Below are 48556 nucleotides of genomic sequence, written 5' to 3' on the forward strand. Positions count from 1 at the left end.
GAGAGGTCACACCCGTTCCCATACCGAACACGGAAGTTAAGCTCTCTAGCGCCGATGGTAGTTGGGACCTTGTCCCTGTGAGAGTAGGACGTCGCCAAGCAACTAAAACACAAGTCTTTTGACTTGTGTTTTTTTGTATTGTTAAACAGTGCATAAAAGAAGTAATGGTAATACAAACACGTTGCCCAAGAGTAAATCATATTATATAAGAGATGGATGTATATTTTTCTGTAAATTGTTAAGGAATAGAGGTATCAAATATGTTTATTTAAATACAGGGAGGGAAGGTTATGAAATTACAAAGTGAAATTTGCATTGTTTGTGAGACAAAAAGAGAAGAAGGTATATATGTTTATAATAATTTGATATGTCATGAATGTGAAAAAGATATGGTGAGTACTGAGACAGATGATCCAAAATATATACATTATTTAAAACAGCTTCGGAAGTTAGAAGTATCATATTTATAAATAGGCATCTGCCTATTATTTTTTTTGCCTTAATATCTGTATAATAGATACAGAATGAATAATAAGGAAGAGATAGATATGAATCAAAAGCGTATGCCTTTATATGAGGCGTTAATAGAGTTTAAAGAAAGAGAACCACTGTCCTTTCATGTTCCAGGTCATAAGAATGGTGTAAACTTCCCTCAGGAAGCCATTGGGGAGTTTAAAGATATACTATCCATTGATGTAACCGAACTAACAGGGTTAGACGATTTACATAGTCCGTTTGAATGTATAGATGAAGCACAAAAATTATTAGCTGATGTATATGGTGCGGAAAAAAGTTATTTTTTAATTAATGGTTCAACGGTCGGAAATCTAGCAATGATTTTATCTTGCTGCGGTGAGCGTGATATTGTCCTTGTACAAAGAAATTGTCATAAATCAATCATTAATGGATTAAAACTGGCGGGTGCGAATCCAATTTTTCTAGACCCATGGATTGATGAGGCATATAACGTACCAGTAGGAATTGGTGATGAAGTTATTAAAGGGGCAATTAAAAGATATCCTAATGCTAAAGCCCTCATTTTAACGCATCCTAATTATTATGGTATGGGGATAGATTTAGAAGCAAGTATTGCTTATGCACATGCACATAAAATCCCTGTTTTAGTAGACGAAGCTCATGGAGCACACTTTTGCTTAGGGGAACCATTTCCAAAGTCAGCATTAGCATATGGTGCAGATATTGTGGTTCATTCTGCACATAAAACATTACCTGCGATGACAATGGGATCTTATTTACATATAAATAGTCATTTAGTGAATGAAGAAAGAGTTTCTGCTTATTTGAGTATGCTACAATCTAGTAGTCCGTCATATCCAATTATGGCTTCACTTGATATAGCGCGCTTTACACTAGCAAGTATAAAGGAAAAAGGTCATGATGAAATTGTCGAGTTTTTACGGAGATTTAAAAAAGGATTGTGTTCCATTTCGCAAATAGCTGTTTTACAATATCCGTTGCAAGATGATTTAAAGATTACTGTACAAACTCGTTGTCAGTTATCAGGATATGAATTACAGTCTGTATTTGAAAGGGCCGGAATATATACAGAAATGGCAGATCCATATAATGTCCTACTTATTTTACCTCTACAAGCAAAAGAGGAGTACATGAGGGCTATAGAGATAATTCGAGTTGCGTTGGAACATTATGAGGTGAAAGACAAGAACGAATCTATTCGTTATACTTATAAAAGAGAATCCTCTCCTTTACCGTATACATATAAACAATTAGAAGGATACAAAACAAAAGTAGTACCTATAGAAGAAGCGGTAGGGATGATAGCGGCGGAAATGATAATTCCATATCCGCCTGGAATTCCATTGATTATGTATGGAGAGAGAATTACTTCAGAACATAAAGAACAAATTATGTATTTAGAGAAAACAGGAGCTCGTTTTCAAGGTAGCACGAAAGATATGAAAGTGTATGATATAGAAAGTAGGTTTTAGGATGAAGGGATTATTTGTAACAATTGAGGGGCCAGAAGGTTCGGGTAAAACAACGTTAATTAAAAAATTATTACCATACTTTGAGCAAAAAGAACAAAAGGTAATGGCGACGAGAGAACCAGGTGGTATAGCAATTTCTGAAGATATTAGAACAATTCTACATAAACAAGAATATACGATGATGGAAGCACGTACAGAGGCGCTTCTTTATGCTGCTGCACGTAGACAACATTTAGTAGAAAAAGTTATGCCAGCGCTTAATGAGAACTATCTTGTATTATGTGATCGTTTTATAGATAGCTCTTTAGCGTATCAAGGATATGCAAGAGGCTTAGGAATGGATAAAGTATTTGAAATAAATCGCTTCGCAACAGAAGACTGTATGCCTAGTGTAACAATTTACTTAGACATTGAACCAGAGATTGGTTTAGCTCGCATTGAAAAAGATGCGGGGCGCGAAGTGAATCGATTAGATATGGAAGATATCTCTTTCCATAAACGTGTACGTGAAGGGTATTTACAAGTTGTAGAACGTTTTTCTGATCGTATTGTATTAGTAAATGCTGATCAACCAATGGAAAAACTTATAGAAGAAGTTGTTCAGATTATAGAAGATAAATTGTTATAATAGAAGGAAAGAATGAAATAAGTGAGGTATGCATTATGACGAAGACGTGGGAGCAGCTTTCTGCTATACAGCCCATCGGTGTAAAAATGTTGATGAATAGCATTGCAAAAGAGCGTATATCCCACGCTTACTTGTTAGAAGGAGGGAAAGGAACAGGGAAGTTTGCAACAGCGATTCAAATGGCAAAGAGTTTCCTTTGCTCTCAAAGGAATGAGGTAGAACCATGTCATGTATGTACAAATTGTAAACGAATTGACTCAGGTAATCACCCTAACCTACATATTGTAAAACCAGATGGATTATCTATTAAAAAGCAACAAATTCATGATTTACAGGAAGAATTTTCAAAAACAGGATTAGAGGCAAATAAAAAAGTTTATATTATCGAGCATGCAGATCGTATGACAGCAAATGCGGCAAATACACTATTGAAATTTCTAGAGGAACCGAGTAGTGATACAACAGCTATTTTACTTACTGAACAAAGTCATCAAATTTTAAATACGATTTTATCTCGCTGTCAAGTTGTTACATTTAGACCGTTACCTACGGAGTCTTTAAGTAGAAGATTACAGGATGAAGGCATTACATCCTCTTTATCAACTCTAGCTGCACAGCTTACGAATAGTTTTGATGAAGCTTTAGCTTTATGTAATGATGAATGGTTTGCACAAGCACGAACTTTAGTGATAAAATTATGTGAAGCGCTCGAAAAAGATAAAGCCTCTATTTTTTTTGTACAAGAAAAATGGGGAAAACACTTTGGAGAGAAAGAACAGTTACAGCAAGGTTTAGATATGTTGCTCCTTATTTATAAGGATTTATTATATGTTCAACTTGGAGAAGAAGATCGTCTTGTTTTTCATGAGCAGAAAGAGATGTTTGAATCTTTTTCCTATGCTCAGAAGCGCATTGTATCAGCTCTCTTTAATATATTAGAGGCAAAAAATAGAATCAACGCTAATGTAAATGCGCAGCTTGTGTTCGAACAGTTAGTGTTGCGGTTGCAGGAGGGATGACCGTTTTGTATGATGTAGTAGGTGTTCGCTTTAAGAAGGCCGGCAAGGTATATTACTTTGATCCGAATCAGTTCGATATCTCTGAGAATGAGTTTGTAATTGTAGAAACGGTAAGAGGTATTGAATACGGAAAAGTAGTTATTACCAAAAAGCAAGTTGATGAAAACGATGTTGTGTTACCGTTAAAAAAGGTTATTCGTATCGCAAATGAAAATGATCGTACCATTGTTGACGAGAACAAACATGCTGCGAAAGAGGCATATCAAGTTTGTCAACAAAAGGTAGTAGAGCATAATCTAGATATGAAACTTGTAGATGTAGAGTATACGTTCGATCGTAATAAGATTATTTTCTACTTTACTGCAGATGGTCGGATTGATTTCCGCGAACTAGTGAAAGACTTAGCGGCAATTTTTAGGACGAGAATTGAACTAAGACAAATTGGTGTTCGTGATGAAGCGAAGATGCTTGGTGGTATTGGTCCATGTGGTCGTATGCTTTGTTGTTCTACTTTTTTAGGAGATTTTGAACCTGTATCCATTAAAATGGCAAAGGATCAAAATTTATCATTAAATCCTGCAAAAATTTCTGGTTTATGTGGTCGCTTAATGTGTTGCTTAAAATATGAGAATGATGAATATGAGGCAGCAAAGGAACAACTTCCTGATTTAGATCAACGTATACAAACACCACATGGTACTGGCCGTGTTATCGGATTAAATATTTTAGAAAGATTAATTCAAGTGGAGCTAGTAGACAAGGAACGGATAGTAGAATATACGTTAGATGAGTTAGTGAATAAAGGGGTCGTTTCGAGTCAAACCACAGATTAATGAGGTGGGTGCTTGTGGAGAAAAAAGATATTTTTGCATCGGTTTCTAGTATGGAAGAGCAAATTGGACATTTATATAAACAGTTGGGTGAATTAAAACAACATCTTGCAGAGTTGTTGGAAGAAAATCAACATATAAAAATGGAAAATGAAAATTTGCGACACCGTTTTGAAGAAGTGCAGAATAAAGAAAAACAAAAAGCTCAAAAACGTAAAGAAGTGAAGCCGAAGACGGATATTGGTGAAGGCTATGACAATTTAGCAAGACTATATCAAGAAGGTTTCCATATTTGCAATCTACATTATGGAAGTGTACGTAAAGAGGGAGATTGTTTATTCTGTCTGTCATTTTTAAATAAAAAGTGAAATTACCTTTCCAATTATAATTGGAAAGGTAATTTTTTATACATGAGAATAGAACAAAATGTATTTGTATATTAGTAGAAGATGAAATAGGGTAGGTTAAGTGTAAGAAAAGGAGTAATATATGAATTTATACGAAGATGAACGTTTAGATTATTTATTAGCGCAAGATATGAAGATTATACAAAGTCCATCGGTGTTTAATTTCTCTTTAGATGCCGTTTTACTTGCAGATTTTGCTTGGGTGCCAATTCAAAAAGGAAATTTACTTGATTTGTGCACAGGTAATGCGGTTGTGCCCCTTCTATTAAGCACGAGAACAAAAGGGAATATTATAGGTGTGGAAATTCAAGAACGTTTATATGATATGGGAATAAGAAGTGTTCAATACAATAAGTTAGAAGAAAGAATTCAACTCATACATGGAGATTTGAAAGATATGCCAGAGAAACTTGGGCGCCATCAATATGATGTTGTTACATGTAACCCTCCTTATTTTCAAACACCTCAAACGTCTGAGAAAAATATGAATGAACATTTAGCAATAGCTCGTCATGAAATTATGTGTACGTTAGAAGATGTTGTATCTGCAAGTAGTCAGCTAGTAAAACAAGGCGGGAAAGTAGCGTTTGTACATCGCCCAGGTCGTTTACTCGACATTGTTACATTAATGCGTAAATACAAAATTGAACCAAAGCGTGTGCGATTTGTTTATCCTAAGGCAGGTAAAGAAGCAAATACATTATTAATTGAAGGAATTAAGGATGGGAACGCAGATTTGAAAATCCTACCACCTCTTTTTGTATACGAAGAAAATAACGAATATACAAAGGAGATTCGTTCAATTTTATATGGAGAAGAATAAGCATTGTTTTTATGTGGTGGAATGTTCTGATGGAAGTTATTATGCTGGATATACAAATCATATAGAAAAACGGATTCAGACTCATAATAGTGGAAAAGGTGCTAGATATACACGTGCTAGACTTCCGGTTGTTTTAAGGTATGTAGAGAATCATGAGGATAAACGAACAGCTATGCAGGCTGAATATCATTTTAAGCAGTTAACGAGAAAACAAAAAGAAGAATATATGCAAAAAGGAGAACGCTATGTGGCAGCAAAAAAGCTTTCAACAAAATGAAAAGGGGATGTTATATCTAGTACCTACTCCAATTGGAAATTTAGAAGATATGACATTTCGTGCAATTCGGATTTTAAAAGAGGTAGATGTTATTGCAGCGGAAGATACAAGACAAACAAAAAAACTTTGTAATTATTTCGAAATTGAAACACCTGTCATGAGTTACCATGAGCATAATAAAGAAGTAAGTGGAAAGAAAATATTAGAGAAGCTAGAGGAAGGGAAGAATATAGCACTTGTTAGTGATGCTGGTATGCCGTGTATTTCCGATCCAGGCTACGATATTGTTGTCGAGGCCGTAGCTGAGCAATATCATGTGGTTCCGCTTCCTGGGGCAAATGCAGCCCTTACAGCGTTAATTGCATCGGGTCTTGAAACAAAGCAGTTTTATTTCTATGGATTTTTACAAAGAAATAAAAAGGAAAGAAAAATGGAATTAGAAAAACTTCGCTATGTGCAAACTACAATGATGTTTTATGAAGCACCTCATCGTCTAGATGACACTTTAATCTCGATGCAAGAAATATTAGGCAATAGGGAAATTGTATTATGTCGAGAGTTAACGAAAAAGTTTGAGGAATTTATTCGAGGAACAATTGAGGAAACAATTGAATGGACGAAGCAAAATGAAGTTCGTGGTGAGTTTTGTATTTTAGTAGCTGGTTCAACGGAAGAACCTGCTCCAGAAGAACAATGGTGGGAATCTATTTCGGTATATGATCATATTGAACATTATATAAATGAAAAAGGCATGAATTCAAAAGAGGCGATAAAAACAGTCGCTAAAGATCGAGATTTGTCGAAACGCGATGTGTATCAAATCTATCATGTCGATAAAAAATAAGCTTCTCATAATTGAGAAGCTTATTTTGCTGTTTCGATATAATCTTGAAGTTCGTTTAAGATTTGCTCAGCGCCTTCTTTGCTTAAGATAATTTTACCTTCAGCTAAAGATAGGTTACCATCAGATACTTCACCAGTTACTTGGCAAGTCATGTTTGGTTTATATTTTTTTAAGATGATTTTTTCGTCATCAACATAGATTTCAAGTGCATCCTTTTCTGCAATACCTAAAGTACGGCGTAATTCGATTGGAATTACAACACGACCTAGTTCATCAACTTTACGAACAATACCAGTAGATTTCATAATTCTTTTCCTCCTAAATAAATAGTTTATAAGTTTCGAGTCTATTTTTTTGATTCGTCATTTTTCGACAAAATACCCTATGGACATATGATACCAATCATTTACATTTCCGTCAATTCTTAAATTCTATATTTTTTAAAAAGATTTATAGATTTCTTACTTCTTATATATAATAGAATGGGAGTAATTTTTGCGATTATTTTCTGAAAAATATATTTATTTAAAAGTAGGGTTGTATATTTTGTTTGAATATGAGTAATAGATGATAAAGATATGTAGCATTAACTGGTGTTTATCCCGCGTTAACGAGCAATAAGATTCCCACTTTAAAATGCAGTTGGAGCAAAGAAGTTAAGTTAGAGTCGGGCTGCTCGTAAAAGCTTGATTAGTGAGAGTTAATAATTTGTGGGGGATAAACACCCCTACGGATTAAAGTTTCACTTTATATATGAGTTTTTGATATACTATTTATAAATACATATGAGGTTATTCGGGAGGTCCAAAACAATGACAAAGGAAAATAAGTCCTTTTATATTACTACCCCAATTTATTATCCAAGTGGAAAGTTACACATTGGACATGCTTATACGACAGTAGCAGGAGATGCAATGGCACGATATAAGCGTATGCAAGGCTACAATGTTCATTATCTAACAGGAACTGATGAGCATGGGCAGAAGATCCAAAAGAAAGCAGAAGAGTTAAATGTGACACCACAAGCATACGTGGATAATATTGTTGCAGGAATTAAAGAGCTTTGGGAGAAGATGGATATCTCTTATGATGATTTTATTCGCACAACTGAAGATCGTCATAAAGATGTTGTCGAAAAGATCTTCAAGCAACTAGTAGACCAAGGTGATATTTATCTTGATGAATATGAAGGTTGGTATTCTGTACAAGATGAAACATTCTATACAGCGCATCAATTAGTAGATCCAATTATGGAAGGTGACAAAGTAGTTGGAGGAAAAAGTCCAGATAGTGGTCATGATGTAGAACTTGTTCGTGAAGAATCATATTTCTTTAGAATGGGTAAATATGTCGACAGGCTATTAAAGTTCTATGAAGATAATCCACATTTTATTCAGCCAGAGTCTCGTAAAAATGAAATGATTAATAACTTCATTAAACCAGGATTAGAAGATTTAGCAGTTTCTCGTACTTCATTTGATTGGGGAGTTCGTGTTCCAGGCAACCCAAAACATGTTATTTACGTATGGGTTGATGCATTATCTAACTACATTACAGCATTAGGTTATGGAACAGAAAATGAAGAGATGTATAAGAAATTCTGGCCGGCAGATGTGCATTTAGTCGGAAAAGAAATTGTTCGTTTCCATACAATTTATTGGCCAATCATTTTAATGGCATTAGATTTACCTCTTCCGAAAAAGGTCTTTGCTCATGGTTGGATTTTAATGAAGGATGGAAAAATGAGTAAGTCAAAAGGAAACGTAGTAGATCCAGTTACATTAATTGATCGTTACGGATTAGATGCATTACGTTATTACTTACTTCGAGAAGTTCCGTTCGGATCTGATGGCGTATTCACACCAGAAGGATTTGTTGAACGTATCAACTTCGATTTAGCAAATGACTTAGGTAACTTATTAAATCGTACAGTAGCTATGATTGATAAGTACTTTAACGGAGAAATACCTGCATTTAAAGCAAATGTAACGGAATTCGATGAAACGTTAGTAACGTTTGCAAAAGATACATTGCAAAAAGTAGAAGACGCAATGGAAAATATGGAATTCTCTGTAGCGCTAAGCTCAATTTGGCAATTGGTTAGCCGTACGAATAAATATATTGATGAAACACAACCGTGGGTATTAGCGAAGGATGAAAATGATCGTGAAAAGTTAGCTTCTGTAATGGCTCATTTAGCAGAAGTACTTCGTCAAACAGGTATTATGCTTATGCCATTCTTAACAGTAGCACCAAGCAAGATGTTTGCTCAACTTGGTCTTACTGAAGAAGCACATAAATCTTGGGAAAGCCTATCTACAATTGGATGTATTCCAGGTGGAACAAAAGTAGAAAAAGGAAATCCAATTTTCCCTCGTTTGGAAATGGAAGTAGAAGTAGAGTATATTAAAGAACAAATGAAGAGCTCTGCGCCTAAAGTAGAAGAGAAAAAAGAAGAAGAACCGCAGGCAGAAGAAATTACAATTGATGATTTCTTTAAAGTAGAATTACGAGTAGCTGAAGTAATATCGGCTGAACCTGTAAAAAAAGCAGATAAGCTGTTAAAAATCCAGCTTGATTTAGGTACAGAAAAGCGCCAGGTTGTTTCAGGTATTGCAAAATTCTATTCTCCGGAAGACTTACAAGGTAAAAAAGTTATTTGTGTAACAAACTTAAAACCTGTAAAATTACGCGGTGAATTATCACAAGGTATGATTTTAGCGGGTGAAGAGAATGGAGTATTGTCATTAGCAACAATCGACCAAAATCTTCCGAATGGTACAAAAATCAAGTAATTAAGGCAAGAAAAGAGATGTTTCACGTGTAACATGTGTGAAGCGTCTTTTTTCTTTTTAAATTTCCTTTTTTTGCATTAAAATTGTAGTATTGTTATCGTTGAGTTAGAAAGAAAATCGTTTTTCTCTATGATAGAATTGATTTCAATATAAAAGGAGTTATTTATTATGTTGTTTGATACACATTCACATTTAAATGCAGAGCAGTTTGAAGAAGATTTACAAGAAGTTATTGCACGAATGAAAGAAGCAGGAGTTACATATACAGTTGTTGTTGGATTTGATGAAGTAACGATAAAAAAAGCGATTGAATTAGCTGAGGCTTATGATTTTATTTACGCTGCAGTTGGATGGCATCCTGTAGATGCTATCGACATGAAAGAAGAACATTTAGCTTGGTTAGAAGAATTAGCTTCACATCCTAAAGTCGTTGCAATTGGAGAAATGGGACTAGATTATCACTGGGATAAGTCCCCTAAAGAAATACAGAAGGAAGTATTCCGTAAACAAATTGCATTAGCTAAAAAAGTGAAATTACCAATCATTATACATAACCGTGATGCAACTCAAGATATTGTTGATATTCTAGAGGAAGAGAATGCGGCTGAAGTAGGGGGTATTATGCATTGCTTTAGTGGTAGTGTCGAAGTAGCACAGCGATGTGTTGATATGAACTTTTTAATTTCATTAGGTGGACCGGTTACATTTAAAAATGCTAAGAAACCGAAAGAAGTTGCAGTAGAGATTCCTTTAGAGAAATTGTTAATAGAGACGGATTGTCCATATTTAACACCACATCCATTTCGAGGGAAGCGAAATGAACCGAGTTATGTAAAGCTTGTAGCAGAAGAAATTGCGAATTTAAAGGGGATTTCTTATGAGGAAGTAGCAGAAGTTACAACAAAAAATGCAAAGGCTTTATTTGGTGTTGAATAAAAAAGGAATGGGAGAACCCATTCTTTTTTATTTTTTGAGAAAAGAAATAGTAGAAGCGAAAGAGAAGATAAGGGGAAATTAGGAAGTGTTACAATAAGGAGAGAGAACAAAGTTTGTACCAGTCTATTTTTTAAAATGTAAGAATGGGGAAAATAATAATGGAAAAGTCGTCATTTTTTTGTTTTACTAAGTAGAGACGAAATGAGTGTGGAGGCAAGCATGAAAATTAAAGAGATTATCGTTGTAGAAGGTAAAGATGATACAGTTGCAATTAAGCGTGCTGTTGATGCGGATACAATTGAAACGAACGGTTCAGCAATCGGTGATCATGTTATTGAGCAAGTTAAATTAGCGCAGCAAAAACGAGGCGTTATTATTTTTACAGATCCGGATTATCCAGGAGAGCGTATTCGAAAAATTATTTCTGACAAGGTACCTGGATGTAAGCATGCTTTCTTACCGAAGGAAGAAGCGCTTGCTAAAAGAAAAAAAGGTGTTGGAATTGAACACGCTTCTAATGAATCGATTCGCCGTGCTTTAGAGAATATACATGAAGAAATGGAAGCTTACACAAGTGAAATTAGTTGGAGTGATCTAGTCGATGCAGGCTTAGTGGGCGGAGAAATGGCAAAGAGTCGCAGAGAAAGAATGGGTAAGCTATTAAAGATTGGTTATACAAATGCAAAACAGTTACATAAACGTTTACAGATGTTTCAAGTTTCAAAAGAGACGTTTGCAGAAGCTTATAAACAAGTAATACAGGAGGAAAAGAAATGAAAGATATCGCAACGCCGAATCGTACGAAAGACATTGTTGAAAAGTATGGATTCTCATTCAAAAAAAGTTTAGGGCAAAATTTCTTAATTGATACAAATGTATTAAATCGTATTGTTGATCACGCAGAAATCGGTTCAGAAAGTGGTGCAATTGAGATTGGACCAGGTATCGGTGCGTTAACAGAGCAGTTAGCGAAGCGTGCTAAAAAAGTGGTGGCTTTTGAAATTGATCAAAGATTATTACCAATTTTAGACGAGACGTTAGCTCCATATAGTAACGTTACAGTTATAAATAAAGATGTACTAAAGGCAGATGTACACGAAGTGTTTAGTGAGCAATTTGAAGAAGGACAAGATGTAATGGTAGTAGCTAATTTACCGTACTATATTACAACGCCAATTTTATTTAAATTGCTTGAAGAAAAATTACCGGTTCGTGGATTTGTTGTTATGATGCAAAAAGAAGTTGGAGATCGTTTAGCTGCTAAACCTGGAACGAAAGAATATGGTTCTTTATCAATTGCTATTCAGTATTATACAGAGGTAGAAACAGTTATGACTGTACCGCGTACAGTGTTTGTACCACAACCAAATGTTGATTCTGCGATTATCCGTCTTCTAAAGCGTCAGAAACCAGTTGTAGAAGTGACAAATGAGACTTTCTTCTTTGAAGTAGTAAGAGCAAGTTTCGCACAGCGCCGTAAAACTTTAATGAATAATTTATCGAATAATTTAAATGGTTTCCCGAAAGATAAAGAGCTGTTGGATCGAATTTTAACAGAAGTAGGAATTGATCCAAAGCGAAGAGGCGAAACGCTATCTATCGAAGAGTTTGCAACATTAAGTAACGCATTAGTTCTTCATAAGTTATCATAAGGATATGAAAGGGACAGTTCAATTTGAGCTGTCCCTTTTGTCACCTTTCCTTTCCTAAATTCATACTTTAAAAACAGGTAAGATGGCCTAACGAGTTTGGAGGTAGGAGAATGGCTTTACATGTTGGAGAATTAGTGGAACGATATTCTCATAATAGGGATATCCTTTTTCGTATTATAGAAATAAAAGGCGAGATAGCTATATTGTTTGGGGAGGAAATTAGACTTGTGGCAGATGCGCCGCTTGAAGATTTAATTAGTATAGATCAACGAGAACATAAAAAAAGAGTGAAGCGTGAAAAAGAAACAATGGAGCGCACGTACCGTTTATTTCAACAAGATTATGTATTGATGAAACAAAGGCATGAACACACTTCAACTGGTGGATACACAAGTGAAGTGAATTACTTTCAAATGCCAGGACGCGTATTGCATATAGATGGGGACCCTTTGTATTTGCGCAAGTGTTTAGACCTATATAATAAAATTGGTGTTCCTGTACAAGGTGTTCATTGTAAGGAAACAGAGATGCACGAAAAGGTAGTAGACTTAATAGATCATTTCCGCCCAGACATTTTAGTTATTACAGGACACGATGCCTATACAAAATCCAAAGGGGTAAAGGGAGATTTAGCAGCATATAGGCATTCAAGGCATTTTGTACAGGCTGTCCGAGAAGTACGAAAAAAATATCCATCATTGGATCAACTCGTTATTTTTGCTGGGGCGTGTCAATCGCATTTCGAGGCGTTAATTCGAGCGGGTGCTAACTTTGCTAGTTCTCCGTCTAGGATTAACATCCATGCACTAGACCCTGTGTATGTGGTTGGTAAAATTAGCTTCACTTCATTTATGGAGAGAGTAAATGTATGGGATGTTGTACGTAATACGATTACTGGTGAAAAAGGACTGGGTGGAATTGAAACGAGAGGGATTTTACGAACAGGATTACCCTTCCAACATTATGAAGAATAAGCAAGGTACATACGTATCTTGCTTTTTTATGCGTAAGAGAATGAAATGAATTTGGATAAAAAGTGGTAAGAGCGTAAAGACTATACAATGATACTTTTACAATATAGTATTTCTTCTATCTATTCGAACGCATGATGCTTTTATAATGATATAGTCTGTGAATTGCGGTTAATAATTGGGATAGATATATCGTGTTTTAAGTGTTCAATCTAAATTACAGCGAGGTGTAGCAAGGTATATGTCAAAACGTTTAGATGAAATTAAAAGCGAATTAGATCACCATCTTGGACAGCGACTTATGTTAAAGGCGAATAGCGGAAGAAGAAAAACAGTGGAGCAATCAGGTGTACTTGCAGAAACTTATCGTTCTGTGTTTGTTGTACAGTTAGACCAACAAGAAGATGCATTGCAACGTGTATCTTATAGTTATGCAGATGTTTTAACAGAGACGGTAGAGTTAACATTTTATGGTGAACCCCATAATGAAATTATTTTATAACTCATGTGTCGTTACATATATTCCCACAAATGAAAAGTTATATTATTTTGCATACTAATTATACCGTAGCAAAATAAGGGGGGACTCTGCATTGAGTAGACGAAGAGGTGTCATGTCAAACCAGTTTAAAGAAGAGCTAGCAAAAGAGCTGGGCTTTTATGATGTTGTTCAGAAAGAAGGATGGGGCGGAATTCGTGCGAAAGATGCTGGTAATATGGTGAAACGCGCTATAGAAATTGCAGAACAGCAATTAATGAAACAAAACCAGTAGTTGTAAGATTACTTTCTATGCTACGGTAGCCGAGGAGAGATTCCTCGGCTTTTTGTACTCTGAAAGGTGCCATCATTTTACATAAGTAGTTTCATTCTGAATGCTTTTCGTTATAATTAGGGAAGTGTCATCGTCTTACTATAAATTTATGGTAAAATAAACGATAAAAGATTGAGTACATAGAGTGGGTGAATAGATTGAAGCTACTAGTGAAAGCACCAGCAAAGATTAATCTGTCGTTAGATGTACTGGGAAAAAGACAAGACGGATATCATGAAGTGAAAATGATTATGACAACAATTGATTTAGCGGATCGTTTAGAACTAATGGAATTAGCAGAAGACCGTATTGAAATTTTATCCCATAATCGGTATGTCCCAGACGACCAACGAAATTTAGCTTATCAAGCAGCGAAATTATTAAAAGAGAAGTTTAATGTGAAAAAAGGTGTATCTATTACTATTGAAAAAACGATTCCAGTAGCAGCTGGATTAGCAGGTGGAAGTAGTGATGCAGCAGCGACATTACGTGGTCTTAATAAATTATGGAATTTAGGGCTTACAATTGACGAATTAGCAGAGCTTGGCTCAGAAATTGGATCAGATGTATCGTTCTGTGTATATGGAGGGACAGCAATTGCCACTGGAAGAGGAGAGCGAATTGAGCATATAAAAACGCCACCTTCTTGTTGGGTTATTTTAGCGAAGCCACATATTGGTGTATCTACTGCTGACGTGTATGGAAATTTAAAACTAAATCGAGTTACACATCCAAATGTAGATAAAATGGTTGATGTCATCAATGCTGGAGATTACAAAGGGATTTGTGATACTGTTGGTAACGTCTTAGAAGATGTAACATTTAAGATGCATCCCGAAGTTGCTCGTATTAAAGCACAGATGAAACGATTTGGAGCAGATGCTGTACTAATGAGTGGAAGTGGTCCAACTGTATTCGGACTTGTACACCATGATTCGCGAATGCATCGCATTTATAACGGATTAAAAGGATTTTGTGAACAAGTATATGCGGTACGTTTATTAGGAGAGCGAGAAACGCTTGAATAAAGACGTATAATACGTTATGATTTGTTTAGAATATTCGTGATTTGAGGTGGGCGTATGAAAATTAGACGAAGTACAAGATTAGTCGATATGACATATTACTTGTTACAAAACCCTCGTCAGCTAGTTTCTCTCACTTTTTTTGCTGAAAGGTATCAATCGGCTAAATCCTCTATTAGTGAAGATTTAGTTATTATTAAGCAAACGTTTGAACAACAAGGGGTCGGCACATTGCAAACGGTACCAGGAGCAGCAGGAGGAGTGAAATATATACCATATATAAGTGAAGAAGAGGCAGATCTAATTATTGATGAGCTTTGTAGCTTATTTGAAAATCCAGATCGTATTTTGCCTGGCGGTTACTTATACATGACAGATCTTTTAAGTAATCCTCGTCATATTAATGGTGCAGGTCGTTTGTTTGCTTCTGTCTTTGCTAGGCAACCAATCGATGCAGTTATGACGGTAGCAACAAAAGGGATTCCACTTGCTTATGCAGTGGCAAACTACTTAGATGTACCGGTAGTAATTGCGAGGAAAGATAATAAGGTAACAGAAGGTCCAACTGTTAGTATTAACTATGTATCAGGTTCTTCTAAACGAATACAAACAATGACGTTGGCAAAGCGTAGTCTTCCAGAGGGATCAAACGTTTTAATTATTGATGATTTCATGAAAGCTGGCGGAACAATTCAAGGTATGATGAGTATGCTAGAAGAGTTTAAGGCTAATGTTGTTGGTATCGGTGTATTAGTAGAATCCACAGATATCGAAGAACGACTTATTAATAACTTTGTATCATTAATTCGTCTTTCAGAAGTTGATGTGAAAGAAAAATCGATTCAAGTGGAGAAGGGGAATTATTCACTTACACCATTTGATGAAGGACTTGTAGAGGTTGAATAAAAAAGGTAAAGCAAATGGCTTTATCTTTTTTTTATTCTATTTATAAATTATAAAATAGATGGACAAACTGCTTTTCGTGCACTATTTTTAAAGAGTAAAAATAAATAATAAAAGGGTGAAAAAATATGAAAGTTGTTCAAACAAGCAAGGCACCACAAGCAATTGGACCTTATTCACAAGGGATTATTGTAAATAATATGTTTTACAGTTCAGGACAAATTCCATTAACAGCAAGTGGAGAGCTTGTAACGGGAGATGTAACAGTACAAACAGAACAAGTATTTGAAAATTTACAAGCTGTATTAGAAGAAGCAGGTGCTTCATTTGATACGGTAGTAAAAACAACAGTATTCTTAAAAGATATGGATGATTTTAATGCTGTTAATGAAGTATACGGTTCTTATTTCTCTACTCATAAACCAGCACGTTCTTGTGTACAGGTAGCAAAATTACCGAAAGATGTTTCAGTTGAAATCGAAGTAATCGCCCTAGTTAAGTAACCTTTTGTAAGCGATAACCTCTACTAATCCTTATATTCAATTGCAATAAAAATTTTTATCTTAAAAATTTTTAAAAAATTAAAGGGAAAATAGAAAATTTGTGGAATTTATACAAATATATCGCTTATTTAGAAAAGGGTGGTGAACACAAGATGGAAGTGACTGACGTAAGATTACGCCGCGTAAACACAGAAGGCCGCATGAGAGCAATTGCCTCTATTACTCTAGACCATGAATTTGTTGTTCATGATATTCGTGTAATTGATGGTAATAATGGATTATTTGTAGCAATGCCAAGTAAACGTACTCCAGATGGAGAATTCCGTGACATTGCACATCCGATTAATTCTAATACACGCTCTAAAATTCAAGATGCGGTTTTAACGGAGTATCATCGTTTAGGCGAGTTAGAAGAGGTTGAGTTTGAAGAAGCAGGTGCTTCGTAAAATTCGAATGAAAAGGGCTTTTGAAAGAAAGTCTTATAATTTTGTAGCAAACTCCTGTAAGCATTTACAGGGGTTTGTTTTTTTTTTGACTTTATATAATTTATATTTAAAACATTCATCGTTTATTAAAATGAAGAGAAGAAACTACTAATTTTTTCAAAATCATTTTAAATAGTATAGCTTATTTCTTAAAAAAGATACTAAAGAGTAAAACATCTTATAAGAATTATGGTAAAATTTAATAGTTAAAATGTGTTTCTTGAAATATATGATGATTTAGGATAATATCGTTAATGGATAAATAGGTTGCGATGGAGGGTCTATATGTCAAACAGATTTGCAGTGATTCTAGCTGCAGGTAAAGGCACACGTATGAAGTCTAAGCTATACAAAGTGCTGCATCCTGTATGTGGAAAACCTATGGTACAACACGTAGTCGATCAAGTAACTCAATTAGGATTGCAGAAACTTGTAACGGTCGTTGGACATGGTGCTGAAATGGTACAAGAACAGCTAGGAAACGTAAGTGAGTTTGCATTACAAGCAGAACAACTTGGTACAGCGCATGCTGTAGATCAAGCTGCTAGCGTACTTGCAAATGAAGAAGGAACAACTTTAGTTATTTGTGGTGATACACCTTTAATAACTGCTGAAACGATGGAAGCATTACTTCAGCAACACAAAGAAGCAGGAGCAATGGCAACTGTGCTAACAGCATACATAGAAGAGCCTGCTGGATATGGCCGTATCGTTCGTAACGAAAATGGTCATGTTGAAAAGATCGTTGAGCATAAGGATGCAAATGAAAAAGAATTAGCTATTAAAGAAATCAATACAGGTACGTATTGTTTTGATAATAAAGCTTTATTCGCTTCACTTTCTAAAGTTTCAAATGATAACGTACAAGGTGAATATTACCTTCCAGATGTTATTGAGATTTTAAAAAATGAAGGTCATATCGTATCAGCTTATCAAACAGAGCACTTCGATGAAACGTTAGGTGTTAACGACAGAGTCGCTCTATCGCAAGCGGAAATTATTATGAAAAATCGTATCAACCGAAAGAACATGGTAAATGGTGTTACAATTATTGATCCAAGTAACACGTATATTTCTGCTGATGCAATTATCGGTAGTGATACAGTTCTTCATCCAGGAACAATTATTGAGGGGAACACTGTAATTGGTTCTGATTGTGAAATTGGACCGCATACAGTAATTCGCGATAGTGAAATTGGAGATCGTACGACAATTCGTCAATCTACTGTACATGATAGTAAGCTTGGTACAGAAGTATCGGTTGGTCCATTTGCACATATTCGCCCAGATTCAGTTATTGGAGACGAAGTACGCGTTGGAAACTTCGTGGAAATCAAAAAAACTGTTTTTGGTAATAGAAGTAAAGCTTCACACTTAAGTTATATCGGGGATGCACAAGTTGGAGAAGACGTGAATCTTGGTTGTGGTTCAATTACGGTGAACTATGACGGCAAGAATAAATTTAAAACTGTGATTGGTAACGGGGTATTTATTGGATGTAATTCAAATCTTGTTGCTCCTGTAACAGTTGAAGATGGTGCTTATGTGGCAGCAGGCTCTACAATTACAGAGAATGTCCCATCAAAAGCATTATCGGTAGCACGTGCACGTCAAGTTAACAAAGAAGACTATGTTGATCAATTGCTGAATAAGAAAAAATCATAATGTGGAGGGTTAATCTAGATGTCGACTCAATATCTAAATTCTAATTTGAAAGTATTCTCTTTAAACTCTAATAAGGAACTTGCTGAGCAAATCGCAAAGCATATTGGAGTAGGACTAGGAAAATGTTCTGTTGATCGTTTTAGTGATGGAGAAGTTCAAATTAACATTGAAGAAAGTATCCGTGGTTGCGATGTATTCATTATTCAATCTACAAGCTTCCCAGTAAACGAACATATCATGGAATTACTTATTATGATCGATGCATTAAAGCGTGCATCTGCAAAAACAATTAATATTGTTATTCCTTACTATGGTTATGCGCGTCAAGACCGTAAAGCGCGTTCTCGTGAACCAATTACATCGAAACTTGTAGCAAACTTGCTTGAAACAGCAGGTGCAACTCGTGTAATCACTCTAGATTTACATGCTCCACAAATTCAAGGATTCTTTGATATCCCAATCGACCACTTAATGGGTGTACCGATTCTTTCAGATTACTTTGAAACAAAAGGTCTTAAAGACATCGTAATCGTATCACCTGACCATGGTGGTGTAACTCGTGCTAGAAAAATGGCAGATCGCCTAAAAGCGCCAATCGCTATTATTGATAAACGTCGTCCTCGTCCGAATGTATCAGAGGTAATGAACATTATCGGTAACATCGAAGGCAAAACAGCAATTTTAATTGATGACATCATTGATACAGCTGGTACAATTACATTAGCAGCAAACGCTCTTGTTGAGAACGGTGCTTCTGAAGTATATGCTTGCTGTACACACCCAGTATTATCTGGCCCAGCAATTGAACGTATTCAAAATTCGAATATTAAAGAGTTAGTTGTAACGAACTCTATCGTATTACCAGAAGAAAAGAAAATCGACAAAGTACATGAACTTTCAGTTGCTCCATTAATTGGAGAAGCAATCATTCGTGTATACGAAGAAGAATCTGTAAGTGTATTATTCAATTAATTGGATAGAATGAGACGTAACCAAGCTTGGTTACGTCTTTTCGTATCGAAAAAAGAAAGTAGTGGTACAAGAATGAAATTGATAGTAGGACTTGGGAACCCAGGTAGAGAATATGAATTAACAAGGCATAATATTGGATTTATGGCAATTGATGAACTTGCAAAGCGTTGGAACATTTCTTTGAATGAACAGAAGTTTAAAGGCGTATTTGGTGCAGGATTTGTTAATGGAGAAAAAGTAATCTTATTAAAGCCACTTACATATATGAATTTATCTGGGGAAAGTATTCGTCCACTTATGGATTACTATAAAATTGATGTTGATGATTTCGTTGTTATGTATGATGATTTAGATATCCCGGTAGGTAAATTACGCCTTCGTATGAAAGGGAGTGCCGGTGGACATAATGGCGTGAAATCAACAATTTCGCATTTAGGAACGCAAGAGTTTCAACGTATCCGTATGGGAATTGATCGCCCGAAAAATGGGATGAAGGTAGTAGATTACGTATTAGGACGTTTTACATCCGAAGAGATTCCTGATGTCAATCATTCCATTGAAAAAGCAGCGGATGCATGTGAAGAGTGGTTAAATAAGCCTTTTCTCCAAATCATGAATACTTTCAACAGTTAAGGTTATGATTGGGAATATTTTATTTTATTTTTACCCATACTAGTAGTAACTGGATATTTAGGAGGCTAGTATGGAAGGGTATTATTATTGTAGGCATTGCGGGAGTAATGTAGGCTCCGTTACCGCAGAAAAAGTATATAGCGACGTTTTATTTCAACTAACAGAGCAAGAGGTAGTAGAGATGATTCATTTTCATGAGAATGGAAATATATATATAAAAACGATTTGTGAATCGTGCCAAGAAACGCTCGCATCTTATCCTGAGTATTATGAATATGAAAAATTTCTACAATAAAATGTTGTCGCTTTGGCATGTCCAAAGCATTTTTCTGTTTTCTTTTTCCAAAATATTTGCATAAAATATGGTGACTTGCTCTTTATGTTGAGAGGAGTTTTGATAATGATAGGTTTATTAGAGCAATTTTATAAAAATGAAGAAATACAATCGGTTATTAATGGGTTAGAAGATGGTTTAAAAGAACAACTTATATCAGGTATGGCAACATCTTCTCGTTCATTATTAATGGCAGCTTTATATAAAAAAACAAAGAAATCGCAACTTATTGTCACACACAATCTATATCAAGCACAAAAGGTACATGAAGATTTAGTGGCATTACTTGGTGAAAAAGATGTATGGCTGTACCCAGTAAACGAATTAATTGCATCAGAAATCGGTGTTGCAAGTCCAGAATTAAAAGCGCAACGCATTGAGGTGCTAAATCGTTTAGCGGCAGGAGAGAATGGGGTTATTGTAGCGCCAGTCGCAGGATTACGTAGATTTTTACCGATAAAAGAATTATGGAAGCAAAAGCAAATTGAAATTAATCTAGGGCAAGAGATTGATTTAGAGGCGCTCTTGCATACATTACATCATATTGGCTACGAACGTAAGTCGATGGTAGAAGCTCCGGGGGAGTTCAGTTTGCGCGGGGGCATATTAGATATTTACCCATTAACTGAAGAATTACCATTCCGTATTGAATTCTTCGATACAGAAGTCGATTCTATTCGATTATTTGATGTGGATGAACAGCGTTCTCAAGATAAAAAGGAAAGTGTTAAGTTTGGTCCGGCAACAGAGTTTTTATTTTCACAGGAAGAATTGAAATCGGGAATTAAGCATCTTGAAGAAGGTTTGACTAAGACGATGCAAAAACTTTCCGATGACAAATTAAAGACTGCAGTGCTTGAGACAGTAAGTCATGAAATTGAAATGTTGAAAAATGGCCAAAGTATAGAACAGATGTTTAAATATTTATCTATTTTCTATAAAGAACCTGCTAGTCTGATAGATTATTTACCAGAAGATGGTGTTGTAATTTTAGATGAAATCTCTCGTATTCAAGAAACAGCATCACATCTTGAAACGGAAGAAGCGGAATGGTATATATCACTTCTTGGTGAAGGAACAATAATTCAGGATTTATCTTTCTCCCACTCATTTGAGGGATTTCTTCATCATAAAAAAAGAAGTTTTGTATATTTAACGTTATTCTTACGCCATATAGCACATACGCATCCGCAAAACATTGTGAATGTGACATGTAAAACAATGCAAGATTTCCATGGGCAGATGCAGTTATTAAAAACTGAAATTGATAGATGGAATGAAGGGCACTTTACGACTGTTGTGCTTGGAACAGATGATGAACGTGTAAAAAAACTACAACATATTTTAAGTGATTATGATATTGAAGCGGATATTGTAGAGGGCACAGATATTTTATTGCCTGGAAGGTTACAGATTGCTGTAGGTGATTTACATGCAGGATTTGAAATGCCGATGCAAAAGCTCGTTGTCATTACTGAAAAGGAGCTTTTTCATAAGAAAGTTAAAAAATCACAACGTAAGCAAAAGTTATCTAATGCTGAGCGTATTAAAAGTTATTCGGAATTAAAAGTTGGAGATTATGTAGTTCATGTAAATCATGGTATAGGTAAATTTTTAGGTATTGAGACATTAGAGATTAATGGTGTTCATAAAGATTATTTAAATATTAAATATCAAGGTAACGATAAGCTATATGTTCCAATTGAACAAATCGATCAAGTGCAAAAATATGTGGGTTCTGAAGGTAAGGATCCAAAAGTTTATAAATTAGGCGGGAACGATTGGAAGAAGGTCAAAACGAAGGTTGAAAAATCTGTACAAGACATTGCAGATGACCTAATTAAATTATATGCTGAGCGCGAAGCTTCAAAAGGCTATGCATATACACCAGATACGGCGGAACAACAAGAATTTGAATCTTCCTTCCCGTATCAAGAGACAGATGACCAATTACGTTCTATTGAAGAAATTAAGAAAGATATGGAACGCGGACGTCCGATGGATAGGCTTCTTTGTGGTGATGTAGGATATGGAAAGACCGAAGTAGCTATTCGTGCAGCATTTAAAGCAATCATGGATGAAAAACAAGTTGCGATTTTAGTACCGACAACAATTCTGGCACAACAACACTATGAAACAATTCGAGAGCGTTTTCAAGATTACCCGATTAATATAGGGTTACTAAGTAGATTCCGCACGCGGAAACAACAAAACGAAACGCTTAAGGGGTTAAAAGATGGCACAGTAGATATTGTAATCGGAACGCATCGTATTTTATCTAAAGATGTTACTTATAAAGATTTAGGACTTCTTATTATTGATGAAGAACAAAGATTTGGTGTGACGCATAAAGAAAAAATTAAACAATTAAAAGCAAATGTTGATGTGTTAACCCTAACGGCAACGCCAATTCCACGTACACTTCACATGTCTATGCTTGGTGTGCGTGACTTATCTGTCATTGAAACGCCACCAGAAAATCGTTTCCCAGTCCAAACGTATGTGGTGGAATATAATCCAGCGTTAATGAGAGAAGCGATAGAGCGAGAGCTTGCAAGAGGTGGGCAAATTTACTTCTTATATAACCGGGTAGAGGATATCGAAAGAAAAGCAGATGAAATTTCGATGCTAGTTCCAGACGCCCGTGTAACATACGCACATGGGAAAATGAACGAAAGTGAATTAGAGTCTGTTATGCTATCGTTTTTAGAGGGACAGCATGATGTTCTTGTAAGTACAACAATTATTGAAACAGGTGTAGATATCCCGAATGTTAATACGTTAATTGTATTTGATGCAGATCGTATGGGACTATCGCAGTTGTATCAGCTTCGTGGGCGTGTTGGGCGTTCTAATCGCGTTGCATATGCATACTTTGCATACAAACGTGATAAAGTGCTATCAGAAGTTGCAGAGAGACGTCTACAAGCAATTAAAGAGTTCACAGAGCTTGGATCTGGTTTCAAAATTGCGATGAGAGATTTATCAATTCGTGGTGCGGGTAACTTGTTAGGGGCAGAACAACACGGGTTTATTGATTCTGTCGGATTTGATCTATATTCTCAAATGTTAAAAGATGCAATTGAACAGCGCAGAGGAACCGATGGAGTTGAAAATACAGTTAATGTTGAAATTGATTTAGAAGTAGATGCGTATTTACCAGATGCTTATATTTCAGATAGTAAACAAAAGATTATGATGTATAAACAATTTAGAGGTGTTTCTACAATTGAGGATATTGAAGAATTGCAGGAAGAGATGATCGATAGATTTGGTGATTACCCACAAGAAGTTGGTTATTTATTACAAATTGCAAATATTAAAGTATTGGCAATGAAAGAACAAATCGAATTAATTAAGCAAAATAAATTTGAAGTAACAATTCTGTTCTCAGAACAAGCAAGCCAAAATATTGATGGTGGAAAATTATTCATGCTTGGAAATAGTTTTGGGCGTATGATCGGTCTTGGAATGGAAGGATCACAATTGAAAATCGTTATGAAAACGAATGGATTAGAGACATCGAAGTGGTTAACAATTGCTGAAAATTTATTAAAAGGCTTACCAGATGTAAAAAAAGAAGTAATAAATGCCTAATATTAGATAAAAAAATACAATTCGACGTGCATAGAAGAACTAATGTGTAAAATACTATGTCTAACAGTTGGTGATTTTTACATGAACAGGTAAATTCACCACTTTGATCATCAGTAGAAAGTGAGGCAGCATTAGAATGAAAGCAACTGGAATCGTACGTCGAATTGATGATTTAGGCAGGGTAGTAATCCCGAAGGAAATTCGTAGAACTTTACGTATTCGAGAAGGAGACCCACTAGAAATATTTGTTGATCGCGATGGAGAAGTAATTTTGAAGAAATATTCTCCGATTAGTGAATTAGGGGATTTTGCAAAAGAATATACGGAAGCTTTATACGATAGCTTAGGACATAATGTGCTTGTATGTGATCGTGATTCTATTATCGCAGTAGCAGGCATATCTAAAAAAGAATACTTAAATAAAAGTGTTGGCGATTTAATTGAGAAGACAATGGAAGAGCGTAAGTCTGTAATTATGACGGACGAAAGCGAAATTTCAATTATTGATGGAGTAACAGAAAAAGTTAGCTCCTATACAATTGGCCCGATTGTTGCGAATGGGGATCCAATTGGAGCTGTTATTATCTTCTCTAAAGAGGCTATTATAAGTGAAGTAGAGCATAAGTCAGTAAATACAGCAGCGAGCTTCTTAGCGAAGCAAATGGAGCAGTAAAGATATATAATTTTAGAAGTTGCAATCTTTCCTAATTATGATATTTCTTTTGAAAAATCAATTATTTGGAGATATAGGTATATTGAATGAAGGTAGCGCTTTGCTACCTTTTTTCGTTGAACATTTTTAGTTTTGTAAGAACTCTTTATTACTCGTGGGTGTAAGGGAGCCTGTTTTTTCTTTGTGATATAATACGAGAGGTGAGAATAGAAAAAGGAGTTTTCTTGTATGGAAGCGAAGAAGTATCAAGCCTTTTGGCGTGGGGCTATTATATTAACGATCGCAAGTTTTATTACAAAAGTATTAAGCGCTTTTTACCGTATTCCATATCAAAACATAGCGGGAGATGTTGGTTTTTATATTTACCAACAAATTTATCCGTTTTATGGATTTTGTTTAATTTTAGCTACTTATGGATTCCCTATTATAATTTCAAAAATGGTTGCAGAAAGATTAGAAAGAGGAAAACAAAAAGAAGCAGAAGAAATAATTTGTGTATCTTTTTGGTTTTTATTAGGAATTGGCTTTATAGGGTTTTTCACATTGTTCTTTGGTGCCGAAACGATTGCATCGGCTATGGGTGATGTACACTTATATAAGTTATTACGTGTTATTTCATGTTCATTCATATTAATGCCATTCTTATCCGTAGCGAGAGGATATTTTCAAGGATTTAATAATATGATGCCGACGGCTGTTTCACAAGTAATTGAACAAACGATTCGTGTATCTATTATTGTCTTTTTATCACTTTTCCTTATTGCTCACGGATTTGATCTATATACAGTCGGTGCAGGTGCTATGTTAGGTTCGATTGCAGGCGGGCTTATTGGGATTATCGTACTTTTACTTTATATGCGTCATGATTTTCGCGCCATTTTCTTTAAAAGCTTGAAGAGAGTTGGGGGAAAAAGAAGAATTGTTAAAATCCTCTTTTGGCAAGGAATAGCTATTTGTGTTAGTAATTTAGTCCTTATTTTTATACAAATGGCAGATTCGGTTTCCTTCTATACTTTACTCATTGGGGCAGGGGAACAGGCTGAAAGTGCAAAGGTACTAAAAGGTGTTTATGACAGAAGTATCCCTCTCATGCAATTAGGTACTGTCGTGACAACGTCTTTCTCATTGTCACTTATTCCGATTATTACAGCGGCAAAGGAAAGAGGAGATCTTGCTTTTATTCAAGAAAAGGTAAAGTTAGCGATGAAAATAACACTTGTTATTGGATTTGCAGCAGCCATCGGATTAACTTGCATTATTCAGCCTACAAATATTATGTTATTTGAGAATAGTGATGGGTCAGATGTGTTATCGATTTTATCTTTATCTATTTTATTTAGTTCATTGTCAATTACAACTGCTTCTATTTTACAAGGGCTAGGACAAACATTAAAACCAGCAATATTCGTTGTATTTGGAGGTTGTTTGAAGTTAGTTTTAAACTATATGTTAATGCCGCATTTTGGAGTTAAAGGAGCTGCGATTGCAACTTTAATTGCGCTTGTTGTAATTGCCTTGTTAAATAGTGTATTACTTATGCAATCTGTATCGGGGTCGCTTATTAATAAGCAGAAGATGTTCGGTATAGTTATTAGTGCTATCGGTATGGGATTTGTATTAATAATGTTTATTCGTGTGTTACAAATGTCTGGGTTAGTAATTGATGGGAATCATAGAGGAATCGCGACATTTGAAGCGTTGTTAGGTGTAGCTATTGGCGGATTGACATACATGTTTTTAATTTTAAAATTACGTGTATTTACAAAAGAAGAATTAGGATCCGTTATGAAAAAAGAGAAAAAAGAAGGTTCATTGAAGAAGAGTGGATAGAGGTGACAGGTTGTGAGTGGAATCATTACTATTTTAGGATTAGGTGCTGGTGAATTAGATCAGCTAACGATGGGTGTATACCGAAAGATAAAAGTAGCAGACCATATGTTTGTTAGAACGAAGGAGCACCCGGTTATAGAAGAGTTGGAGAAAGAAGGTATAAAATATACGGCTTTCGACAATATATATGAAGCGCATGATACATTTGAAATTGTATATGAAACAATTGCGAATACATTGCTAGAACAAGCTGAAGGTGCAGAAATTATTTATGCTGTTCCAGGTCATCCGCTAGTAGCAGAAAGAACAGTTCAGCTACTTTTAGAAAAAGGAGAAGTAGCAAATGTTGAAGTGCGAATTGAAGGTGGACAAAGTTTCCTTGATCCAATGTTCGCAAGTTTAAAAATCGATCCGATTGAAGGATTCCAATTAATTGATGCTACATCATTTGAAAGAGGGCAATTAGAATTACGTCAACATTTAATCTTTTGCCAAGTGTATGATGCGTTCGTTGCTTCAGATGTGAAGTTAACATTAATGGAAATATTGCCAGATGATTATGAAGTGTATATCGTAACAGCTGCAGGAACTTCGTTTGAACAAGTCAAAAAGGTACCGTTGTACATGTTAGATCATGAAACAGAATTGAATAATTTAACGAGTGTGTATGTACCACCAGTTCAGGAACGTGCATCCTTGTATCAACAGTTTGATGTACTGAGAGAAATTATTGCAGACCTTCGTGGACCGAATGGTTGTCCGTGGGATAAAAAGCAAACACATCAATCTTTAAAGAAGTATTTAATTGAGGAAGCTTATGAAGTATTGGAAGCAATTGATGAAGAGGACGATGATCACTTAGTAGAAGAGCTAGGTGATATATTATTACAAGTCATGCTTCATGCCCAAATTGGAGAGGATGAAGGTTGGTTCTCCATCGATGATATTATTCGAACTTTATCGGAGAAAATGGTTCGTCGTCATCCACATGTGTTTGGAAATGCAGATGTCAATAATGCTGAAGAAGTGATTGCGAATTGGGAAGAAATTAAAAAACAAGAAAAGGGATTCGTAAAAGAATCTGTTTTAACTGGAATTCCAAAAAGTTTGCCGCAATTAATGCGTGCCTATGAAATTCAGAAGAAAGCTGGAAAGGTTGGATTTGATTGGGTTGATGTACAGCCAATGATAGAGAAAGCCCTAGAAGAATGGCAAGAATTCCAGCAAGAAGTTATAAATATGGATGAGGAAAAGATGCTAGGTGAATTTGGCGATTTACTATTTGCATTTGTTAACATAGCTCGTCATTATAAATTAGATCCAGAAGAAGCATTACGTTCAACTAATGAGAAATTTATGGGGCGTTTTTTATACATGGAAGCAAAAGTAGCTGAAATGAATAAAGAAATGCAAGATCTGTCATTAGAACAGTTGGATGTTTTATGGGAAGAGGCAAAGCAAACAGAGCGTTAATAGGGGGATTTGATATGCGTCTAGATAAATTTTTGAAAGTGTCACGTTTAATTAAAAGAAGAACATTAGCAAAAGAAGTATCTGATCAAGGAAGAATATCTATCAATGGTCAAGTCGCAAAAGCGAGTTCAGATGTGAAAGTGGCTGATGAATTAACAATTCGTTTCGGTCAAAAAATAGTAACGGTGAAAGTAAATGAATTGAAAGAAACAACAAAAAAAGAAGATGCAGCAAATATGTATAGCCTAGTTCGCGAAGAAAAAGTAAAAGCAGAAGAGGGCTTGTTCTAAAATCTGCTATCCCTTCATACATTACTATTAGCTAGTATAAAGCTATGGGGGGATTTTCGTGAATAATGGTTACTCACCTATGTCTTCTAATCAACAAAATGTTTCTGTAGAGCATGATATTATTATGCGTGGTAGGCGTGTGATCGATATTACTGGTGTAAAACAAGTAGAGAGTTTTGATAGCGAAGAATTTTTACTCGAGACTGTGATGGGTTTTTTAACAATTCGTGGACAAAATTTGCAAATGAAGAATTTAGATGTGGAAAAAGGTGTTGTATCGATTAAAGGCAAGATTCATGAGATGTTGTATATTGATGAGAATCAAGGGGAGAAAACTAAAGGCTTCTTTAGTAAGTTGTTTAAATGAGTCTAACAATTCAGTTGTATACAATGCTTTCGATGATCGGAATGGGTGCTTGGATTGGAGCATCATTAGATACATACCAACGTTTTTTAAAGCGTCAGGAACGTAAACGTTGGCTTGTATTTATACATGATATACTATTTTGGGTTGTCCAAGCATTATTCGTTTTTTATGTATTACTTCTCGTAAATGAAGCTGAACTACGTATATATGTATTTTTGGCATTATTATGTGGTTTTGCGGCATATCAAAGCTTATTGAAAGCACTATACATGAGGTTGTTAAATTTTCTCATCTATATTTTTGTGCAAACAACACATTTTTTTGTTCGAATTATACAGCTACTCATGATAAAACCTGTTATTATTATAGCGCAGCTATTTATTGCATTTATATTATTCTTATTTCGTATACTGCTTTCAATTGGACATGTGTTATGGAAAATGGTGATTTGGATATTACTTTTCATATGGAAAGTTTTTTTCTGGCCTGTTCGATTTATTGCTTTGCTCATATGGAAACTTCTCCCTAATCGTGTTAAACTTTTTATAATGAAACATGTAGGGTTCCTGCAATATATAGCAAAATTGAAGGGACACATCTTCCAACTATGGGAGCGTATAAAAAAGAAGTTAGGGGGACCTCGGAAATGAGGGAACTGAGACAAAGAACAATCGAAAAACAGAGTCCAAATCCTGTTAAAGAGCATATAATACAAACGGATGAGAACAGGAAGCGACTTTATCGCCGTTTAGCGGTTTTTCTTGTCTTTGCTTTTACAATTATTGCGAGTATTAGTGTAACTTTTTATCAACAAAACAGTTCCATTAAAGCAAAAGAAGCAAAAGTTAAGGACATGAAAAAAGAACTAGATTCATTAACGAATAAAGAAAAAAGTCTAAAAGACGAAGTTCAAAAGTTAAATGATGAAGAGTACGTATTAAAGATTGCTAGAAGGGATTATTTCTTCTCCGGAAAAGGGGAGATAATTTTTCCTGTTTCTAAGTAGAGTATGTCTTATTGACACTATATTTTAGGATTATATATAATAAAGTAAAATTTGACTTTTTAATCACTAAGGAGGAGCATTTTTTTTATGTCAATCGAGGTAGGCAGCAAGTTACAGGGTAAAGTAACAGGTATTACAAATTTTGGGGCTTTTGTGGAGCTGCCAGAAGGCTTAACGGGTCTTGTTCATATTAGTGAAGTTGCTGATAATTATGTGAAAGATATTAACGATCACTTAAAAGTGGGCGACCAAGTAGAAGTAAAAGTTATTAATGTTGAAAAAGATGGGAAAATTGGTCTATCTATTAAAAAAGCGAAAGAACGTGAAAAAACAGAAGGAGATCGTCCACGCGGTGAATACCAACGCGGTGGTGATCAACAACGTTCTGGACGTCCACAACGTAATAATCGCTCTTTCAACAGAGATAATCGCGGTGGCGGTAACGACCGAGCTCCAAAAGAAACATTTGAGCAAAAGATGGCACGCTTCTTAAAGGATAGCGAAGATCGTTTAACTTCTTTAAAGCGTAACACAGAGTCTAAACGTGGTGGCCGTGGCGCACGTCGCGGATAATAAGAACGTTTAGTTTTTAACATATAGAGAGGTACCCAGAGTGATGGCTCAGGGTGCTTTTTTATATGTTAAAATATATTTTTTTAAAAAGTTTTTGAGATGTGTTGACTTTAAATGATATCTGATGTAAGATACTAATTGTCCGTTAAATAAGACGACATGGCGGTGTAGCTCAGCTGGCTAGAGCGTACGGTTCATACCCGTGAGGTCGGGGGTTCGATCCCCTCCGCCGCTATATTTAATTTAACGGCCCGTTGGTCAAGTGGTTAAGACACCGCCCTTTCACGGCGGTAACACGGGTTCGAATCCCGTACGGGTCATCTAAAAAGATCATGCAAACTTGCATGATCTTTTTTTGTTAAATAAAAAAGTAAGACATACAATACTTCTACAAAATCACCTTAAATTTTCTGAATCTTCAATATAATAAAGAGAGATAAATTACATACTATGTATATATGTAGAGTTATTTCGAATAAAAAGTCGAACGATTATAAAAGTGAAAACTGTTGTTTTGACAAAAATCCCAATAAGCATCTTTTATAATGACAGTAATTAAACTATGCAGGTGGTGTTAAAAATATGCCTAAAGCAGGAAGGAATACTATGAATACAAGTGCATTGGCAATGAATGAAAGTCAGCTTGGAGGAATAAAGTGGACGAGTAAGTTGCGAATGAAGTTTGAACAAGTTTTCTTTAGATGGGGATTTATTATTGTTGTTATTGGTTTTCTTTTGGGAAGAGCATATATATTAACAAACATTTTACCGTTTGCATTACCGTTTTTCGCTGCCGTTTATGTTATGAAGCGAGATAAAATGCCGCTCGCATTCCTAGCTTTAATGGGAGGAGCACTTTCAGTTTCGATAGATAATTTATTTTTTACTTTCGCGTCTATCTTTACTTTCTTCATTTATAATATCTTCTTTAGTCGGTTTACACGTAAAACTGTTGGACTTGTACCATTCCAAGTATTTATCTCCGCATTAACCGCACATTTAGTTGTTGTATATTTTGCACAGCAAACTATCACCATGTACGATTTGCTCGTTAGCACGATTGAAGCGGGGCTTAGTTTCGTATTAACGATGATATTTTTACAAAGTGTTCCGCTCTTAGTAGAAAGGAAAGGGAAACAACAAGCATTAGAGACAGAAGAAATTGTTTGTTTAATTATATTACTAGCATCTGTTTTAACAGGTACGACGGATTGGTTTGTATATGACGCTTCTATTCAACATATTTTCACTAGATATTTAGTGCTAGTATTTGCCTTCATCGCCGGCGCTGCTACAGGATCCACAGTTGGGGTTGTCACCGGCTTAATATTAAGTTTAGCGAATGTGTCCAGTTTGTCTCAGCTTAGCCTTCTTGCTTTTTCTGGATTGCTTGGAGGGTTATTGAAAGAAGGGAAGCGTCTAGGCGTTAGTTTAGGTTTGTTAATTGGGACAAGCTTAATTACATTATATGTAGATAAGCAAACGAACATTGTAACAACTTTAATTGAATCAGGTGTGGCAATTGTTTTCTTTTTATTAACACCGAAACTTGTTCTGGATCGCATTGCTAAATTTATGCCGGGAACACAAGAGCATTCACAAGATCAACAACAATATTTAAGAAGAATGCGCGATGTTACAGCGAACAAAATTAATCAATTTGCAAATGTGTTTTCGGCTTTATCTAATAGCTTTTCTGTATATGGTTATGTGGAGGAGGAAGATAAAGAAACAGAGGCAGATTTATTTTTAAGTACAATTACTGCGAAAACATGTCAAACGTGCTTTAAAAAGGATCAATGCTGGGTGGTTAATTTTGACAAAACGTATGATTATATGAAACAAATAATGAGTGAAACGGAAGAAGGAACACTGCAGCATAATCGGAAGTTAGTTCGTGAATGGGACAAGCATTGTGTGAGAGGTAAGAAAGTAACAGATTTAGTAGCCGGTGAATTAGATCACTTTTATGAGGGACAAAAATTACGAAAACAAATGAAAGAAAATCGCAGAATAGTAGCGGAGCAATTATTAGGCGTATCAAAAGTTATGGAGGATTTCGCACAGGAAATACAAAGAGAGCGAGAAAATCATCAAGTACAGGAAGAACAAATTTTGCAAGCGTTTCGTGATTTTGGCGTCGAAGTGGAGCATGTTGATATTTATTGTTTAGATAGAGGGAGCATTGATATTGAGATGTTAATTCCGGCTGCATCTAATGAGCATGGTGAGTGCGAAAAATTAGTTGCGCCGATGCTTTCGGATATTCTAAAAGAAAATATTGTCGTTAAACATGAAGAAAAGTCTTCTTATCCAAATGGTCACAGTTTAATATCATTTGGTTCAGCAAAGACGTATTCTCTTGATACGGGATTGGCTACAGCTGCAAAAGGCGGTGGGTTTGTTTCGGGGGATTCTTATGCGATGATGGATTTGAGTGTGGGTAAATATGCACTTGCGATTAGTGACGGTATGGGAAATGGGCAACGAGCTCATATGGAGAGTAAGGAAACGGTAAAATTATTACAAAAAATACTTCAATCAGGTATTGATGAGGAAATAGCAATTAAATCGATCAATTCAATTCTTTCTTTAAGAACGACAGAAGAGATGTTTACAACGCTGGATTTGGCGATGGTAGATTTACGGGATGCGAATGCGAGATTTTTAAAGATCGGATCGACGCCGAGTTTTGTTAAACGCGCAAATAATATTTTGAAAATTGAAGCAAGTAATTTGCCAATGGGGATCATTGAAGATGTTGAGGTTGATGTAGTGGGTGAGCAATTAAAAACGGGCGATATTCTTATTATGATGAGCGATGGTATTTTTGAAGGAGCGCAGCATGTGGAGAACCATGAATTATGGATGAAACGAAAAATTAAGGAACTGCAAACCGAGGACCCGCAAGAAATTGCTGATATCATTATGGAAGAAGTGATTCGTTCTTGTGATGGTTATATAAATGACGATATGACAATTGTTGTGGCGAAAGTAAAGAAGAATATGCCGAAGTGGGCTACGATTCCAATTGTAGGAATGCAGGCGCAATAAAGTAAAACTTTAATCAGTGGGGGGCTCCATCCCCGCAGATAAAAAGCCCGTACCAATCGGGCTTTTTATCTGCTACTGATTCATATAGTTTATTCTGAAAAACCTAGGCGAATTCCTAGGTTTTTTTGCTTTAAAAGGTAATGTTATTATTTTTTTGAATATGTGCGGAGGATGTAAGATAAAAATGTAATTTTTGTATATCTTTTTTTTGCACAATGTTTGTAAAAGTTGTACCATTATAGACAAGGTAACTAACGTTGCTGTTCTTGTTTAATGAAAGGTGATTACGAAGTTGAAAGATACATTTGTTGAAAAGGTAGATGACTTTGTAAAGCGGCATGATGTATTAAAGGAACGTTCAACAATTGTTGTAGGAGTTTCGGGTGGCCCTGACTCTTTAGCTCTTCTATATTATTTGTTAGAAAAAAGGGCAGAAAAACAGTTGGAAATTGTAGTAGCGCATGTGGATCATATGTTTAGAGGCGACGAATCTCATGAGGATCTACAGTTTGTGCAGGATCTTTGCAAAGGACTGGGAGTTATTTGCGAAACGATAAGGGTTAACGTGTCGCAATATCAACAGCAATACGGAATGAATGCGCAGGTTGCTGCTAGAGAATGCAGATATGCATTTTTGGAAAGAATAATGAAGAAATATGATGCGAGATATGTAGCTCTTGGGCATCATGGAGATGATCAAGTAGAAACGATTTTAATGCGCCTTGTACGAGGGAGTACTCCGAAAGGGTATGCAGGAATTGCAGTGAAGCGTCCTTTTCATAATGGATATTTAATTAGGCCTTTACTTGGAGTAACGAAGGAAGAAATTGTTAATTACTGTAATGAGCTAAATTTAATTCCCCGTATAGATCCGAGTAATAAAAAGGAAGTATATACAAGGAATCGATTACGTAAATATGTCCTTCCTCATTTGAAAGAAGAAAATCCACAAGTGCATGAGAAATTTCAAAAATTTAGCGTGCAGATGCAAGAGGATGAGGCTTATTTGCAGGAATTAGCTTTTGAGAAAATGAATAAAGTAATTACAAAAAAAAGTGATAAACAAATTAGCTTATCAATTCCTGCCTTTGAATCCATGTCTATGCCTTTACAAAGAAGAGGGATTCAACTAATATTAAACTATCTTTATGAATATAAGATTCCATCTTCTCTTTCCTCTATACATATTGACAAAGTGATTGAGTTTTTTAAGCGGACACAACCTTCGGGTTCACTTGATTTCCCAGGTGATTTAAAAATTGTTCGCACATACGAGGAGTGTAGCTTTGGATTTAAACAAGAAATTGTTTCTCCTTTTTCGCAAGATTTATCAGTACCCGGGACAATTACGCTATCGAACGGGGATGAACTTGTAATAGAGGTGAGCGAAGATATACCAAGTAACATGAATGAAACAGTATTTGTTGCTAAGTATAATGATATATCATATCCACTTCGTATTCGTTCTAGGGAAAATGGAGATCGCATGTCAATACAAGGTATGAATGGCACAAAAAAGATAAAAACTATTTTTATCGAAGCAAAAGTACCAAGAGAAAAAAGAGAAGCATGGCCGGTCGTTTGTGATGCAAGTGGGAATATTATTTGGATACCCTTGTTGAAGCGATCTGTATTTGCTGTTTCGAAAGAGATGGCGAAGAAGGATAAATATATGATTATTCACTACAAAAGCAAGGAGTCTTCCGGGAGGATAATGAAATGATGAATCAAGATATCGAAAAAGTATTAATTTCTGAAGAACAAATACAAGAAAAGGTGCGCGAATTAGGTGCAATTATTGCAGAGGATTATAAAAACACAGTACCTCTTGCAATTGGTGTATTAAAAGGCGCAATGCCATTCATGGCAGATTTATTAAAGAGAACAGATACATACCTTGAAATGGATTTTATGGCTGTATCTAGTTACGGTCACTCTACTGTTTCAACAGGCGAAGTGAAAATTTTAAAAGATCTTGATACTTCTGTAGAAGGTCGCGATATTTTAATCGTTGAGGATATTATTGATAGCGGTCTTACGCTAAGTTACTTAGTGGACCTATTTAAATATCGTAAAGCGAAGTCTGTAAAAATTGTTACGTTATTAGACAAACCAACAGGCCGCAAGGTAGATTTGAAAGCGGATTATGTTGGATTTACTGTCCCACATGAATTTGTTGTAGGATATGGATTAGATTATAAAGAGCAGTACCGTAATCTTCCTTATGTAGGAGTATTAAAACCAAGCGTTTACTCAAATTAATTAAATACAGGCGTTACAATTGTATAGGAAAGTTTTTCTATGTTACGATTTACAATAGTGTTTATGCCGTGAGAGGAGGTTAGGAATGAATCGTATCTTCCGTAATACCATCTTTTATTTACTGATATTCCTAGTAGTAATTGGAATCGTGAGCTATTTTAATGGTTCAACGCAAAAAACGACATCAGTTAGCTACGATAAATTCATTACTAAACTAGAAAAAGGTGAAGTGCGCAATGTGCAACTTCAACCGAAAAATGGTGTGTTTGAGGTAAAAGGACAATTTAATACTTCTAGCCAAGGAGAACAATTTGTTACTTATGCACCAAATACTGAGGAATTACAAAAGAAAATTAATGATAAAGCGCAAGGTGCTGAAGTTAAGTATCAACCAGCAGAAGAAACAAGTGCTTGGGTAACCTTCTTTACTTCTATCATTCCGTTTGTCATTATCTTCATTTTATTCTTCTTCTTATTAAACCAAGCTCAAGGCGGCGGTAGCCGTGTTATGAACTTCGGGAAAAGTAAGGCGAAGTTATATAATGACGAAAAGAAAAAAGTTCGTTTCAGAGATGTTGCTGGAGCGGATGAAGAGAAACAAGAGCTTGTTGAGGTAGTTGAATTCTTGAAAGATCCTCGTAAGTTTGCTGAAGTTGGTGCCCGTATTCCTAAGGGTGTTCTGTTAGTGGGACCTCCAGGTACAGGTAAAACTTTATTAGCACGTGCTGTTGCAGGTGAAGCTGGCGTTCCGTTCTTCTCTATTAGTGGTTCTGACTTCGTAGAGATGTTTGTCGGTGTCGGTGCATCCCGTGTACGTGATTTATTCGAAAATGCAAAGAAAAATGCTCCTTGTATCATTTTCATTGATGAAATTGATGCAGTAGGACGTCAACGTGGCGCAGGTCTTGGTGGTGGCCATGATGAGCGTGAGCAAACGCTGAACCAATTACTTGTTGAAATGGATGGATTCGGTGCAAACGAAGGTATTATTATCATCGCTGCAACAAACCGTCCCGATATTCTTGATCCAGCATTATTACGTCCAGGTCGTTTTGACCGTCAAATTACAGTAGATCGTCCAGATGTAAATGGTCGTGAAGCTGTACTTAAAGTACATGCTCGTAATAAACCGCTTGATGATCATATCAACTTAAGAGCAATTGCAACTCGTACACCAGGGTTCTCTGGTGCCGATCTTGAAAACTTATTAAACGAAGCTGCTTTAGTAGCTGCGCGTCAAGATAAGAAGAAAATTGATATGAGTGACATTGATGAAGCGACGGATCGTGTTATTGCAGGTCCAGCTAAGAAAAGTCGTGTTATCTCTGAAAAAGAACGTAATATCGTTGCATTCCATGAAGCTGGCCATACTGTAATTGGTGTTGTCCTTGATGAAGCAGATATCGTTCATAAAGTAACAATTGTCCCTCGTGGTCAAGCTGGTGGATATGCAGTAATGCTTCCGAAAGAAGATCGTTACTTCATGACAAAACCAGAGTTACTTGATAAAATCACTGGTTTACTTGGTGGTCGAGTAGCTGAAGAGATTGTGTTTGGTGAAGCAAGCACAGGTGCTCACAACGACTTCCAACGTGCGACTGGTATTGCAAGACGTATGGTTACGGAGTTCGGTATGAGTGATAAGCTTGGACCGATGCAATTCGGTAGCTCGCAAGGTGGTCAAGTGTTCTTAGGAAGAGACTTCCATTCAGAACAAAACTACAGTGATGCAATTGCACATGAAATCGATGTGGAAATGCAAACGATTATAAAAGAATGTTATGCCCGCGCGAAACAAATTCTTACTGAAAAACGTGATAAGCTAGATATTATCGCTAAAACGTTACTTGAAGTAGAAACGTTAGATGCAGAGCAAATTAATCATTTATATGATTACGGCAGATTGCCAGAGCGTCCAACATCTTCAGATGATGTAAAAGTAAACATCAATATGAAGAAGGACGATGAAGACGTAGAAGATAAGTAAGAGATAAAGGAGTGACAATTGTCACTCCTTTTTTATTTGTAGAAAAATACTAAGTCGGAAAAATTTTTAATAAAATTAGTATTAAAAATTGAAATAGAGAGTAATCTTTTTGTAAAATGATGAGGATAGAAAAGCTGATTATATAAGTATGTGTGATATGATGTTTTTATAAGTTTTATACATACTACATAAATATAGATTAAATAAGATAAGTGGTGAGAATATGATTTTTGTATTGGATGTAGGGAACACAAATGCTGTACTAGGCGTATTTCAAGATGGGGAACTTCGTCAGCATTGGCGTATGGAAACAGATCGTCACAAGACGGAAGATGAATATGGAATGCTTGTAAAGCAGTTACTTGAGCATGAGGGTCTTTCATTTGAAGATGTGAAAGGTATTATTGTGTCTTCAGTTGTACCACCAATTATGTTTGCTTTAGAGCGCATGTGTGAAAAGTATTTTAAAATTAAACCGCTTGTAGTAGGGCCCGGGATAAAAACAGGGCTAAATATTAAATATGAAAATCCGCGTGAAGTAGGCGCAGACCGAATTGTAAATGCAGTAGCGGGAATCCATTTGTATGGAAGTCCGCTTATTATTGTCGATTTCGGTACGGCTACCACATATTGTTATATTAACGAAGAGAAGCATTACATGGGTGGAGTTATTACACCGGGAATTATGATTTCAGCGGAAGCCTTATATAGTAGAGCGGCAAAACTTCCTCGTATTGAAATTACAAAACCAAGTAGTGTTATTGGGAAGAATACAGTAAGTGCGATGCAATCTGGTATTCTTTACGGATATGTTGGACAAGTGGAAGGTATTGTTAAGCGTATGAAAGAGGAAGCTAAACAGGAACCAAAAGTTATTGCAACAGGTGGATTAGCGAAATTAATTTCAGAAGAATCAAATGTAATTGATATCGTAGATCCGTTTTTAACGTTAAAAGGTTTGTATATGTTATATGAACGTAATGCAAATTTACAGTATGAGAAAGGTGAATAAATAAGTATGAAAGATTATTTAGTAAAAGCTTTAGCATTTGATGGAGAAGTACGTGCGTATAGTGTGCGTACAACAAATACAGTAAGTGAAGCGCAAAGACGTCACGACACGTGGAGAACTGCTTCAGCAGCGCTTGGCCGTTCTTTAACTGCGGGTACAATGATGGGTGCGATGTTAAAAGGTGATCAAAAGTTAACAATTAAGGTAGAGGGTAACGGTCCGATTGGTCCAATCTTAGTGGATGCTCATGCAAATGGGGATGTACGTGGTTATGTAACGAATCCGCATGTTGATTTTGAAGGAACAGAACAAGGAAAACTACGTGTATATCAAGCGGTGGGAACAGAAGGATTTGTAACTGTAATTAAAGATATTGGTATGCGCGAGCCGTTTATTGGTCAATCTCCAATTGTTTCAGGTGAATTAGGAGAAGACTTCACGTACTATTTTGCAGTTTCTGAACAGACGCCTTCTTCTGTTGGTGTTGGTGTTCTTGTAAATGGAGATGACAGCGTATTAGCGGCGGGTGGATTTATCCTTCAAATTATGCCGGGCGCACAGGAAGAAACAATTTCATTCATTGAAGATCGTTTGCAAAAAATCCCTCCTGTATCAACATTGATCGAACAAGGTCTTTCTCCAGAAGAGCTACTATATGCAGTTCTTGAGGAAGATAAAGTAAAAGTATTAGAAACTATGGATGTTCAATTTAATTGCACTTGCTCACGTGAACGTATTGAGAGTGTGTTAATTAGTTTAGGTAAAACAGAATTAGAGCAAATTCGTGAAGAAGAAGAAGAGACGGAAGTGCACTGTCATTTCTGTAATGAACGATATAAATTCTCTAAAGAAGATATTACAAGCATAATTGTGAACTTGTAATAAGGAAGTTTGGGTAGAGAGTTGTTCGCTCGGATAGATTGACAAACAGGGAATTTTCTGACAAAATCTAAATATAGATAAAACCAATAAAAATACTCGGTGTTAGGAGTGACAGGAATGCGAGTGGCACAATCAGTTTCAGAATTAATCGGGAAAACGCCGATCGTTAAGTTGAACCGCATCGTAGAATCAGACAGCGCAGATGTATACTTAAAATTAGAATTTATGAATCCTGGGAGCAGTGTTAAAGATCGTATTGCATTAGCTATGATTGAAGATGCTGAAAAGAAAGGATTATTAAAAGAAGGCGATACAATCATTGAGCCAACAAGTGGTAACACAGGAATTGGTTTAGCGATGGTAGCGGCCGCTAAAGGATATAAGGCGATTTTAGTAATGCCAGAAACGATGAGTATTGAGCGTCGTAATTTATTACGTGCTTACGGTGCTGAATTAGTATTGACTCCAGGTCCTGAAGGAATGGGTGGGGCAATTCGTAAAGCGACTGAATTAGCGAAAGAGCATGGCTACTTTATACCGCAACAGTTCCAAAATCAATCAAATCCAGAAATTCATCGTTTAACAACAGGTCCAGAAATTGTTGAACAAATGGGTGATCAATTAGATGCGTTTATTGCAGGTATTGGTACAGGTGGAACAATTACTGGTGCTGGTGAAGTGCTGAAGGAAGCGTATAAAGATATTAAAATTTATGCAGTAGAACCTGCGGACTCACCAGTATTATCTGGTGGGAAGCCGGGTCCACATAAAATCCAAGGAATTGGGGCGGGATTCATCCCAGAGACATTGGATGTAAAGGTATATGATGAAATTATTCAAGTAAAAACAGAGCAAGCGTTTGAATATGCGAGAAGAGTGGCTAAAGAGGAAGGTATTTTAGTTGGTATCTCTTCAGGAGCAGTTATTTATGCAGCGACAGAAGTTGCGAAAAAATTAGGTAAAGGGAAAAAAGTACTTGTTATTATTCCAAGTAACGGTGAACGTTATTTAAGTACACCACTTTATCAATTTGAATCATAATTGAATGTGATTGAAAAGCATCCTTGAAAAAGGATGCTTTTTTCTTTTTGGATTGGAAATAGGAAAAGAGTGATTGACTAGAAAACTTCATGTAAAATAAGAGGTAGTATAATTAATTTATTTTCACTAACCTTCGAGTATAATCATTTTCTATATAAAGAGCTTATGTAGTTTGAGGTGGTTAATCTAAGAGGGTGGGATAAAAGAAGACGGGGTGTTGATATGCAACGAAGAAAATCTTTAGCGCTTTCTATTCCATATCAGTTAGATTTCTTTAAGCAATATAAATTTCTTTCTCGGGATAAGCCGCAACATATTTTGCTAGAAAGCGGCCGTGGCGGTCGTTATAACATAGTGGGGTTAAACCCAGTAGCGGTAATCCAAGGGAAGGGTGAAACGTTACATATAAGCGAAAGTGGTAAGGAAACAATAAAGCGAGGGAATCCATTAGATTTAATGCAAGAATATATGGAAAAATGGAAAACAGACTACAATCCAGAGTACCCGCCGTTTCAAGGTGGTGCGATTGGCTACTTTAGTTATGATTGTATCCGTTATATCGAAAAACTCCCTTCTCTTGCAGAGGATGATCTGAATATACCCGATATATTCTTTTTATTATTTGACGATGTGTTCGTCTATGATCAAGAAGAAAAAGTATTGTGGATTATTACACATTATGTAGATAAGCATGCAGAGGCGGAAGAACGATTACATGAATGGAAGAATCTTTGGGCGGCAGAAGTGCCTGAAGTGACTATGCCGTTTGAACGTCCTGAAAAGAAAAATGAAGCGGTTGCTTTTACAGAAGAAGGCTTTATGAAGGCTGTTGAACGTATTCAAGAATATATTGGAAATGGTGATGTGTTTCAAGTAAACTTGTCGACAAGGCAAGAAAGAACTTTACAAACGCATCCGCTAGAAATTTATACAAGTCTTCGTAAAATTAATCCATCTCCATATATGGGATACTTGGAGCTTGGGGATTTTCAAATTGTTAGTGCTTCGCCTGAATTGCTAATTAAAAAACAAGGGCAAGAAGTAAGTACAAGACCAATTGCTGGTACAAGATCCCGCGGTGCGAATGAACAAGAGGATGAAGAATTAGCGAGGGAATTAATTGAGAACGAAAAGGAACGAGCGGAGCATGTAATGCTTGTAGATTTAGAACGAAATGATTTAGGGCGCGTTTGTAAATATGGCACTGTAGAAGTAGATGAATTTATGGTAATTGAAAAGTACTCACATGTTATGCATATCGTTTCTAATGTGCGTGGTGAGGTGGAAGAAGATAAGGATGCTTTCGATTTAGTGAAAGCTGTATTCCCTGGTGGAACAATTACTGGTGCCCCGAAAATACGTACGATGGAAATTATTGAAGAATTAGAACCTGTTCGCCGAGGGATTTATACAGGTTCAATTGGTTGGATTGGTTATTCTGGAGATACGGAATTGAATATTGTAATTAGAACGCTTCTTGCTAAAGATGGGCAAGCGCATGTGCAGGCAGGAGCGGGAATTGTAATTGATTCAAATCCGAAAAATGAATATAAAGAGTCGTTAAAAAAGGCAATTGCTTTATGGCGTGCAAAAGAAAGTAGCGAAGAAATGGTTAGGTGAGAGAAATGATATTAATGATTGATAATTATGATTCTTTTACATTTAATTTAGTGCAATTTCTTGGAGAACTTGGACAAGAGCTTGTTATTAAGCGTAATGATGAAGTGACTATTGCAGATATTGAGAATATGAAACCAGATTTCTTAATGATTTCACCAGGTCCATGTAGTCCGAATGAAGCGGGAATTAGTATGGAAGCTATTAAATACTTTGCAGGAAAGCTTCCGATTTTTGGAGTTTGTCTTGGGCATCAATCTATTGCGCAAGTCTTTGGTGGAGAAGTTGTTCGAGCAGAGCGATTAATGCATGGGAAAACGTCGCCTATGCATCATGATGGAAAGACGATTTTCTCGGACATTCCTAATCCATTTACTGCAACGCGTTATCATTCCCTTATTGTGAAGAAAGAGACGTTACCTGATTGCTTAGAGGTAACATCTTGGACAGAGGAAGGGGAAATTATGGCGCTTCGTCATACAACATTACCGATTGAAGGTGTGCAGTTCCATCCGGAATCTATTATGACTTCTCATGGGAAAGAATTATTACAGAATTTCATTCGCAAATATAGTCCAAGCGTGGCATCATGTTAATTTACGTAAATGGTGAATATGTAGAAGCGAATGAAGCGAAAATTTCTCCTTATGACCATGGTTATTTATACGGACTTGGAGTTTTTGAGACGTTTCGTATTTATAATGGTCATCCTTTCTTGTTGGATGATCATTATAAACGTTTAATAGATGCGCTAGATACATTGCAAATCAAATGGACAATGACAAAAGATGATGTAATGCTTATTTTGAAAAATCTACTCGTTAAGAATGAATTGGAGCATGCATATGTTCGTTTTAATGTATCGGCGGGTGTAGATGAAATAGGATTGCAAACGGAAATGTATGAAGAGCCGTCGGTTATTGTTTTTATAAAACCTTTACCAGCCCCAGGGGATATAGTGGAAAAAGAAGGGGTTGTTTTAAAACAAGTGCGAAATACACCAGAGGGTGCGTTTCGCTTGAAGTCCCATCATTATTTAAATAACATTTTAGGGAAACGCGAAATTGGAAATGTTGTGGATAAGGAAGGTATTTTCCTTACTGAAGCAGGTTATGTTGCAGAGGGTATTGTTTCGAATCTCTTTTTTGTGAAAGACAATGTTTTGTATACGCCTTCGCTAAAAACAGGGATTTTAAATGGTATCACTCGTGCATTTATTATAAAGGTTGCAGAGGAGCTTCGTATAGAAATAAAGGAAGGTTTCTTTACGAAAGATGAATTGCTTTCAGCAGATGAAGTTTTTGTAACGAATTCCATTCAAGAAATTGTTCCGCTTTATCATATAGAGGGACGAGATTTCCCGGGTAAAGTCGGAATGATTACAAAAAGGTTTATGCATCTTTATGAAATGCAGAGAGAGAAATTGTGGAGTAGAAATGAATTGCGAAGAGGAGATGTGTAATTTGAAGTGGAATTATGATTTGCGCTGCGGCGAATATACATTGAATTTAAATGAAAAGACATTAATTATGGGGATTTTAAATGTAACGCCAGATTCATTTTCTGATGGTGGGAGTTACAACGAAGTGGATGCTGCGGTGCGCCATGCGAAAGAAATGAAAGATGAAGGTGCTCATATTATTGATATTGGTGGTGAATCTACTCGCCCGGGTTTCGCTAAAGTTTCGGTGGAAGAAGAAATTAAACGAGTTGTTCCGATGATCCAGACGGTTTCGAAGGAAGTGGAATTGCCTATTTCTATCGATACGTATAAAGCAGAAGTTGCGAAACAAGCAATTGAAGCTGGTGCTCACATTATTAATGATATTTGGGGGGCGAAGGCGGAACCGAAAATTGCTGAAGTTGCAGCTCATTATGATGTACCTATCATCTTAATGCATAACCGTGACAATATGAGTTATCGTAATTTAATGGCGGATATGATTGCTGATTTGTATGACAGTATTAAAATTGCTAAAGCTGCTGGTGTACGAGATGAGAATATTATTTTAGACCCAGGTATTGGTTTTGCTAAGACGCCTGAACAAAATTTGGAAGCGATGCGTAATTTAGAACAGTTAAATGTACTAGGTTATCCAGTTCTTTTAGGCACTTCAAGAAAGTCCTTTATTGGACATGTACTAGATTTACCGGTAGAGGAACGTCTTGAGGGAACTGGAGCTACCGTTTGTCTCGGTATTGAAAAGGGCTGTGAATTTGTTCGTGTTCATGATGTGAAAGAAATGGCGCGTATGGCTAAAATGATGGATGCGATGATTGGTAAGGGGGTAAAGTAATTGGATAAAATTTATATCCATGATATGGAGTTTTACGGTTATCATGGTGTATTCCCAGAGGAAAATAAATTAGGTCAGAGGTTTAAAGTTGATTTAACGGTAGAATTGGATTTGAAACGTGCAGGAGAAAGTGATGACTTAGAGCATTCTGTCAATTATGGAGAGCTTTTTGAATTGTGTAGGAAAGTTGTCGAAGATAGAACGTATAAGCTTGTAGAGAGCATCGCTGAAAATATCGCTACAAATATATTGAAACAATATGAGAGTATTTCACGATGTACAATTAAGGTAATTAAACCAGATCCGCCGATACCGGGGCATTATCGCGCTGTAGCGGTAGAAATTACGAGAGAACGTTCATGAATAATATAGCGTACATTGCATTAGGTTCGAATATTGGAGAGCGTTATACGTATTTAACTGAAGCGATTCAGTTTTTAAATAAAAGTCCGTATATCCAAGTTGATGATGTTTCATCAGTGTATGAAACTGATCCAGTTGGCTATACTGACCAAAGTTGCTTTTTAAATTTAGTTATAAAAATTTCTACCAATTTATCACCACAAGAATTATTGAAAGTAACGCAAAAAGTAGAGAATGACCTAGGAAGAAAAAGGGAAATTAGATGGGGTCCGAGAACCATCGACCTTGACATCTTACTCTATAATCAAGAAAATATTGAAGCAGAGAATCTTATTGTTCCGCATCCGCGGATGTTCGAAAGAGCTTTTGTTATCGTTCCGTTGTTAGAAATTAATCAAGATATAAAACAAGACATTTCACGTTCACAAGTAGAAGAAATGAAAAGGCGAGAGGGAGTAACGGTATGGAAGCAGAAAAATGGGGAAGACGCATTCGTGCTTTTCGAAAGCTGAAAGGCTATACACAAGAGGGTTTTGCTAAAGAATTAGGGGTATCTGTATCTGTTTTAGGTGAAGTTGAGAGAGGGAATCGATCGCCTTCCCAAGATTTTGTAGTAGAAGTTGCTAAAGCATTAAAGGTCTCGATAGATGAACTAATGCCAAAGTAATTATGAAGGAAGGAGTAAATCGAGTGTTAAAGATTGCAAATATTGAGATGAAAAATCCGGTTGTACTAGCACCGATGGCGGGAGTGTGTAACTCTGCATTCCGTTTAACCGTAAAAGAATTTGGTGCAGGCTTAGTTTGTGCTGAAATGGTAAGTGATAAGGCGATATTACTTAATAATAAGAGAACGTTAGATATGTTATATATCGACGAGAGAGAAAAGCCATTAAGTTTACAAATTTTTGGCGGAGAGAAAGAAACGCTTGTAGATGCTGCGAAATATGTAGATAAATATACGACAGCAGACATTATTGATATTAATATGGGTTGTCCAGTACCAAAAATCACTAAGTGTGATGCAGGAGCAAAATGGCTTTTAGATCCAAATAAAATATATGAAATGGTAGCGGCAGTTGTAGATGCTGTTGAAAAGCCAGTTACAGTTAAAATGCGTATTGGTTGGGATGAAGAACATATTTTCGCGATAGAAAATGCTAGAGCTGTTGAGCGTGCTGGTGGACAGGCAGTGGCAGTTCATGGACGTACACGAGTGCAAATGTATGAAGGAAAAGCAGATTGGGATATTATTAAACAAGTAAAGCAAGCTGTGAATATTCCGGTTATTGGAAATGGTGATGTTGAAACACCGCAAGATGCGAAGCGTATGCTTGATGAAATTGGTGTAGATGGTGTTATGATTGGTCGTGCTGCTCTTGGGGATCCGTGGATGATTTATCGTACGGTAAAGTATTTAGAGACGGGTGAATTAATGCCGGAACCAACAGTGCGCGAGAAAATTGATGTATGTATGTTGCATCTAGATCGTCTTATCGATTTAAAGAATGAAAATGTTGCTGTAAGAGAGATGAGAAAGCATGCGGCTTGGTATTTAAAAGGTGTTCGTGGTAATGCGAGTGTGCGTAATGGCATCAATACTTGCAACACACGTCAAGACCTTGCGAATGTATTAGGTGCATTTGTAGAAGAAGTAGAAGCGAAACAACAAACAATTTATGTTGGTTAATAAGGGAATGTAGAAGATTGACATTCTTCTACACACTTCCTATAATTACGTGAAAGAAAGAAGAACTGCCAGTTAGTTGCTGGCAGTTTTTCTAGTTGAGTAGAAAATGCTATACTGTATATATTGTAAAAATTAATAGAGCTGGAGTGATATCAATATCATGGATAACATGAACCACGAAGAATTAAACGACCAATTGCTTGTTCGTCGTGAAAAGCTACATAATTTACGTGAGCAAGGAATCGATCCGTTCGGTAAACGATTTGAACGCACAAATTCAACAACGGACTTAGTAAGTCTATATGGAGAATTCTCTAAAGAAGAATTAGAAGAGAAAGAAATCACTGTTTCTATCGCTGGTCGTATTATGACAAAACGCGGTAAAGGAAAAGCTGGATTCGCGCACATTCAAGATTTACACGGACAAGTTCAAATTTACGTTCGTAAAGATACTGTTGGAGATGAAGAGTACGAATTATTTACGACAGCAGATTTAGGTGACTTAGTAGGTATTGAAGGTAAAGTGTTCAAAACGAACGTTGGAGAACTTTCAGTAAAAGCAACAGGATTTACACTTTTAACGAAATCCCTTCGTCCATTACCGGATAAATACCATGGATTAAAAGATGTTGAACAACGTTACCGTCAACGTTACTTAGACTTAATTACAAGTATGGAAAGTCGTGAAACATTTGTTACTCGTAGTAAAATCATTCGTGAGATGAGAAGATATTTAGATGACAACGGTTATCTTGAAGTAGAAACGCCTATGATGCACGCGATTGCAGGTGGAGCATCTGCTCGTCCTTTCACAACGCACCATAATGCGTTAGATATGGAATTATATATGCGTATCGCAATTGAACTTCATTTAAAACGTCTTATTGTGGGTGGATTAGAAAAAGTTTATGAGATTGGCCGTGTATTCCGTAATGAGGGTGTATCAACTCGTCATAACCCTGAGTTTACGATGATTGAATTATATGAAGCATATGCTGATTATAATGATATTATGAAACTAACAGAAAATATGGTTGCTCATATTGCGAAAAAAGTATTGGGTACAACAACGATCCAATATGGTGATTATGAAATTAATCTAGAACCAGAATGGACACGTCTTCATATGGTAGATGCAATTAAGCAACACTCTGGAGCGGATTTCTGGAATCCAATGAGTGTAGAAGAAGCGCGTGAACTTGCAAAAGAACATAATGTAGAAATTAAGGATACAATGGAAGTTGGTCATATTATTAATGAGTTCTTCGAACAAAAAGTAGAAGATAAATTAATCCAACCGACATTTATTTATGGTCATCCGGTAGAAATTTCGCCACTTGCGAAAAAGAATGACGAAGATCCACGATTCACAGATCGTTTCGAGTTATTTATCGTTGCACGTGAACATGCGAATGCATTCACTGAGTTAAACGATCCAATCGATCAAAAAGAACGTTTTGAAGCTCAATTAAAAGAGCGCGAGCAAGGTAATGATGAAGCTCACATGATGGATGATGATTATATCGAAGCTCTTGAGTACGGTATGCCTCCTACGGGCGGATTAGGAATCGGTATTGATCGTTTAGTTATGTTATTAACAAATGCACCATCTATTCGCGATGTACTATTATTCCCTGCTATGCGTCATAAGCAAGACTAAGCTTTGGAGATTTCTCCAAAGCTTTTTTTTTACTATGAGTGATTTGAAGGAAGTGGGTTTTGATAGGGATCGTTTAGAAATTATATTTATATAGAAGAAACATGCTATTTTTATGCTTTTTTACTAAGTTGAAAATTTTATTAGAAAAACTATTGCATTTTAATAAGCGAACTGGTATATTTATATTCGTTGCCACGAGAGGTAACAAAAGAAACAAACGAAAAACAACTTATTTAAAAAAGTTGTTGACGAAAATATAACAAAATGTTATATTGATAAAGTCGCTTCTGAGCGACCAAGTAGTTCTTTGAAAACTGAACGAAACAAACAACGTGAAACGTCAATTTTTATTTTTAGATGCTAGACAAACTAACTTTATTGGAGAGTTTGATCCTGGCT

The 48556-nt window shown here is 36.1% G+C and carries 50 protein-coding genes, 2 tRNA genes and 1 rRNA gene; 52 read left to right on the forward strand and 1 reads right to left on the reverse strand.

The window, feature by feature from the left end; all coding sequences use genetic code 11:
* From rrf to rsmI, 10 genes are all read left to right on the forward strand, one after another.
* A 5S ribosomal RNA gene (gene rrf, locus ACS2MN_RS29045) occupies window positions 1-100 on the forward strand; the annotation flags it as partial.
* A gap of 190 nt (window positions 101-290) precedes the next feature.
* The gene (locus tag ACS2MN_RS29050; protein ID WP_000776275.1) at window positions 291-470 is read left to right on the forward strand and encodes a sigma factor G inhibitor Gin; all 180 of its coding nucleotides are present in this window, start codon (window positions 291-293) and stop codon (window positions 468-470) included.
* 78 nt (window positions 471-548) lie between these two features.
* Window positions 549-1970 carry an aminotransferase class I/II-fold pyridoxal phosphate-dependent enzyme gene (locus ACS2MN_RS29055; protein WP_001072283.1) on the forward strand — a complete coding sequence of 474 codons (1422 nt, stop codon included), beginning with the start codon at window positions 549-551 and terminating at the stop codon, window positions 1968-1970.
* Between the two features lies 1 nt (window position 1971).
* On the forward strand, window positions 1972-2598 hold the full coding sequence (tmk, locus tag ACS2MN_RS29060; protein WP_000677212.1) for a dTMP kinase: 627 nt from the start codon (window positions 1972-1974) through the stop codon (window positions 2596-2598).
* 35 nt (window positions 2599-2633) lie between these two features.
* Window positions 2634-3617 (forward strand): DNA polymerase III subunit delta', encoded by a 984-nt coding sequence (gene holB, locus ACS2MN_RS29065; protein WP_000169567.1) that lies wholly within the window; start codon window positions 2634-2636, stop codon window positions 3615-3617.
* A 5-nt stretch (window positions 3618-3622) separates the two neighbouring features.
* Window positions 3623-4450, forward strand: a complete 828-nt coding sequence (locus tag ACS2MN_RS29070) for a PSP1 domain-containing protein (protein WP_000272428.1) — start codon at window positions 3623-3625, stop codon at window positions 4448-4450.
* 14 nt (window positions 4451-4464) lie between these two features.
* Window positions 4465-4815 carry a DNA replication initiation control protein YabA gene (gene yabA / locus ACS2MN_RS29075; RefSeq protein WP_000412058.1) on the forward strand — a complete coding sequence of 117 codons (351 nt, stop codon included), beginning with the start codon at window positions 4465-4467 and terminating at the stop codon, window positions 4813-4815.
* 121 nt (window positions 4816-4936) lie between these two features.
* Window positions 4937-5677: a tRNA1(Val) (adenine(37)-N6)-methyltransferase gene (locus ACS2MN_RS29080; RefSeq protein WP_001055359.1), complete on the forward strand. Its 741-nt coding sequence runs from the start codon at window positions 4937-4939 to the stop codon at window positions 5675-5677.
* Window positions 5664-5954 (forward strand): GIY-YIG nuclease family protein, encoded by a 291-nt coding sequence (locus tag ACS2MN_RS29085; protein ID WP_000414346.1) that lies wholly within the window; start codon window positions 5664-5666, stop codon window positions 5952-5954. The genes ACS2MN_RS29080 and ACS2MN_RS29085 overlap by 14 nt, the downstream gene beginning before the upstream one ends.
* Window positions 5923-6798, forward strand: a complete 876-nt coding sequence (rsmI, locus tag ACS2MN_RS29090; RefSeq protein WP_000267798.1) for a 16S rRNA (cytidine(1402)-2'-O)-methyltransferase — start codon at window positions 5923-5925, stop codon at window positions 6796-6798. The genes ACS2MN_RS29085 and rsmI overlap by 32 nt, the downstream gene beginning before the upstream one ends.
* A gap of 20 nt (window positions 6799-6818) precedes the next feature.
* Here the strand turns inward: rsmI and ACS2MN_RS29095 are convergent, their stop codons facing one another.
* Window positions 6819-7103, reverse strand: a complete 285-nt coding sequence (locus ACS2MN_RS29095) for an AbrB/MazE/SpoVT family DNA-binding domain-containing protein (RefSeq protein WP_000843036.1) — start codon at window positions 7101-7103, stop codon at window positions 6819-6821.
* 507 nt (window positions 7104-7610) lie between these two features.
* Here ACS2MN_RS29095 and metG point away from each other — a divergent pair.
* The 42 genes from metG to lysS all read left to right on the forward strand — a co-directional run bounded on the left by metG (window position 7611) and on the right by lysS (window position 48157).
* Window positions 7611-9593 (forward strand): methionine--tRNA ligase, encoded by a 1983-nt coding sequence (gene metG / locus ACS2MN_RS29100; RefSeq protein WP_000159673.1) that lies wholly within the window; start codon window positions 7611-7613, stop codon window positions 9591-9593.
* Window positions 9594-9761: 168 nt separating this feature from the next.
* Window positions 9762-10529: a TatD family hydrolase gene (locus tag ACS2MN_RS29105; RefSeq protein WP_000895828.1), complete on the forward strand. Its 768-nt coding sequence runs from the start codon at window positions 9762-9764 to the stop codon at window positions 10527-10529.
* 219 nt (window positions 10530-10748) lie between these two features.
* Complete coding sequence (gene rnmV, locus ACS2MN_RS29110) at window positions 10749-11306, forward strand: ribonuclease M5 (RefSeq protein WP_000692838.1); 558 nt, start codon at window positions 10749-10751, stop codon at window positions 11304-11306.
* Window positions 11303-12181, forward strand: a complete 879-nt coding sequence (gene rsmA / locus ACS2MN_RS29115; protein WP_000651559.1) for a 16S rRNA (adenine(1518)-N(6)/adenine(1519)-N(6))-dimethyltransferase RsmA — start codon at window positions 11303-11305, stop codon at window positions 12179-12181. Before rnmV ends, rsmA begins: the two co-directional genes overlap by 4 nt.
* A 110-nt stretch (window positions 12182-12291) precedes the next feature.
* Window positions 12292-13155 carry a sporulation peptidase YabG gene (yabG, locus tag ACS2MN_RS29120; RefSeq protein ID WP_001173740.1) on the forward strand — a complete coding sequence of 288 codons (864 nt, stop codon included), beginning with the start codon at window positions 12292-12294 and terminating at the stop codon, window positions 13153-13155.
* Window positions 13156-13393: 238 nt separating this feature from the next.
* On the forward strand, window positions 13394-13654 hold the full coding sequence (gene veg / locus ACS2MN_RS29125; protein WP_000044348.1) for a biofilm formation stimulator Veg: 261 nt from the start codon (window positions 13394-13396) through the stop codon (window positions 13652-13654).
* Window positions 13655-13745: 91 nt separating this feature from the next.
* Window positions 13746-13925: an acid-soluble spore protein SspF gene (gene sspF / locus ACS2MN_RS29130; protein ID WP_001985066.1), complete on the forward strand. Its 180-nt coding sequence runs from the start codon at window positions 13746-13748 to the stop codon at window positions 13923-13925.
* A 197-nt stretch (window positions 13926-14122) separates the two neighbouring features.
* Window positions 14123-14992 carry a 4-(cytidine 5'-diphospho)-2-C-methyl-D-erythritol kinase gene (gene ispE / locus ACS2MN_RS29135; protein WP_000772089.1) on the forward strand — a complete coding sequence of 290 codons (870 nt, stop codon included), beginning with the start codon at window positions 14123-14125 and terminating at the stop codon, window positions 14990-14992.
* 54 nt (window positions 14993-15046) lie between these two features.
* Window positions 15047-15895, forward strand: a complete 849-nt coding sequence (gene purR / locus ACS2MN_RS29140; protein ID WP_000702479.1) for a pur operon repressor — start codon at window positions 15047-15049, stop codon at window positions 15893-15895.
* A gap of 125 nt (window positions 15896-16020) precedes the next feature.
* Window positions 16021-16395 carry a RidA family protein gene (locus ACS2MN_RS29145; protein WP_000869822.1) on the forward strand — a complete coding sequence of 125 codons (375 nt, stop codon included), beginning with the start codon at window positions 16021-16023 and terminating at the stop codon, window positions 16393-16395.
* Window positions 16396-16547: 152 nt separating this feature from the next.
* The gene (spoVG, locus tag ACS2MN_RS29150; RefSeq protein WP_000454042.1) at window positions 16548-16841 is read left to right on the forward strand and encodes a septation regulator SpoVG; all 294 of its coding nucleotides are present in this window, start codon (window positions 16548-16550) and stop codon (window positions 16839-16841) included.
* Between the two features lie 324 nt (window positions 16842-17165).
* Entirely contained in the window at window positions 17166-18545 is a 1380-nt protein-coding gene (gene glmU, locus ACS2MN_RS29155) for a bifunctional UDP-N-acetylglucosamine diphosphorylase/glucosamine-1-phosphate N-acetyltransferase GlmU (RefSeq protein WP_000071045.1), read from the forward strand.
* A gap of 18 nt (window positions 18546-18563) precedes the next feature.
* On the forward strand, window positions 18564-19517 hold the full coding sequence (locus ACS2MN_RS29160; RefSeq protein WP_000107420.1) for a ribose-phosphate diphosphokinase: 954 nt from the start codon (window positions 18564-18566) through the stop codon (window positions 19515-19517).
* A 72-nt stretch (window positions 19518-19589) separates the two neighbouring features.
* Entirely contained in the window at window positions 19590-20150 is a 561-nt protein-coding gene (gene pth / locus ACS2MN_RS29165; RefSeq protein ID WP_079520253.1) for an aminoacyl-tRNA hydrolase, read from the forward strand.
* Between the two features lie 70 nt (window positions 20151-20220).
* Entirely contained in the window at window positions 20221-20445 is a 225-nt protein-coding gene (locus tag ACS2MN_RS29170) for an anti-sigma-F factor Fin family protein (RefSeq protein ID WP_000399441.1), read from the forward strand.
* Window positions 20446-20550: 105 nt separating this feature from the next.
* Complete coding sequence (gene mfd / locus ACS2MN_RS29175) at window positions 20551-24081, forward strand: transcription-repair coupling factor (RefSeq protein ID WP_000579697.1); 3531 nt, start codon at window positions 20551-20553, stop codon at window positions 24079-24081.
* Between the two features lie 136 nt (window positions 24082-24217).
* Entirely contained in the window at window positions 24218-24754 is a 537-nt protein-coding gene (spoVT, locus tag ACS2MN_RS29180; RefSeq protein WP_000648310.1) for a stage V sporulation protein T, read from the forward strand.
* A 228-nt stretch (window positions 24755-24982) separates the two neighbouring features.
* Window positions 24983-26584 carry a putative polysaccharide biosynthesis protein gene (locus tag ACS2MN_RS29185; protein WP_087948810.1) on the forward strand — a complete coding sequence of 534 codons (1602 nt, stop codon included), beginning with the start codon at window positions 24983-24985 and terminating at the stop codon, window positions 26582-26584.
* Window positions 26585-26596: 12 nt separating this feature from the next.
* Complete coding sequence (mazG, locus tag ACS2MN_RS29190; protein WP_087948811.1) at window positions 26597-28057, forward strand: nucleoside triphosphate pyrophosphohydrolase; 1461 nt, start codon at window positions 26597-26599, stop codon at window positions 28055-28057.
* A gap of 14 nt (window positions 28058-28071) precedes the next feature.
* Entirely contained in the window at window positions 28072-28347 is a 276-nt protein-coding gene (locus ACS2MN_RS29195) for an RNA-binding S4 domain-containing protein (protein WP_001234879.1), read from the forward strand.
* 58 nt (window positions 28348-28405) lie between these two features.
* On the forward strand, window positions 28406-28714 hold the full coding sequence (gene yabP / locus ACS2MN_RS29200) for a sporulation protein YabP (protein ID WP_001059100.1): 309 nt from the start codon (window positions 28406-28408) through the stop codon (window positions 28712-28714).
* Entirely contained in the window at window positions 28711-29364 is a 654-nt protein-coding gene (gene yabQ / locus ACS2MN_RS29205; RefSeq protein WP_000059779.1) for a spore cortex biosynthesis protein YabQ, read from the forward strand. Before yabP ends, yabQ begins: the two co-directional genes overlap by 4 nt.
* Window positions 29361-29720 (forward strand): cell division protein DivIC, encoded by a 360-nt coding sequence (gene divIC / locus ACS2MN_RS29210; RefSeq protein WP_001208736.1) that lies wholly within the window; start codon window positions 29361-29363, stop codon window positions 29718-29720. The genes yabQ and divIC overlap by 4 nt, the downstream gene beginning before the upstream one ends.
* An 87-nt stretch (window positions 29721-29807) precedes the next feature.
* Window positions 29808-30293 (forward strand): S1 domain-containing RNA-binding protein, encoded by a 486-nt coding sequence (locus ACS2MN_RS29215; protein ID WP_000021451.1) that lies wholly within the window; start codon window positions 29808-29810, stop codon window positions 30291-30293.
* A 161-nt stretch (window positions 30294-30454) separates the two neighbouring features.
* Window positions 30455-30528 (forward strand) — tRNA-Met (locus tag ACS2MN_RS29220).
* Window positions 30529-30541: 13 nt separating this feature from the next.
* Window positions 30542-30613: transfer RNA gene (locus tag ACS2MN_RS29225), tRNA-Glu, on the forward strand.
* 262 nt (window positions 30614-30875) lie between these two features.
* Entirely contained in the window at window positions 30876-33347 is a 2472-nt protein-coding gene (gene spoIIE, locus ACS2MN_RS29230; RefSeq protein ID WP_142336539.1) for a stage II sporulation protein E, read from the forward strand.
* Window positions 33348-33639: 292 nt separating this feature from the next.
* A complete protein-coding gene (gene tilS, locus ACS2MN_RS29235) occupies window positions 33640-35070 on the forward strand; it encodes a tRNA lysidine(34) synthetase TilS (RefSeq protein ID WP_346995077.1) in 1431 nt (476 codons plus the stop codon).
* The gene (gene hpt / locus ACS2MN_RS29240) at window positions 35067-35609 is read left to right on the forward strand and encodes a hypoxanthine phosphoribosyltransferase (RefSeq protein WP_000981842.1); all 543 of its coding nucleotides are present in this window, start codon (window positions 35067-35069) and stop codon (window positions 35607-35609) included. Before tilS ends, hpt begins: the two co-directional genes overlap by 4 nt.
* A gap of 85 nt (window positions 35610-35694) precedes the next feature.
* Window positions 35695-37596, forward strand: coding sequence for an ATP-dependent zinc metalloprotease FtsH (ftsH, locus tag ACS2MN_RS29245; protein ID WP_001079666.1), 1902 nt, complete (start codon window positions 35695-35697; stop codon window positions 37594-37596).
* A 223-nt stretch (window positions 37597-37819) separates the two neighbouring features.
* Window positions 37820-38608, forward strand: a complete 789-nt coding sequence (locus tag ACS2MN_RS29250) for a type III pantothenate kinase (protein WP_000578374.1) — start codon at window positions 37820-37822, stop codon at window positions 38606-38608.
* Between the two features lie 6 nt (window positions 38609-38614).
* Window positions 38615-39490, forward strand: a complete 876-nt coding sequence (hslO, locus tag ACS2MN_RS29255; RefSeq protein ID WP_346995076.1) for a redox-regulated molecular chaperone HslO — start codon at window positions 38615-38617, stop codon at window positions 39488-39490.
* Window positions 39491-39607: 117 nt separating this feature from the next.
* Window positions 39608-40531 (forward strand): cysteine synthase A, encoded by a 924-nt coding sequence (cysK, locus tag ACS2MN_RS29260; RefSeq protein WP_001261721.1) that lies wholly within the window; start codon window positions 39608-39610, stop codon window positions 40529-40531.
* A gap of 222 nt (window positions 40532-40753) precedes the next feature.
* Window positions 40754-42151, forward strand: a complete 1398-nt coding sequence (gene pabB, locus ACS2MN_RS29265) for an aminodeoxychorismate synthase component I (RefSeq protein ID WP_001189730.1) — start codon at window positions 40754-40756, stop codon at window positions 42149-42151.
* Window positions 42152-42156: 5 nt separating this feature from the next.
* Window positions 42157-42744, forward strand: coding sequence for an aminodeoxychorismate/anthranilate synthase component II (gene pabA / locus ACS2MN_RS29270; protein ID WP_000602280.1), 588 nt, complete (start codon window positions 42157-42159; stop codon window positions 42742-42744).
* A complete protein-coding gene (pabC, locus tag ACS2MN_RS29275; protein WP_000909854.1) occupies window positions 42738-43610 on the forward strand; it encodes an aminodeoxychorismate lyase in 873 nt (290 codons plus the stop codon). The genes pabA and pabC overlap by 7 nt, the downstream gene beginning before the upstream one ends.
* Window positions 43585-44445, forward strand: a complete 861-nt coding sequence (folP, locus tag ACS2MN_RS29280; RefSeq protein WP_043322608.1) for a dihydropteroate synthase — start codon at window positions 43585-43587, stop codon at window positions 44443-44445. The genes pabC and folP overlap by 26 nt, the downstream gene beginning before the upstream one ends.
* Window positions 44446-44808, forward strand: coding sequence for a dihydroneopterin aldolase (gene folB, locus ACS2MN_RS29285; RefSeq protein WP_000358065.1), 363 nt, complete (start codon window positions 44446-44448; stop codon window positions 44806-44808). It begins immediately after the preceding gene.
* On the forward strand, window positions 44805-45320 hold the full coding sequence (gene folK / locus ACS2MN_RS29290; protein WP_001059455.1) for a 2-amino-4-hydroxy-6-hydroxymethyldihydropteridine diphosphokinase: 516 nt from the start codon (window positions 44805-44807) through the stop codon (window positions 45318-45320). Before folB ends, folK begins: the two co-directional genes overlap by 4 nt.
* Complete coding sequence (locus ACS2MN_RS29295; protein WP_000387027.1) at window positions 45272-45475, forward strand: helix-turn-helix domain-containing protein; 204 nt, start codon at window positions 45272-45274, stop codon at window positions 45473-45475. Before folK ends, ACS2MN_RS29295 begins: the two co-directional genes overlap by 49 nt.
* Window positions 45476-45498: 23 nt before the next feature.
* A complete protein-coding gene (gene dusB / locus ACS2MN_RS29300; protein ID WP_000912241.1) occupies window positions 45499-46497 on the forward strand; it encodes a tRNA dihydrouridine synthase DusB in 999 nt (332 codons plus the stop codon).
* A gap of 160 nt (window positions 46498-46657) precedes the next feature.
* Entirely contained in the window at window positions 46658-48157 is a 1500-nt protein-coding gene (lysS, locus tag ACS2MN_RS29305; protein ID WP_000369685.1) for a lysine--tRNA ligase, read from the forward strand.
* Window positions 48158-48556: the final 399 nt, after the last annotated feature.

Source organism: Bacillus cereus group sp. BceL062 (assembly GCF_051780025.1).
In the GTDB taxonomy this organism is placed as follows: Bacteria; Bacillota; Bacilli; order Bacillales; family Bacillaceae_G; genus Bacillus_A; species Bacillus_A toyonensis.

What these genes read in the sequence shown, in the direction of transcription:
- ACS2MN_RS29050 (WP_000776275.1), top strand. Translation starts at nt 291, where the DNA reads ATGAAATTACAAAGTGAAATTTGCATTGTTTGTGAGACAAAAAGAGAA.
- ACS2MN_RS29055 (WP_001072283.1), top strand. Translation starts at nt 549, where the DNA reads ATGAATCAAAAGCGTATGCCTTTATATGAGGCGTTAATAGAGTTTAAA.
- tmk (WP_000677212.1), top strand. Translation starts at nt 1,972, where the DNA reads ATGAAGGGATTATTTGTAACAATTGAGGGGCCAGAAGGTTCGGGTAAA.
- holB (WP_000169567.1), top strand. Translation starts at nt 2,634, where the DNA reads ATGACGAAGACGTGGGAGCAGCTTTCTGCTATACAGCCCATCGGTGTA.
- ACS2MN_RS29080 (WP_001055359.1), top strand. Translation starts at nt 4,937, where the DNA reads ATGAATTTATACGAAGATGAACGTTTAGATTATTTATTAGCGCAAGAT.
- ACS2MN_RS29085 (WP_000414346.1), top strand. Translation starts at nt 5,664, where the DNA reads ATGGAGAAGAATAAGCATTGTTTTTATGTGGTGGAATGTTCTGATGGA.
- rsmI (WP_000267798.1), top strand. Translation starts at nt 5,923, where the DNA reads ATGTGGCAGCAAAAAAGCTTTCAACAAAATGAAAAGGGGATGTTATAT.
- ACS2MN_RS29095 (WP_000843036.1), bottom strand. Translation starts at nt 7,103, where the DNA reads ATGAAATCTACTGGTATTGTTCGTAAAGTTGATGAACTAGGTCGTGTT.
- metG (WP_000159673.1), top strand. Translation starts at nt 7,611, where the DNA reads ATGACAAAGGAAAATAAGTCCTTTTATATTACTACCCCAATTTATTAT.
- ACS2MN_RS29105 (WP_000895828.1), top strand. Translation starts at nt 9,762, where the DNA reads ATGTTGTTTGATACACATTCACATTTAAATGCAGAGCAGTTTGAAGAA.
- rnmV (WP_000692838.1), top strand. Translation starts at nt 10,749, where the DNA reads ATGAAAATTAAAGAGATTATCGTTGTAGAAGGTAAAGATGATACAGTT.
- rsmA (WP_000651559.1), top strand. Translation starts at nt 11,303, where the DNA reads ATGAAAGATATCGCAACGCCGAATCGTACGAAAGACATTGTTGAAAAG.
- yabG (WP_001173740.1), top strand. Translation starts at nt 12,292, where the DNA reads ATGGCTTTACATGTTGGAGAATTAGTGGAACGATATTCTCATAATAGG.
- veg (WP_000044348.1), top strand. Translation starts at nt 13,394, where the DNA reads ATGTCAAAACGTTTAGATGAAATTAAAAGCGAATTAGATCACCATCTT.
- purR (WP_000702479.1), top strand. Translation starts at nt 15,047, where the DNA reads ATGAAAATTAGACGAAGTACAAGATTAGTCGATATGACATATTACTTG.
- ACS2MN_RS29145 (WP_000869822.1), top strand. Translation starts at nt 16,021, where the DNA reads ATGAAAGTTGTTCAAACAAGCAAGGCACCACAAGCAATTGGACCTTAT.
- spoVG (WP_000454042.1), top strand. Translation starts at nt 16,548, where the DNA reads ATGGAAGTGACTGACGTAAGATTACGCCGCGTAAACACAGAAGGCCGC.
- glmU (WP_000071045.1), top strand. Translation starts at nt 17,166, where the DNA reads ATGTCAAACAGATTTGCAGTGATTCTAGCTGCAGGTAAAGGCACACGT.
- ACS2MN_RS29160 (WP_000107420.1), top strand. Translation starts at nt 18,564, where the DNA reads ATGTCGACTCAATATCTAAATTCTAATTTGAAAGTATTCTCTTTAAAC.
- pth (WP_079520253.1), top strand. Translation starts at nt 19,590, where the DNA reads ATGAAATTGATAGTAGGACTTGGGAACCCAGGTAGAGAATATGAATTA.
- ACS2MN_RS29170 (WP_000399441.1), top strand. Translation starts at nt 20,221, where the DNA reads ATGGAAGGGTATTATTATTGTAGGCATTGCGGGAGTAATGTAGGCTCC.
- mfd (WP_000579697.1), top strand. Translation starts at nt 20,551, where the DNA reads ATGATAGGTTTATTAGAGCAATTTTATAAAAATGAAGAAATACAATCG.
- spoVT (WP_000648310.1), top strand. Translation starts at nt 24,218, where the DNA reads ATGAAAGCAACTGGAATCGTACGTCGAATTGATGATTTAGGCAGGGTA.
- ACS2MN_RS29185 (WP_087948810.1), top strand. Translation starts at nt 24,983, where the DNA reads ATGGAAGCGAAGAAGTATCAAGCCTTTTGGCGTGGGGCTATTATATTA.
- ACS2MN_RS29195 (WP_001234879.1), top strand. Translation starts at nt 28,072, where the DNA reads ATGCGTCTAGATAAATTTTTGAAAGTGTCACGTTTAATTAAAAGAAGA.
- yabQ (WP_000059779.1), top strand. Translation starts at nt 28,711, where the DNA reads ATGAGTCTAACAATTCAGTTGTATACAATGCTTTCGATGATCGGAATG.
- divIC (WP_001208736.1), top strand. Translation starts at nt 29,361, where the DNA reads ATGAGGGAACTGAGACAAAGAACAATCGAAAAACAGAGTCCAAATCCT.
- ACS2MN_RS29215 (WP_000021451.1), top strand. Translation starts at nt 29,808, where the DNA reads ATGTCAATCGAGGTAGGCAGCAAGTTACAGGGTAAAGTAACAGGTATT.
- spoIIE (WP_142336539.1), top strand. Translation starts at nt 30,876, where the DNA reads ATGCCTAAAGCAGGAAGGAATACTATGAATACAAGTGCATTGGCAATG.
- hpt (WP_000981842.1), top strand. Translation starts at nt 35,067, where the DNA reads ATGATGAATCAAGATATCGAAAAAGTATTAATTTCTGAAGAACAAATA.
- ftsH (WP_001079666.1), top strand. Translation starts at nt 35,695, where the DNA reads ATGAATCGTATCTTCCGTAATACCATCTTTTATTTACTGATATTCCTA.
- ACS2MN_RS29250 (WP_000578374.1), top strand. Translation starts at nt 37,820, where the DNA reads ATGATTTTTGTATTGGATGTAGGGAACACAAATGCTGTACTAGGCGTA.
- hslO (WP_346995076.1), top strand. Translation starts at nt 38,615, where the DNA reads ATGAAAGATTATTTAGTAAAAGCTTTAGCATTTGATGGAGAAGTACGT.
- cysK (WP_001261721.1), top strand. Translation starts at nt 39,608, where the DNA reads ATGCGAGTGGCACAATCAGTTTCAGAATTAATCGGGAAAACGCCGATC.
- pabB (WP_001189730.1), top strand. Translation starts at nt 40,754, where the DNA reads ATGCAACGAAGAAAATCTTTAGCGCTTTCTATTCCATATCAGTTAGAT.
- pabA (WP_000602280.1), top strand. Translation starts at nt 42,157, where the DNA reads ATGATATTAATGATTGATAATTATGATTCTTTTACATTTAATTTAGTG.
- pabC (WP_000909854.1), top strand. Translation starts at nt 42,738, where the DNA reads ATGTTAATTTACGTAAATGGTGAATATGTAGAAGCGAATGAAGCGAAA.
- folP (WP_043322608.1), top strand. Translation starts at nt 43,585, where the DNA reads ATGAATTGCGAAGAGGAGATGTGTAATTTGAAGTGGAATTATGATTTG.
- folK (WP_001059455.1), top strand. Translation starts at nt 44,805, where the DNA reads ATGAATAATATAGCGTACATTGCATTAGGTTCGAATATTGGAGAGCGT.
- ACS2MN_RS29295 (WP_000387027.1), top strand. Translation starts at nt 45,272, where the DNA reads ATGGAAGCAGAAAAATGGGGAAGACGCATTCGTGCTTTTCGAAAGCTG.
- lysS (WP_000369685.1), top strand. Translation starts at nt 46,658, where the DNA reads ATGGATAACATGAACCACGAAGAATTAAACGACCAATTGCTTGTTCGT.